Here is a 57,671-nt window from a genome sequence, read left to right as displayed (position 1 = left end):
AAGCGCGTGTGGGACGAATGCGGGCTGCCCGCGACGCTCGCACTCGTCGCCGTCGGCGGCTACGGGCGCGGCGAGCTCGCGCCCTATTCCGACGTCGACATCCTCGTGCTGCTGCCCGATGCGCACGACCCGGCGCTCGACGCGCGCATCGAGCGCTTCATCGGAATGGCGTGGGATCTCGGCCTCGAGATCGGCAGCAGCGTGCGGACGGTCGCACAGTGCATCGAGGAGGCGTCGCAGGACGTCACGGTGCAGACCTCGCTGCTGGAAGCGCGCCGCATCGTCGGCAGCACCGCGCTGTTCGAGCGCTTCACCGTGCGCTACCACGAAGCGCTCGACGCACGCGCGTTCTTCACCGCGAAGGTGCTCGAGATGCGCCAGCGCCACGCGAAGTTCCAGGACACGCCGTACAGCCTCGAACCGAACGTGAAGGAGAGCCCCGGCGGGCTGCGCGACCTGCAGACGATCCTGTGGATCGCGCGCGCGGCCGGCTTCGGCAGCAGCTGGCGCGAACTCGACACGCGCGGCCTCATCACCGATCGCGAAGCGCGCGAGCTGCGCCGCAACGAAGGCTTCCTGAAGACGCTGCGCGCGCGGCTGCACGTGATCGCCGGACGCCGTCAGGACATGCTCGTGTTCGACCTGCAGACGCAGGCCGCCGAAAGCTTCGGCTACCAGCCCACGCAGGCCAAGCGCGCGAGCGAGCAGCTGATGCGCCGCTACTACTGGGCAGCGAAAGCCGTCACGCAGCTCGCGACGATCCTGATCCAGAACATCGAGGCGCAGCTCTTCCCCGCGACGAGCGGCATCACGCGCGTGCTGTCGGCCGATCGCTTCGTCGAGAAACAGGGGATGCTCGAGATCGTCGACGACGGCGTGTTCGAACGCCATCCCGACGCGATCCTCGAAGCGTTCCTGCTGTACGAAACGACGCGCGGCGTGAAGGGCCTGTCCGCCCGCACGCTGCGCGCGCTGTACAATTCGCGCGAAATCATGAACAACGCGTGGCGCCGCGATCCGCAGAACCGCGACACGTTCATGCGGATCCTGCAGCAACCCGAAGGGATCACGCACGCGTTCCGGCTGATGAACCAGACGAGCGTGCTCGGCCGCTATCTGCTGAATTTCCGCCGCATCGTCGGGCAGATGCAGCACGACCTGTATCACGTATATACGGTCGACCAGCACATCCTGATGGTGCTGCGCAACATCCGCCGCTTCGCGGTGGCCGAGCATGCGCACGAATACCCGTTCTGCAGCCAGCTGATCGGCAACTTCGAGCGCCCGTGGGTGCTGTATGTCGCGGCGCTGTTCCACGACATCGCGAAGGGCCGCGGCGGCGATCACTCGACGCTCGGAATGGCCGACGCGCGGCGCTTCTGCCGCGAGCACGGCATCGCCGGCGACGACGCGGCGCTGATCGTGTGGCTCGTCCAGCATCACCTGACGATGAGCCAGGTCGCGCAGAAACAGGACACGAGCGACCCCGAAGTCATCAAGCGCTTCGCCGAGGTCGTCGGCAACGAACGGTATCTCACCGCGCTCTACCTGCTGACCGTCGCCGATATCCGCGGCACGAGCCCGAAGGTGTGGAACACGTGGAAGGGCAAGCTGCTCGAGGATCTCTACCGCATCACGCTCGCGGTGCTCGGCGGCGCGAACCCCGACGCGCATTCGGAGCTGAAGTCGCGGCAGGAGCAGGCGCTCGCGCTGCTGCGCCTGGAAACCGTGCCCGACGATGCGCACCGCGCGTTGTGGGATCAGCTCGACGTCGGCTTCTTCCTGCGTCACGACGCGGCCGACATCGCGTGGCAGACGCGCGTGCTGTACCGGCACGTGAACGCCGAAACCGCGATCGTCCGCGCGCGGCCGTCGCCGATCGGCGACGCGCTGCAGGTACTCGTGTACGTGAAGGACCGCCCCGACCTGTTCGCGGGCATCTGCGCGTATTTCGACCGCAACGGGCTGTCGGTGCTCGATGCGCGCGTCAGCACGACGCGGCACGGCTATGCGCTCGACAACTTCATCGTCACGCAGACCGAACGCGACGTGCGCTACCGCGACATCGCGAATCTCGTCGAACAGCAACTCGCGACGCGGCTCGCCGAAACCGCACCGCTGCCGGAGCCGTCGAAGGGCCGCCTGTCGAGGCTGTCCCGGACGTTTCCGATCACGCCGCGCGTCGACCTGCGGGCCGACGAGCGCGGTCAGTACTACATCCTGTCCGTGTCCGCCAACGACCGGCCGGGCCTTCTCTATTCGATCGCGCGCGTACTCGCCGAACATCGGATCGGCGTCCATGCGGCGCGGATCAATACGCTCGGCGAGCGCGTCGAAGACATCTTCCTGCTCGCGGGCGCCGGCCTGTCCGACAACCGCCTGCAGATCCAGCTCGAAACCGAATTGCTGCGTGCGATCGCAGTCTGAATGAATCCCCAGCGTTTATGCGCACCAAATTAACCGTCAAGAATCCGAAGCCGGCGTCGCCGACTCGCGCCCCCGTCCGCTCCGGCAGCCTCGTCGCCCGCAAGGCGGTGCGCCCCGCCGCGCCGCCCGCCGGGGACAAGCCGGCCCGCCCGAAGAAGGCGTCTTCGGCAGCCGCCGGCGACCGCCCGTTCAAGCCGCGCGGTGCCGCAGGCGCCGAGCGCCCGGGTGCGGATCGCGCACCGGCCAAGCGTGCGCCGCGTGACGGCGGTGCCGAACGCGGCCCGCGAGCCCCGTATCGCGACAACGCAGCCGGCGAAGGTGCGAAGCGCAGTTTCGGCGACCGTCGCACGTCGTCCGATCGCCCGCCGCGCCGCAGCGACGACGATACGCGTCCGCGTCGTGCGGCAGGTGGTGACGACAGCAAGCGTCCGTCCTACCGCGACAACACAGCCGGCGAAGGCGCGAAGCGCAGCTTCGGCGATCGTCGTACGCCGTCGGATCGCCCGCCACGACGCAGCGACGACGATGCGCGTCCGCGTCGTGCGGCAGGTGGTGACGACAGCAAGCGTCCGTCCTATCGTGACAAGGCAACCGGCGAAGATGCGAAGCGCAGCTTCGGCGATCGCCGCACGCCGTCGGATCGCCCGCCGCGCCGCAGCGATGACAATGCGCGTCCGCGCCGTGCGGCAGGTGGTGATGACAGCAAGCGTCCGCGCCGTGCGGCAGGTGGTGATGACAGCAAGCGTCCGCCCTATCGTGACAAGGCAGCCGGCGAAGATGCGAAGCGCACCTTCGGCGACCGTCGTACGCCGTCGGATCGCCCGCCGCGCCGCAGCGATGACGATGCGCGTCCGCGCCGTGCGGCAGGTGGTGATGACAGCAAGCGTCCGTCCTACCGCGACAAGGCAACCGGCGAAGGTGCGAAGCGCAGCTTCGGCGACCGCCGCACGCCGTCCGATCGCCCGCCGCGCCGCAGCGATGACGATGCGCGTCCGCGCCCTGCGGCAGGTGGTGACGACAGCAAGCGTCCGTCCTATCGTGACAAGACAGCCGGCGAAGGCGCGAAGCGCAGCTTCGGCGACCGCAGCACGCCGTCCGATCGCCCGCCGCGCCGCAACGACGACGATGCGCGTCCGCGCCGTGCGACAGGCGGTGACGACAGCAAGCGCCCGTCCTACCGCGACAAGGCAACCGGCGAAGGCGCGAAGCGCAGCTTCGGCGACCGCCCGGCCCAGCCCGCGCGCGACGGCGAGCGCCGTTCGTTCGGCGCGGTGAAGACCGCGCAACCCGTCAAGCGCGCGGCGGCCGACGTCGACTACGGCGACGAAACGGGCCTGATGCGCCTGTCGAAACGGATGTCCGAACTCGGCATGTGCTCGCGCCGCGAAGCCGACGAATGGATCGAAAAAGGCTGGGTGCTCGTCGACGGCGAACGCATCGACACGCTCGGCACCAAGGTGCGCGCCGACCAGAAGATCGAGATCGACGAGCGCGCGAGCGCCGCGCAGGCCGCGCAAGTGACGATCCTGCTGCACAAGCCGGTCGGTTACGTGTCGGGCCAGGCGGAAGACGGCTACGAGCCGGCGGCCGTGCTGATCACGCGCGCGAACCGCTGGAGCGGCGATCATTCGCCGGTGCGCTTCTCGCCGCAGCACCTGCATGCGCTCGCACCGGCCGGCCGTCTCGACATCGACTCCACCGGCCTGCTCGTGCTGACGCAGAACGGCGTGATCGCGAAGCAGCTGATCGGCGAGCAGTCGGACATCGACAAGGAGTACCTGGTGCGCGTGCGCTTCGGCGAACGACTGCTCGACATCGATCAGCACTTCCCGGCGGAATCGCTCGCGAAGCTGCGCCACGGCCTCGAGCTCGACGGCGTCGCGCTGAAGCCCGCGCTGGTGAGCTGGCAGAACGGCGAGCAGTTGCGGTTCGTGCTGCGCGAAGGCAAGAAGCGCCAGATCCGCCGCATGTGTGAACTGGTCGGCCTCGACGTGATCGGCCTGAAGCGTGTGCGGATGGGCCGCGTGATGCTCGGCGCGCTGCCGCAGGGCCAATGGCGCTACCTGTCCGCCGACGAGACGTTCTGACCTCGGGCACGTCACGTGCACCCGCCATGAAAAAACCCGCTTGCGCGGGTTTTTTCTTTTCCACGGGAGCGCGGCCGATCAGTCGTCGTCGGCCGGATCGAGGCCCGGGAACAACACCTCGGTGAAGCCGAAGCGCGTGAAGTCGGTAATCCGCATCGGATACAGCTTGCCGATCAGGTGATCGTATTCGTGCTGGACCACCCGCGCGTGGAACCCCTCGGCGACACGATCGATCTTCTCGCCGAACTGGTCGAAGCCGCTGTAGCGCACTTTCGCGTAGCGGCTGACGACGCCACGCATGCCCGGCACCGACAGGCAGCCTTCCCAGCCCTCTTCCATCTCCGGCGGCATGTACTCGATCTTCGGGTTGATCAGCACGGTCTCGGGCACCGGCGGCGCATCCGGGTAGCGGTTGTTGTTGCCGAAGCCGAAGATGATGATCTGCAGCCCGATGCCGATCTGCGGCGCGGCCAGCCCGGCGCCGTTCGCGTGGTGCATCGTCTCGAACATGTCCGCGACGATCTCGTGCAGCTCGGCGGTATCGAACCGCTCGACCGGTTGGGCGACTTCGAGCAGGCGCGGATCGCCCATCTTCAGGATCTCGCGAATCATGGCGTATTGCCCTCCAGGAGTTGGTGCAGACCGTCTTCGTCCAGCACGGGGATGCCGAGTTCCTCGGCCTTCGCGAGCTTGCTGCCGGCTTCGGCGCCCGCGACCACGTAATCCGTCTTCTTCGATACCGAACCCGCCACCTTGGCGCCCGCCGCTTCGAGCATCTCCTTCGCCGCATCGCGCGTGAGATTCGGCAGCGTGCCCGTCAGCACGACGGTCTTGCCCGCGAGCACACCCTGCGGCGCCTTCGGCGCGGGCGGCCCTTCCGGCCACGTGACCTTGCCCGGCGCGCGCAACTGCTCGATCACGGTCCGGTTGTGCTCCTCCGCGAAGAACTGATGGAGCGATTCGGCGACGATCGGCCCGACGTCGTTGACTTCGAGCAGTTCCTCGATCGACGCGTCCATGATCGGCGTCAGCGAGCCGAAATGCTTCGCGAGATCCTTCGCGGTCGATTCGCCGACATGACGGATGCCGAGCCCGTAGATGAAGCGCGCGAGCGTCGTATGCTTCGCCTTCTCGAGCGAATCGAGCAGATTCTGCGCGGACTTCTCGGCGAACCGGTCGAGTTCGGCCAGCGTCGCGAAGCCGAGATTGAACAGGTCGGCCGGCGTACGTACCAGTTTCAGTTCGACGAGCTGGTCGATGATCTTCTCGCCGAGGCCGTCGATGTCGAGCGCGCGGCGCTGCGCGAAATGCCACAGCGCCTGCTTGCGCTGCGCCGGGCAGAACAGCCCGCCCGTGCAGCGCGCGATCGCCTCGTCCGGCAGGCGCTCGATCTTCGAGCCGCACACCGGACATTCGGTCGGCATCACGAATTCGGCCGCATCCGCCGGGCGCCGGTCGAGCAGCGCGCCGACGACTTCCGGAATCACGTCGCCCGCGCGGCGCACGATCACGGTGTCGCCGATCCGGATGTCCTTGCGGCGCACTTCGTCCTCGTTGTGCAGCGTCGCATTGGTCACGGTCGCACCGCCGACGAACACCGGCTCGAGACGCGCGACCGGCGTGATCGCGCCGGTACGGCCGACCTGCACGTCGATCGCGACGAGCTTCGTCAGCGCTTCCTGCGCGGGAAACTTGTGCGCGAGCGCGAAGCGCGGCGCACGCGACACGAAGCCGAGCCGCTCCTGCTCGTCGCGCCGGTTGACCTTGTAGACGACGCCGTCGATGTCGTACGGCAGCGAATCGCGCTTCTCGCCGACCTTGCGGAAGAAATCGAGCAAGCCTTCGGCGCCGTGCACGACCGCGCGCTCGCGGTTCACCGGCAGGCCGAACGCCTCGTACCAGTCGAGCAGCGCGCTGTGCGTGTCGGGCATCGGCATGCCGTCGAGCACGCCGATTCCGTACGAGAAGAACGACAGCGGACGCTGCGCGGTGATCTTCGAGTCGAGCTGGCGCAGGCTGCCGGCCGCCGCGTTGCGCGGGTTCGCGAATTCGCGCTGCTCGGCCGCGCGCTGGCGCTCGTTCAGGCGTGCGAAATCGCGCTTGAACATCAGCACCTCGCCGCGCACGTCGAGCAAGGCCGGCACGTGCTTGCCCTTCAGCTTGAGCGGAATCGAGCGGATCGTGCGCACGTTCTCGGTCACGTCCTCGCCCGTCGTCCCGTCGCCGCGCGTCGATGCCTGCACGAACACGCCGTGCTCGTAGCGCAGCGAAATCGCGAGGCCGTCGAACTTCAGTTCGCACGCGTATTCGACGGGCTCCGTCACCGAGCCGGCGAGATCGGTCGTCTTGGCGAGCGCGTCGGCGACGCGCTTGTCGAACGCGACGACGTCCTCGTCGGCGAAGCCGTTGTTCAGCGACAGCATCGGCGCATCGTGGACGACTGGCGTGAAGCCGCCGGCCGCTTCGCCACCGACGCGCTGCGTCGGCGAATCGGGCGTCACGAGTTCGGGATGGTCGGTTTCGAGTTGCTGCAGCTCACGGAACAGCCGGTCGTATTCCGCGTCGGGCAGATCCGGCTGGTCGAGCACGTAATAGGCGTAGTTCGCCCGCTCGAGTTGGTCGCGCAGCCACGCGGCGCGCGCGTCGGGCTGGCTGGCTGGCGGTTCGGCTTGGGTTCGGGCCATGCTGGCGGCAGATTCGTTCTGAAAAAATCGGATGCCCGATTATCTCAGTTTGACGTCGCGGCGGGGCACGCAATGCGGGCCCGATGACATGCTGCAGCGCACACGAAACGGTGCGCGCCGCAGCGACGAACGACGGCGCCGCCGAGCGCCGTCCGCGCCGTCGCGTTACTGGCTGAAGAGACGGCGCGTGACCGGCGAACCGGCCGGGATGCCGGCTTCCTCGAGCTTCGCATACAGCTTCATCAGCTGCTGCTCGATCGCGAGCAGTGTCGACTCCGGCAGCGGCCGGCGCGAATCGTCGACGACGCGTGCGCCGATCCGCTCGGACAGCGACTTCGCGTAATCGCACATCAGCCGGAACGGCAGGATGTCCTCTTCGGCCACCGGCACGTCGAGCACCAGCGTGATCATGTTGCCGCCCTTGTACGTCAGGTCGTCGCGCAGGAAGTTCGTATCGCCGAACTGCAGCATGAACACCGGGTTCTGCTTCGCGTCGAGCTTCACGAAACGCGTGCCGTCGCGCGACAGCAGCAGCCCGTCCTGGGAAGCGACCGCCTGCACGTAGTTCGCGGACCACGGCGCGCCGTCCGACATCACGTTGATCGACAGCTGTGCGTCGCACTGCGCGGCAAACGCGTCGAGCTCGCGCGCCATCGCGACCGTTTCCATCATGTCCGGGAATTCCGGCGCGCCGTCGATCGCGTCGGCGAACTGCTGGACGCCCGTCACGAATTCGGAGAATTCGAGCTCGTTCAGCGCGCCGCCGCGGTTCGCGAGCTGCGCGGCCGCGCGCAGCTCTTCATAGCGCACGCCGTTCTGCAGCAGCTCCCACTGGCCGCCTTCCGGCTTGCCTTCGATATGCACGGGCTTGCTGCCCGCGCGGCGCAGCCGCTGCGCAAACGGCAGGATCTTGTCGCCCGGCAGCGGCCCGGTGAGGCGGATCGGCACGATGCAGTCGATGCGGCGGTCGACGATCGCGGGCGGCGTCGACGAGATCGTCGTCGCGGCCGGCATCACCGGTTCGGTCGGCTCGGCCGGTTCGGCCGCCGCTTCGCGTGCGGCGGCGGGTACGGCTTCTTCACCGGCCGCCGGTTCAGTCGATTCCGACGACGTGTCGACGCCCGTCGCCTCGGCCTGCAGGTCGGCCGGCGTATCGGCCGGTGCCGCGCCGCCGGCGCCCCCGCCGAACGTCGGCTCGACGCGCGCGGCTTCGGCCGCGGCCGTCGTCGTCGCCGCGACCGGTGCCGCGGGCTCGCGGCGCACCGGCTGACGCACCGGTTCGATGAACGGCAACTCTTCGTCGCGCTCGGGGCGGTTCATCGCCTCGGCCGCTTCCTCCGGCATCGGGCGCGGCATCCTGCGCCGCACTTTCGCGCCCTGCCATGCGTTGTAGACCACGACGCCGCCCACCACGACGGCGCCCGCGCCGATCAAACCGAGTGTCAACTCGTCCATGCACGCTCCATCAGCAATTCTTTTTCGTCGGGACCGCGAACGGGCGCCCATGCGCCGCGCGAACGCGATCCGGTTTCGTCAAACGTCAATTCTGGGCAAAACCCGCGGCGGTTTCCATGTCCACCGCAACGATCCGCGACACGCCCTGCTCCTGCATCGTCACGCCGATCAGCTGCTGCGCCATTTCCATCGCGATCTTGTTGTGCGAGATGAACAGGAACTGCGTCTTGTCGGACATCGCGCGCACGAGATTCGCGAAACGCTCGGTGTTCGCGTCGTCCAGCGGCGCGTCGACCTCGTCGAGCAGACAGAACGGCGCCGGGTTCAGCTGGAACATCGCAAACACCAGCGCGGTCGCGGTCAGCGCCTTCTCGCCGCCCGACAGCAGGTGAATCGTCGCGTTCTTCTTGCCGGGCGGCTGCGCCATCACCTGCACGCCGGCATCGAGAATCTCGTCGCCCGTCATGATCAGCTTCGCCTGGCCGCCGCCGAACAGGCGCGGGAACAGGTCGCTGAAATGACGGTTGACCTCGTCGAAGGTGCCCTGCAGCAGCGTGCGGGTTTCCTGGTCGATCTTGTGGATGGCGTCCTCGAGCGTCGTGATCGCGTCGATCAGGTCGGCCGATTGCGCGTCGAGGAACACCTTGCGCTCGCTCGCGGCCTTCAGTTCGTCGAGCGCGGCCATGTTGACCGGGCCGAGCGCATTGATCGCGTTGTTCAGGCGCGTGACTTCGCCCTGCAGGTACGACGGCTTCAGATCCGGCGTGAGCTTCTCGCTCAGCGCGGCCTCGTCGACCTCGGCCGTCGCGAGCTGCTCGGCGAACTGCTCGACGGCCAGGCGCGCGGCCTGCTCCTTCAGTTGCAGCTCGGTGATGCGGTCGCGCAGCGGCTGCAGCGAACGCTCGGCGACGAGTCGCTGCTCGTCCGACGCGCGCAGCTTCGCGGTCAGGTCGTCGAGCTCGATGCGCGCGGCCTGCAGCGCCTCTTCCTTCACCGCGCGAATCTCGAGCGCGTCCTGCAGGCCGGTGTGCGCGGTCTGCTCGTTGATCGTCTCGAGTTCGGCCCGCGCGTCTTCCAGCGACGCGGCGACGCGCTCGCTCTGCTCGTGCGCCACCTGGATCGTGCGCTTGAGTTCGTCGATCCGCGTCACCGCGTTGCGTGCGGCGAAGCGCGCGTCGTTCGCGCCGCGCTCGAGATCGCGCGCTTCCTGACGCGCCTGCGTCAGCGATTCGTCGAGCGACTCGAAGGCGAGCTGGTTGTCCTCAAAGCGCGCCTGCAGTTCCGCGAGCTCGCCGTCGAAGCGCTCGAAATTCGCTTCCGACTCGGCGCGCAGCGCACGCTGCTCTTCGATCTGCGCGCCGATTTCCTCGAGTTCCTCGCGGATCTGCGTGCTGCGCTGCGTATAGCGTTCGTGTGCCTGCGCGAGCTTCAGCACGTCCATCTGCAGCGCATGCACGCGCTGCGTCGCACGTTCGGCCTGCGCGCGCACGTCGCCGAGCGCCTGCGTGGCCTGCGTGTGCGCGGCTTCGGCACGCACGGCGGCCGTGCGCGCCTCGTCGGCGAGCAGCGCCTGCGCACGCACCTGCCGCGCGAGGTTTTCGATTTCCTGCTGGCGGGCCAGCATCCCGGCCTGCTCCGAATCGGCGGCGTACAGCTGCACGCCGACGCGCGTGACGATATGGCCGGCCTTGACGACGAACGCGCCGCCTGCCGGCAGTTGCGCGCGCGTCGCGAGCGCCTGCGCGACGTCGTCGGCGACGTAGACGTTCCCGAGCCAGTCGTTCAGCACCGCGCGGATGCCCGCGTCGTCGATGCGCACGAGCGACAGCACCGGCCGCAGCCCGGCCACCGCGGCGGGCGGCTCGCCGGCCGCGGGCGGCGCATAGAACGCGAGCTTCGCGGGCGGCGCATCGGTCGCGAATGCCTTCACCCAGTCGAGATTCGATACCTCGAGCGCGGCGAGACGCTCGCGCAGCACGGCCTCGAGCGCCGCTTCCCAGCCGGCCTCGACATGCAGCTTCTTCCACAGACGCGGCAGCGCGCCGAGCTCGTGCTTGTCGAGCCACGGCTGCACCTTGCCTTCGGTCTGCACGTTTTCCTGCAGCTGCTTCAGCGCGGCGAGGCGCGCCTCCAGCTGGTGGATCTGCGCGGCTTCGGCCTGCACGCGCTCCTGCGCGGCGCGGCGTTCGCCGTCGAGACGCGGCACCGTTTCCTGTGCGTCGGCAAGGCGCGCCTGCGCTTCCGCGAGGATCTCTTCCTGCTCGGCCAGCTGCATGCGCAACTCTTCGAGCTGCGTTTCGTCCGGCGCATCGAGCCCGCCCGCCTCGCTCTTCAGGCGCTCGTGGCGCTGCTGAAGCTGCTGGAGCTGCTGGTCGGCGTTGCGCTGGTGCGCGGCTTCGAGCTTCAGCGACTGCTCGGTCTGCGCGATCCGCGCGCGCTCGTCGTTGAGCTGCGCCTGTGCGTCGCGCCACTTCGCTTCGAGCGCCGGCAGCGCATCGTGCTTCGCGGCCGCGTTGTCCTCGGCGAGCGCGGCCTTCTCGTCGGCCATCGCGCGCGCCTCTTCGGCTTCCTCGAGCTCGTCCTGCGACTTCTCGGCCTGCGCGCGCCACTGCTCGCGCTGCGCGTTCAGCGCGGCGATCTGCGCCTGCACGCGATTGCGCGATTCGACGATGAACTTGATCTCGGCTTCGAGACGGCTCACCTCGGCGTTCGCCTCGTAGAGCGCGCCCTGCGCGCCCTGCATCGCGTCGCTGGCCGAGTAGTGCGCGACGCGCAGCGTCTCGAGCTGCGCCTCGACTTCGCGCAGCTTCGCCGTCTGCGCCTCGAGGTCGATCTGCGCCTGTTCGATCGCACGCTGCTGCTTCTGCTGCTCGCCGGCGGCCTCGTTCTTGCGCAGCAGCCACAGCAGGCGCTGCTTCTCCTCGCCGTCGGCGACGAGTTCCTTGTACTTGGTCGCGACCACGGCCTGCGACTCGAGCTTCTCGAGATTCGCGCCGAGTTCGCGCACGATGTCCTCGACGCGCGTCAGGTTCTCGCGCGTGTCGTGCAGGCGGTTCTCGGTCTCGCGGCGGCGTTCCTTGTACTTCGACACGCCGGCGGCTTCCTCGAGGAACACGCGCAGCTCTTCCGGCTTCGCCTCGATGATCCGCGCGATCATGCCCTGCCCGATGATCGCGTACGCACGCGGCCCGAGGCCCGTGCCGAGGAAGATGTCCTGGATGTCGCGGCGGCGCGCCGGCAGGTTGTTGATGTAGTAGCTCGACGTGCCGTCGCGCGTCAGCACGCGCTTGACGGCGATTTCGCCGTACTGGCCCCACTGCCCGGCCGCGCGGCCGTCGGAGTTGTCGAAGATCAGTTCGACGCTGGCCCGGCTGCCGGGCTTGCGGGCGGTCGAACCGTTGAAGATCACGTCCTGCATCGATTCGCCGCGCAACTCGGACGCGCGCGACTCGCCGAGCACCCAGCGCACGGCATCGATGATGTTGGACTTGCCGCATCCGTTCGGGCCGACCACGCCGACAAGCTGGCCCGGAACCTGGAAATGCGTGGGATCGACGAAGGATTTGAAGCCAGCGAGTTTGATCGAGCTCAGACGCACGGCGGTATCGGATGTGAAGAAGGTGTGAAACGGACGGGGCCGCACGGCGCGGGGCCGGAGAGCCCCTGCGCGCCACGCGCCCCGGAATTCAAAAACGGGGCCGCGCGCATCCAGCGTTGGGCCCCGCAAACGGCTTCCATCATACCATCGCGCGTGCGCCGTCCCGACCGTCGCCGGGTTTGTCCGGTGCCGGCGCGGCACGATGGACCCGGCTCGACAGCAGCGTCGCGAGTACGATGCACGCGCCGCCCGCCCACTCGCGCGCGCTCGGCAGCTCGTTCGCGAACACCCACGCCGACAGCGCGGTGATCACGATCTCGAACAGCATGATGATCGACGCGCGGTTCGCCGGCACGCGCGCGAGGCCGTACTGGACGAGTAGGTTGTTCGACGCCATCGTCACGCCGATCGCCGCGATGATCAGCGCGGCCACGCCCAGCTGAGGGCTCGCCGGCGCGGCCGGCAGCCCTTCGAACAGCGACGCGATCGCGCCGAACACGGCCGCGCCGCCGAACAGCGTCGCGGTGCGCATTTCGGCGCGCATGTCGGGCAGCTCGCGGCTCGCCTTGATCACCAGCACGTTGCTCATCGCGAAGCTCAGCCCGGCCGCGAGGCCCGCCCATTCGGCCGGGTTGGCCGGCAGCGGCAAGCCGAGCGTCGGCGACCACAGCATCAGCATCGCGCCGCCGATCGACAGCGCAGCGAGCCCCGCGCCGGCCCAGGTCAGCCGTTCGCGCAGCAGGAAGTGCGCGTAGATCGCGGTCCAGGCCGGCGTCAGGTAGAACAGCAGCATCACGCGCAGCACCTCGCCGTGGATCGTGCCCCATACGAACCCGAGGTTCGTCACGCCGGCCGTCACCGCGATGCCCGGCAGCACCCAGTGCCAGCGCAGCGTCGCGATCGTGCGGTGCCGCGCGACGATCACGAACAGGAACGCGACGAGGCTCGTCAGCGCGCTCGCGAGCGTGCCCGTCACGCCGAGCGACGCGAGGATCCGCAGCGGATACCAGATCAGGCCCCACACCGACGCGCCGATCAGGATGGCCAGCGTCGGCAGGCTGCCGCGTACCGCGTTGTTCATTTGGTTCGATACCCTTTATTCGACCGGCCCGGCCGCCGCTCCGGCAGGCCGTGACCGCATTCCGTCACGCTATAATCGTCCGCTGCGACCCGCGCGCCCGACGCGCCCGTTCGCAGCCGCGCGGCGCGCCCGCCGCTTCTTTCGCTCCAACCGGCCGCGATGGCCGCTTCGCCCGTGAACCCTCGACTCGACTCGCTCCAGCCCTATCCCTTCGAAAAGCTGCGCGCCCTGTTCAAGGACGTGACGCCTTCCGGCGACCTCAAACCGATCAGCTTCGGCATCGGCGAGCCCAAACATGCGACGCCGGCGCTGATCCGCGAGGCCGTGGTGGCCGCGCTCGACGGCCTCGCGTCGTACCCGGCCACGGCCGGCTCGGACGCGCTGCGCACGTCGATCGCGCACTGGATCGAGCGCCGCTACGGGCTGCCGGCGATCGATCCGGCCACCCAGGTGCTGCCGGTGTCGGGCTCGCGCGAGGCGCTGTTCTCGCTCGCGCAGACCGTGATCGATGCACGGCCGTCCGCGCAGGGCGAGAAGGCGATCGTACTCTGTCCGAATCCTTTCTATCAAATTTACGAAGGCGCGGCGCTCCTGGCCGGTGCCGAACCCTATTTCGCGAACAGCGACCCGGCGCGCAACTTCGCGTGCGACTACGCGGCCGTGCCCGATGACGTGTGGGCGCGCACGCAGCTGCTGTACGTATGCTCGCCCGGCAACCCGACGGGCGCCGTGCTGACGCTCGACGACTGGCGCGAGCTGTTCGCGCTGTCGGACCGCCACGGTTTCGTGATCGCGTCCGACGAGTGCTATTCGGAAATCTATTTCGACGAAGCGGCGCCGCCGCTCGGCGGCCTCGAGGCCGCGCATCGCCTCGGCCGCGGCTTCGAGCGGCTCGTGATGCTGTCGAGCCTGTCGAAGCGCTCGAACGTGCCGGGCATGCGCTCGGGCTTCGTCGCCGGCGACGCCGCGCTGCTGAAGAAATTCCTGCTGTACCGCACGTACCACGGCGCCGCGCTGTCGCCGGTCTGGCAGCACGCGAGCATCGCCGCGTGGAACGACGAGGCGCACGTGCGCGAGAATCGCGCGCTGTACCTCCAGAAGTTCAATACGGTCACGCCGATGCTCGCCGACGTGATCGACGTGAAGCTGCCCGACGCCGCGTTCTACCTGTGGGCCAACGTGTCGCGCACCGGCCTGTCGGACACCGAGTTCGCCCGCCGCCTGTACGCCGACTATAATGTGACGGTTCTGCCCGGCTCGTACCTCGCGCGCGATGCGCACGGCACGAACCCGGGCCGCGATTTCATCCGGATCGCGCTCGTCGCGGGCACCCCCGAATGCGTCGAGGGCGCGCAACGCATCGTCGATTTCTGCCGCTCTCTCGCGCGGTAATCGTCCATCCCGATCAATTCCATCCATCTCCTGCGAAAACGAACATGTCGCAACAACTTCAGCAAATCATCGATACCGCCTGGGAAAACCGCGCCGAGCTGTCGCCGAAGGCCGCGCCCGCCGACGTCCGCGAAGCCGTCGCTCACGCGATCGAGCAGCTCGACAAAGGCGCACTGCGCGTCGCCGAGAAAATCGACGGCAACTGGACCGTGCACCAGTGGCTGAAGAAGGCCGTGCTGCTGTCGTTCCGCCTGGAGGACAACGCGCCGATGCCGGCCGGCGGCTACTCGCAGTTCTACGACAAGGTGCCGTCGAAGTTCGCGAACTACACGGCCGAAGATTTCGCCGCGGGCGGCTTCCGCGTCGTCCCGCCGGCCATCGCGCGCCGCGGCTCGTTCATCGCGAAGAACGTCGTGCTGATGCCGTCGTACACCAACATCGGCGCGTACGTCGACGAAGGCACGATGGTCGACACGTGGGCGACGGTCGGTTCGTGCGCGCAGATCGGCAAGAACGTGCACCTGTCGGGCGGCGTCGGTATCGGCGGCGTGCTCGAGCCGCTGCAGGCGAACCCGGTCATCATCGAGGACAACTGCTTCATCGGCGCGCGCTCGGAAGTCGTCGAAGGCGTGATCGTCGAGGAGAACTCGGTGATCTCGATGGGCGTGTACCTCGGCCAGAGCACGAAGATCTACGACCGCGAGACGGGCGAAGTCAGCTACGGCCGCATCCCGGCCGGCTCGGTCGTCGTCGCCGGCAACCTGCCGTCGAAGGACGGCTCGCACAGCCTGTACTGCGCGGTGATCGTGAAGAAGGTCGACGCGAAGACGCGTGCGAAGGTCGGCCTGAACGAACTGCTGCGAGGCGACTGATGGCGAAGCCGCACACCGTGGTCGTCTACGGCATTCCGAACTGCGACACCGTGAAGAAGGCCCGTGTGTGGCTCGACGATCACGGCGTCGAATTCGAGTTCCACGATTTCAAGAAGCTCGGCGTCAGCGCGCCGCTGATCGAAGACTGGCTGAAGGACGTGTCGCTCGACGCGCTCGTGAACAAGCGCGGCACCACGTGGCGCGGCCTGGACGACGCGATGAAGGCGGCCGCCGAAACCAAGACCGGCGCGGTCGCGCTGATGATCCACAAGCCGTCGGTCATCAAGCGCCCCGTGCTCGTCGTCAACGGCCGCGTGAAATCGCTCGGCTTCGTGGCCGATCAATACGCGGCGCTGTTTGCCGCATAGAGCCGCCCCGGCGCCCGCGGGCGCCGCCCGACGCCCTGTCGCTGCCGGCCACCGTGCCGGCATTTTTTATCGAAAGTGGTCCGAACCATGTCCGCCACCCTAGCCCTTACCGAACAACTAATCGCACGCGCGTCCGTGACGCCCGACGACCAGCACTGCCAGCAGATCATGACCGAGCGCCTCGCCGCGCTCGGCTTCGAATGCGAGACCATCGCGTCGCACGGCGTGACCAACCTGTGGGCCGTCAAGCGCGGCGCCGACGGCCGCGAGGGCAAGCTGCTCGCGTTCGCGGGCCACACCGACGTCGTGCCGACCGGCCCGCTCGAACAGTGGACCTCGCCGCCGTTCATCCCCGCCCATCGCGACGGCAAGCTGTACGGCCGCGGCGCGGCCGACATGAAGACGTCGCTCGCGGCGTTCGTCGTCGCGTCCGAGGAATTCGTCGCGGCCCATCCCGGCCACCGCGGCGCGATCGCGTTCCTGATCACGAGCGACGAGGAAGGCCCGGCCACCGACGGCACCGTGAAGGTCGTCGAACTGCTGCAGGAACGCGGCGAGCGGCTCGACTACTGCATCGTCGGCGAGCCGACGTCGAGCGCCGAGCTCGGCGACGTCGTCAAGAACGGCCGCCGCGGATCGATGTCCGGCGAACTCGTCGTCAAGGGCGTGCAAGGCCACATCGCGTATCCGCACCTCGCGAAGAACCCGATCCACCTGCTCGCGCCGGCGCTCGCCGAGCTCGCGGCCGAACAGTGGGACGAAGGCAACGAATACTTCCCGCCGACCACCTGGCAGGTGTCGAACCTGCACGCCGGCACCGGCGCGACCAACGTGATCCCCGGCCACGCCGACCTGCTGTTCAACTTCCGCTTCTCGACCGCGAGCACGGTCGAAGGCCTGCAGGCCCGCGTGCACGCGATCCTCGACAAGCATGGCCTCGAATACACGCTGAAGTGGTCGGTGAGCGGCCTGCCGTTCCTCACGCCGCGCGGCGAACTGTCGGGCGCGCTGGAAAACGCGATCCGCGCCGAGACCGGCATCACGACCGAGCTGTCGACGACGGGCGGCACGTCGGACGGACGCTTCATCGCGCGCATCTGCCCGCAGGTGATCGAGTTCGGCCCGCCGAACGGCAGTATCCACAAGATCGACGAGCACATCGAGGTGCGCTTCGTCGACCCGCTGAAGAACGTGTACCGACGCGTGCTCGAACAACTGATCGCCTGACGGAGCCTCGCATGACGACACCTTTTGCCACAATCCGCGACCTGCTGCGCTATGCGGTCACGCGCTTCTCGAAAGCGAAGCTCGCGTTCGGCCACGGTTCCGACAACGCGTACGACGAAGCGGCCTACCTCGTGCTGCATACGCTCGACCTGCCGCTCGACACGCTCGAGCCGTTCCTCGACGCGCGCCTGCTGCCCGACGAAATCGCGGCCGTGCTCGCGGTGATCGAACGACGCGCGACCGATCGCGTGCCGGCCGCCTACCTCACGCATGAAGCGTGGATGCACGGCCACCGCTTCTACGTCGACGAACGCGTGATCGTGCCGCGCTCGTTCATCGGCGAACTGCTCGACGACGGGCTGCAGCCGTATGTCGCCGATCCCGAGCAGGTCGGCGCGGTGCTCGAACTGTGCACCGGCTCCGGCTGCCTCGCGATCCTCGCGGCGAGCGCGTTCCCGAACGCCGAGATCGACGCGGTCGACCTGTCGGACAAGGCGCTAGAAGTCGCGGAAATCAACGTGCGCGACTACGGCCTCGAAGACCGCATCGGGCTGCACCGCGGCGACCTCTACGCGCCGCTGCCCGCGTTCCGCACCGATCCCGACTCGCGCTACGACGTGATCCTGACGAATCCGCCGTACGTGAACGCCGCGTCGATGGCCGCGCTGCCGCCCGAATACCGGCACGAGCCGGAAATGGCGCTCGCCGGCGGCGACGACGGGATGGACATCGTGCGACGCATCGTCGCCGACGCGCACCGCTGGCTGCATGACGACGGCGTGCTCGTCGTCGAGATCGGCAACGAGCGCGAGCACGTCGAAGCGGCGTTCGGCGGCCTCGAACTCACGTGGCTGCCCACCAGCGCGGGCGACGACGCCGTGTTCCTGATCCAGGCGTCGGACCTGCCGCGCAAGGCCTGAGCGTTTCCGTCTCGCCCGCCGTGCGGCGCACCGTTGCGCCGCACGGTTGGGTAAGATGCGCGTAGGCGGCCGCCCGGCTGCACGACCTCGGGAGTCCCTTCGGGAGTCCTTTACGCGCCCATGACCCTCGACTGGCTACATCTCGGCACCCTGATCCTGACCGTCCACGTGCTCGGAATCGTCGCGGCGTGCCACGCAATCATGAACACGCGCACGTCGCAAGGCGCGATCGCGTGGGCCGTCTCGCTCACGGCCATGCCGTACCTGACGCTCGTTCCGTACCTGTTCCTCGGCCGCAGCAAATTCTCCGGCTACGTCGACGCCCGCCGCCACGAGCTGGAAATGTTGCGCACGCACACACCGCGCTCGCCGTGGCGCACCACCGACGCGACCGACGGGCCGGCCGCCGACGCGCTGGGCCAGGCCGCCGTGCTCGCGCTCACGCGGCTCGGCGGCATGCCGTTCCTCGGCGGCAATTCGGTGCGCACGCTCGTGAACGGCGACGCGACGTTCTCGGCCATCCTGTCGGCGATCGACGCCGCGCGCGACTACGTACTCGTCCAGTTCTTCATCGTGCGCGACGATGCGCTCGGCCGGATGCTGCGCGACGCGCTGCTCGCGCGCGCGGCCGCCGGCGTACGCTGCTGCCTGCTGTATGACAGCATCGGCAGCTTCGACCTGCCGCACGGCTACGTCGACGCATTGCGCCGGGGCGGCGTCGAGGTCCATCCGTTCGCGACCAACCGGAAATTCGTCAACCGCTTCCAGCTGAACTTCCGCAACCATCGCAAGATCGTCGTCGTCGACGGCAATCGCGCGTTCGTCGGCGGCCACAACGTCGGCGTCGAATATCTCGGCGCGAACCCGCGCCTGTCGCCATGGCGCGATACCCACATCGAGATACGCGGCCCCGTGGTGGCGAGCATCCAGTACGTGTTCGCCGAAGACTGGCATTGGGCGACGCAGAAGCTGCCGCCCATCGCGCTGCCGCCGCCCGCGCAACCCGGCGACGGCATGCATTGCCTCGCGGTGCCGATGGGGCCGGCCGACAAGCAGGAAACCGGCTCGCTGTTCTTCGTCGAATCGATCAATGCGGCCCGCGAGCGGGTCTGGATCACCACGCCGTACCTCGTTCCCGACGAAGCCGTGCTCTGCGCGCTGAAGCTCGCCGTGATGCGCGGCGTCGACGTACGCATCCTGATCCCGAGCCGGCGCGACCACTACGTCGTGTTCGAGGCGTCCAAGCTTTACGCGCGCGACCTCATCGATGCGGGCGTGAAGGTGTTCCGCTACCGGCCCGGCTTCCTGCACCAGAAGGTCGTGCTGATCGACCGCGTCGCGGCGGCGATCGGCAGCGCGAATCTCGACAACCGCTCGTTCCGCCTCAATTTCGAGGTGATGGTGCTGACCGTCGACCCGGCGTTCGCCGACGAAGTCGAGACGATGCTCGATGCCGACTTCGCGCAGGCGTACGAGGTCGATGCGGACGAATACCGGCAGTCGCCCGCGTGGCGGCGCATCGCGATGCACGTCGCGCGGCTGTTCGCGCCGATCCTGTAACGGCCCTGACGACCGCCGCGCCCGCGCGATCCGCACCGGCGCGACACACGCCGCGCGGCGCCGTCACAGCAGCTTGTCGATGTCCGCGGCGATTTCCTCAGGCTTGGTGGACGGCGCGTAGCGCTTGACGATGCACCCTTCGCGGTCGATCAGGAATTTCGTGAAATTCCACTTGATCGCCTTGAGGCCGAGAATGCCGGGCGCCTCGTCGGTCAGGTAGCGATACAGCGGATGCGCATGGTCGCCCTTCACGTCGATCTTCGCGAACATCGGGAAGGTGACGCCGTAGTTGCGCTCGCAGAACGCGCCGATCTGCGCGGCGTCGCCCGGCTCCTGCTTGCCGAACTGGTTGCACGGGAAGCCGAGCACGAAGAAGCCGCGCGCCGAGTACTGGTCGTACAGCTTCTGCAGACCCGCGTACTGCGGCGTGAAACCGCACTCGCTCGCGGTATTGACGATCAGCAGCACCTTGCCGCGATACGCATCGAGCGATACCGGCGCACCGGCGAGCGTCTCTGCGCTGAATGAATACAGGGTGGACATCGGGCACTCCTTTACGAAACCGGATCGACGTGGAGTCTAGGCGAAATTGCGCCGTTGCGGCATCCGCCGAACGGCCGATGCCCGGCGCGACCGGCGCGCGGTCTAGAATAGCGGTTTTGGCCAGTCATTTCCGCCGTGATCCGTTTCAATCAGTTCAGCCTTGCGCGCGGCACCAAGCCGCTGTTCGAGTCGACCTCGTTCGTGCTCAATCCCGGCGAGAAAGCCGGCCTGATCGGCGCGAACGGCGCCGGCAAGTCGACGCTGTTTTCCGTCCTGCGCGGCGAGCTGCATTCCGACGGAGGCGATTTCTCGATGCCGCCGTCGTGGCGGATCGCCCACGTGTCGCAGGAAACGCCCGCGGTCGACCGCTCGGCGCTCGACTACACGCTCGACGGCGATGCCGCGCTGCGCGAGATCGAGGCCCGCATCGCCGCCGCGTCGGCCGCGCATGACGGCGCCGCCGAAGCCGACGCGCACGCGGCGTTCGCCGATGCCGACGGCTACACCGCGCCGGCCCGCGCCGAAGCGCTGCTGCTCGGCCTCGGCTTCACGCTCGCGCAAACGCGCGAATCCGTCGCGAGCTTCTCCGGCGGCTGGCGCATGCGGCTGAACCTCGCGCAGGCGCTGATGTGCCGCTCCGACCTGCTGCTGCTCGACGAGCCGACGAACCACCTCGACCTCGATGCGATCGTGTGGCTCGAGGATTGGCTGCACCGCTACCCCGGCACGCTCGTCGTGATCTCGCACGACCGCGAATTCCTCGATTCGATCTGCAACGTCACGCTGCATCTGGAAAACCGCCAGGTGAAGCGCTACGGCGGCAACTACTCGCAGTTCGAAGTGCTGCGCGCGCAGCAACTGGCGCTGCAGCAAAACGCATACGAAAAGCAGCAGAAGACGATCGAGCACCTGCAGAGCTTCGTCGACCGCTTCAAGGCCAAGGCGACCAAGGCCAAGCAGGCGCAAAGCCGGATGAAGGCGCTGGAGAAGATGGAGTTGATCGCGCCCGCGCACATCGCGTCGCCGTTCACGTTCGAATTCCGCACGCCCGATGCCGCACCGAACCCGATGATGGTGATGGAAGACGTCCGTTGCGGCTACCACACCGATGACGGAGCGGACATCCCGATCGTCGAGCGCGTCGCGCTGTCGATCCAGAACGGCCAGCGCATCGGCCTGTTGGGCGCGAACGGCCAGGGCAAGTCGACGCTGATCAAGACGCTGGCCGGCACGCTCGCGCCGCTGTCCGGGCACGTCCGCGACGGCAAGGGCCTGACGATCGGCTATTTCGCGCAGCACCAGCTCGAAACGCTGCGCGAAGACGATTCGCCGCTCGCGCACCTGGCGCGGCTCGCGCCCGATACGCGCGAGCAGGAGTTGCGCGACTTCCTCGGCGGCTTCAATTTCTCGGGCGACATGGCGACCAGTCCGGTCGGGCCGTTCTCGGGCGGCGAAAAAGCGCGCCTCGCACTGGCACTGATCATCTGGCAGAAGCCGAACCTGCTGCTGCTCGACGAACCGACGAACCACCTCGATCTCGAAACGCGCCACGCGCTGACGATGGCGCTCGCGCAGTTCGAGGGCACGCTGATCCTCGTGTCGCACGATCGTCACCTGCTGCGCGCGACGACCGACCAGTTCATGCTGGTCGCGAAGCACCGGCTGCAGCCGTTCGACGGCGATCTCGACGACTACCGCGACTGGCTGCTGCAGCATGCGGCCGAGCAGCGCGCGGCCGCGAAGGCCGACAGCGCGGCAGCCGCGGGCGCCGATGCGGGCGTCAACCGCAAGGATCAGAAACGCCAGGCGGCCGAGGAACGCCAGCGGCTGTCGCAGTTGAAGAAGCCGCTGCAGAACCGCATCACGAAGCTCGAAAGGGAAATGGAAACGCTGCACGCGGAGAAGGCGCGCCTCGACGCGTTCGTCGCCGATCCGGCGAGCTACGAGGCCGCGCGCAAGACGGAACTGACCGACGCGATCCGCAAGCTCGGCGAGGTCAATACCCGGCTCGAGACGGTCGAGGCGGACTGGCTTGCCGTGCAGGAAGAACTCGAGCAGATCGGCTGACCGCGGCCGCCGGGGCCGTCAGCCGATGATCGCGTCAACGGCATCATCGGCGGCGTGTCACGTCGGGGCGTCAACGCCCCACGAACCCGCCCGGCCGCGGAAACGACGAGGCCGAGCACCCAGGCCCGGCCTCATCGTCATTGTTGCGTTCGACAGGGCTGCGTCGGCCCGCCGCGCCATCCGCTCAGCGGCGCGGCAGCGTGTCGCGCGGCATCTGCTCGTCGTCGCCCATCAGGTATCGGCGCCCTTTGGTCGGCCGGCGGATCGCCGCGGCGACTTCCGCTTCCGTCACATCCTCGGACACGACCTTGCGCGCGAGGCGCCCTTCTTCGTCGATCCATTCGACGATCCGGCATCCGCCGCCCCACGGCTGGCGAATCGGCTCCGACACGCGGCAGCCGCGCAAGTTGTAAAGGCGTCCGCCAGGCGCTTCCCCGTACGATTTCAACATAGGTTCCCTTCGCATTACGCGGTTCGACGATCCGGAAAAGGATAGGGAAAAGCGATGTCCGGCGGGTTACAGTCGCCTACATATTCTTTACAGCGAATTACGCGACAGATCGTCCGTCGACGCCCGGCCCGAGCGCGGGCCGGGCCGCTCATTCAAGATCGCGCACGCGGTCGATCGCCTGCTCGAGCCGCTCGACGGCCATCACGTTCAGCCCTTCGATCGGCTGTTTCGGCGCATTCGCCTTCGGAATCAGCGCGGACGTGAAGCCGAGCTTCGCCGCTTCGCGCAGCCGCTCCTGCCCGCGCGGGGACGGCCGGATCTCGCCCGCCAATCCCACCTCGCCGAATACGATGAGCCCTTTCGGCAGCGCCTTGTTGCGCATCGACGAGTGAATCGCGAGCAGCACCGCGAGGTCGGCGGCCGGTTCGGTGATCTTCACGCCGCCCACCGCATTCAGGAACACGTCCTGGTCGAAGCACGCGATGCCCGCGTGCCGGTGCAGCACCGCGAGCAGCATCGCGAGCCGGTTTTGCTCGAGGCCGACCGCGAGCCGGCGCGGGTTCGGCACGTGCGCCGTATCGACGAGCGCCTGGATTTCGACGAGCAGCGGGCGCGTGCCTTCCTGCGTGACGAGCACGCACGAACCGGGCACGACCTGCTCGTGCTGCGACAGGAACAGCGCGGACGGGTTGGCTACGCCGCGCAGCCCGCGCTCGGTCATCGCGAACACGCCGAGTTCGTTGACCGCGCCGAAGCGGTTCTTGAACGCACGCACGAGCCGGAACGACGAATGCGTGTCGCCCTCGAAATACAGCACCGTGTCGACGATGTGCTCGAGCACGCGCGGGCCGGCCAGGTTGCCTTCTTTCGTCACGTGCCCGACCATGATGATCGCGGTGCCCGACTGTTTTGCGATGCGCGTGAGCTGCGCCGCGCATTCGCGCACCTGCGCGACCGAGCCGGGCGCCGACGTGAGCGCGTCCGAGTAGACAGTCTGAATCGAGTCGATGACGGCCACGTCCGGCCGCTCCGCGTCGATCGCGGCCTGGATCTTCTCGAGCTGAATCTCGGCGAGCAGCTTCAGTTCGGCCGCCGGCGCGCCGCCGTCGAGCAGCGCGAGCCGTTGCGCGCGCAACGCGATCTGCGCGGCCGATTCCTCGCCGCTGATATATAGAGCGCGCCGCTCGTTCGCGATATCCGCGAGCGACTGCAGCAGCAACGTCGACTTGCCGATGCCCGGATCGCCGCCGATCAGCACGACGCCGCCGGGAACCAGCCCGCCGCCCAGCACGCGGTCGAATTCGCCGATGCCGGTCGAGAAGCGCGGCACGTCGGCGGCCTCGATGTCGGCGAGACGCTGCACCGGCGCCCGCTTCGCGAGCGACTGGAAACGATGGGCCGCCGGCGACTCGGCGACCGATTCGACGAGGGTGTTCCATGCCTGGCACGACGGGCACTGGCCCTGCCACTTGGGGGTCTGTCCGCCGCACTCGCTGCAGACGTAAATCGTTTTCTGTTTGGCCACGCGCGACGCCCTTATTCCGCTCGCACCGGCACGCGCGCGGCGACCGCGCACATCAGCTCGTAGCCGATCGTGCCGCAATGACGCGCGACGTCGTCGATCGGCAGCGCATTGCCCCACAGCTCGACACGAGCGCCGACGCCGGCCTGCGGACACGGCGTCAGATCGACGGTGATCATGTCCATCGACACGCGACCGACGATCCGCGTGCGGATGCCGTCGACGATCACGGGCGTGCCTTCCGGCGCGACGCGCGGATAGCCGTCCGCGTAGCCGCACGCGACGACGCCGATCCGCATCTGCGCCTGCGCGGAGAACGTCGAGCCATAGCCGATCGCCTGGCCCTTCGCGATCGTCTGCACCGCGATCAGCTCGGACGCGAGCGTCATCGCGGGCTTCAGCCCCGTGTCGGCGATATCGGACGACAGCCCGGACGGCGACGCCCCATACAGCACGATCCCCGGCCGCACCCAGTCGAAGTGCGTGTCCGGATGCCACAGCACGGCCGCCGAATTCGCGAGACTGCGCGCGCCGGCGATGTTTTCCGCGCCACGCTCGAAGGTCGCGAGCTGCTCGGCGACGCCGCGCTCGTTGTCCGCGTCCGAAAAATGGGTCATCAACGTGATCTGACCGATGCCGGGGCACGCGCGGGCGCGCTCCCACGCGGCACGGTACTTCTCCGGCGCGTAACCGAGCCGGTTCATCCCGCTGTTCATCTTGAGCTGCACGTTGACGGGCTTCGACAGCCGCGCCGTTTCCAGCATCCGCATCTGCTCGTCGTTGTGGACGGTCGTCGTCAGGCTGTAGCGGTCGATCACGTCGATGTCGGTCGAGCGGAAGAAGCCTTCGAGCAGCAGGATCGGGCCGGCCCAGCCGAGCTCGCGCAGCTTCACGGCCTCGTCGAGGTCGAGCAGGCCGAAGCCGTCGGTGCCGCGCAGGCCCGGAAACGCGCGGGCGAGACCGTGGCCGTACGCGTTGGCCTTGACGACCGTCCAGACCTTGGACGGGCCGGCAAAGCGGCGGACGACGGAGAGATTGTTCGCGAGAGCGGCGGTATGGATGGTGGCGGAGATCGGGCGCGGCATGGGAAATTTACGTAAAGACGCTTGCGAATCATCAGCTTACCGCGCCTTTTGAGCACCGAAGCCGACAATTTGCGGAACGATCGGGGAATCTTGCTAGTCCGAATTCGCGTATTTTCATGTTATAAAGCCGTGCGCACAACCCATTTCGAACGGAATAAGCCGATCGCATATCAGGCGGCCTACGCGGCCCTGCCGCAGCGACGAAAGCATCGCATCAGATGAAAAAAGGTTTTTACACCATCATGGCCGCGCAGTTTTTCTCGTCGTTGGCCGACAATGCGCTCCTCATCGCCGCCATCGCCCTGCTGAAAGACCTCCACGCCCCCAACTGGATGACACCGCTGCTGAAGCTGTTCTTCGTGTTGTCGTATGTGGTGTTGGCGGCGTATGTCGGTGCCTTCGCGGATTCGCGCCCGAAGGGCCGCGTGATGTTCATCACCAACTCGATCAAGGTGGTCGGCTGCATGGTCATGCTATTCGGCGCCCACCCGCTGATCGCGTACGGGATCGTCGGCTTCGGCGCGGCGGCCTACTCGCCCGCCAAGTACGGGATTCTCACCGAGCTGCTGCCGGCCGACCGGCTGGTCGCCGCGAACGGCTGGATCGAAGGCACGACCGTCAGCTCGATCATCCTCGGCACCGTGCTCGGCGGCGCGCTGATCAGCCCGCACATCGCAGCGCACGTGATCGCGCACACGCCCGCCTGGATCGGCACGCCCGCCGAAGCCGCGATGGCGATCATCATGGCGATCTACGTGGTCGCCGCGCTGTTCAACCTGCGCATTCCCGACACGGGCGCCCGCTATCCGAAGCAGGAACGCGGCCCGGTCAAGCTGCTCACCGATTTCGCCGACTGCTTCATGGTGCTCTGGCGCGACAAGCTCGGCCAGATCTCGCTCGCGGTCACCACGTTGTTCTGGGGGGCGGGCGCGACGCTGCAGTTCATCGTGCTGAAATGGGCCGAGGTGTCGCTCAACATGTCGCTGTCCGAAGGCGCGATCCTGCAGGCCGTGGTCGCGGTCGGCGTCGCGGGCGGCGCGATCGCCGCCGCCGCCCGGATTCCGCTGAAGAAGTCGCTGTCCGTGCTGCCCGTCGGCATCATCATGGGCATCGCGGTGATGCTGATGGCGTTCTACACGCGCGACCTGTTCCCGTCGCACTGGGCCTTGCACTTCGGCCATCTGCGCCTGCCGTTCTACCTGATCGTCGCCTACATCTTCCTGATCGGCGTCGGCGCGCTGTCCGGCTACTTCGTCGTACCGATGAATGCGCTGCTGCAGCATCGCGGCCACGTGCTGCTGTCGGCCGGCCATTCGATCGCGGTGCAGAACTTCAACGAGAACCTGTCGGTGCTTGTGATGCTGTGCCTGTATGCGGTGCTCGTGTGGCTCGACGTGCCGGTCGGCGTCGTGATCGTGCTGTTCGGCACGTTCGTCTGCCTGACGATGTGGCTCGTGATGCGCCGCCACCAGGCGAACCAGCGTCAGTTCGACTCGGTCGCGCTGATCGGCGAATCGCGGCACTGACGCTACACTTTCCGTTTCCGTCCGCCGACGCCGGTCCTCGCACCGGCGCGTTGCCCTCATGACGCACCCGATACCCAACATCCTGACGATCGCCGGCTCCGATTCGGGCGGCGGCGCAGGCATCCAGGCCGACCTGAAGACGTTTTCCGCGCTCGGCGCGTATGGCGCGAGCGTGATCACCGCGCTGACCGCGCAGAACACGCGCGGCGTGACGGGCGTGCATGCGCCGGACGCCGCCTTCGTGACCGCGCAGCTCGACGCGGTGTTCGACGACATCCGCATCGATGCGGTCAAGATCGGGATGCTCGCCAACGCGGCGATCGTGCACGCGGTAGCCGACGCGCTGCGCCGTTACGTGCCGCGCTTCGTCGTGCTCGACACGGTGATGATCTCGAAGAGCGCCCACGCGCTGCTCGCGCCCGATGCCGTCGACGCGTTGCGCGACACGCTGCTGCCGCTCGCGACCGTCGTCACGCCGAACCTGCCCGAAGCGGCCGCACTGCTGAACGATGCGCCCGCCACCACCGAAGACGACATGGTCCGGCAAGGCCAGGCCTTGCTGCGAACGGGCGCGCGCGCCGTGTTGATGAAGGGCGGCCACCTGCCCGACGCGTCCGCGAGCCCGGACTGGCTCGTCGAAGCGACACGCACCGTGCGGCTCGACGGCGCGCGCGTGCCGGTCAGCAATACGCATGGCACCGGCTGCACGCTGTCGTCGGCGATCGCGGCACTGCTGCCGCAGCAACCCGACCTGGAAAGCGCGGTACGCGAGGCAAAGACCTACCTGACCGGCGCGATCGCCGCGAGCGGCCACCTCGACGTCGGCCACGGCGTCGGCCCGGTCCATCACTTTCATCGCTGGTGGTGAACGCCGGCTGACGCGGCGTCAGCGATCCTGCGCCGCAAACGCCTGCGCGCGCGCCGGCCAGTCGTCGGGCACGACGAAACCGCGCGCCGTCTCGCGCCACGTGCCGTCGCCGCCCTGTTCATGGATGCCGATCAGGTCGGGCGTCTGGCGCGTCGCGAGCACGGGCGGCAGTTCCGGTGCGCTCGCCAGCGGCTCGGGCTCGAAACCTGCGCCCCCGGCGGCACGCCGCGGCGCCAGCCATGCCAGCCTCGGCAACACGCTCCATGCCGCGCCGTCGCGCTGCGCGGCCGCCCACGCCGGCCACTGCGCGTGCGTCAGCCAGAAACCGCGCGGGTGATCCGGCGCGATTTCGGCGGACACCGGCGATACCGGCACGCCGTGCGGATGGAACAGCCAACCCTTGATGAACATCTGCGCGTCGGACGGTGCGCCGTAGCCGAGCCGGGCAAAGCCGTCGTGTTCGCCGAGCCGCAACTGGTGGTCGAGCAGCCGGCTGCGCTTGAGGTCGAACCGGTCGACGAGATTGGGGCCGACGAAGTCGGCGAGCGACGCGCCGTCGCGGATCGGCGCACACAGATAGCACTTCACCGCGAGTTCCCAGTGCAGGCGCCGGCCGTCCGGCGCATCGACGAGAAAGTCGACTTCGCCGAGCGTGCGGCCGTTGCTGCGCAGCGGCAGATTGGCCGCGACGAGCCGCAGCGACGGCCCGTGCGTCAGAAAGTACTCGAGCAGGCATTCGGCGTAGCGGCCGAGCCGGGTGGGACGAAACCCGGCGAGCGCGCGATGCAGCGGCCCGGGCTGCGCATCGAGCGCGGCGAGCCACGCTTCGACGGCCGCTTGCCCGGCCGCATCCGGCCAAGGGCACGCGAGCGGCGCGCCCGGCACCGCGGTGAGCAGGCTCGGACTGGCCAGCAGCCAGCCCAGGTCTCGCACCGCGACGTCATGCAGCGTATCGACGAATGCGCACGCCGCGCCGGCCGTCATTGCCCGGCCGAACCGTGCGCGTCGGCGCCTTCCGCACGCTTGAACGTGTCGCGCGCGAGGCACAGATCGGCCCACGCCTTCGACTTGTCCTGCAGGCTGCGCAACAGGTAGGCCGGGTGGTAGGTGACGATCACCGGCACGCCCTCGTACGCATGCACGCGGCCGCGCAGCGATGCGATGCTCGCGTCCGTCTTCAGCAGCGTCTGCGCGGCAAAACGGCCGAGCGCGACGATCAGCTTCGGCTTCACGAGCGCGACCTGGCGCTGCAGATAAGGCTCGCAGCTCGCGACCTCGTCCGGCTCCGGGTTGCGGTTGCCGGGTGGGCGGCACTTGATCACGTTCGCGATGTACACGTTGTCGCCGCGCTTGAGCGACAGCGACTGCAACATGTTGTCGAGCAGCTTGCCGGCCTGGCCGACGAACGGCTCACCCTGCTTGTCCTCGTTCTCGCCCGGCGCTTCGCCGATCAGCATCCAGTCCGCTTCGCGGTCGCCAACCCCGAACACGGTGTTGGTCCGCTTCTCGCACAGACGGCACAGCGTGCAGTCCGCCACGCGCGCGGCCAGTGCCTCCCAGTCGAGCGCGGCGACCGGTGTGCCGGCGGGACGCGATTCGGCGGCCGGCACGAAATCGCCCTGCGGCGCCGCGTCGAACCAGGCGAAATCGTCGTCCCCGGCAGGCGGCGCATCATCCTTCGACGGCATCGTATCGGACGATGCGGGCGATGCGGCCGACTCGGCCGATGCCGCCTGCGCGGGCGGCCGATCGCCATCGACGACATCGTGCGCCGGCGCCCGCGACTCGCGAGCCGGCAAGCCGCCGGCAGCGCCGCGCGCGACGCCCGCTGGCGCAGCGTCCTGCACCGGTGCACGCGCTGCGCGCACCGGCCGATCGGCCGCGACGACGGAACCGTCGTCGGCCGCCGCGGTTTGCGCGACGGCTGCCGCGTCGTCGTCCGCGCGCTGCCCACGCCGCACCCAGATCTGCGCGAGGCCCAGTTCCTCGAGCGCCGCTTCAGCCCATGCCATGCGCATCCCCCTCGTCCTTGTTCAGCGTCAGACGCATCACGATCGCGTCCTCCCGGCTGCGATGCTTCGCCGGATAGTAGTTCTTGCGCCGGCCGATCGTCACGAAGCCGAAGCGCTCGTACAGATGGATCGCGCGCGGATTGGACGGCCGCACTTCGAGCAGCATGCCGTCGAGCCGCTCCGCGCGCGAAATGCGCACCGCCTCGCGCAGCAGCGCGAGGCCCGCGCCCGCATGCTGCGCGGCCGGCGCGACGCACAGGTTCAGCAGATGCATCTCGTCGACCACGGGCATCAGCACGCAATAGCCGATGAGCGACCCGGTCACGTGCCGCAGGCATACGCCCAGATAGCCGTTGCGCAACGAATCCTCGAAGTTGCCGCGGCTCCACGGAAATTCGTACGCGACGTGTTCGATCGCGACGACCTCGTCGAGATCGGCGTCCGTCATCGGCGCCAGATAGCGGTCGCTCAGCAGCACACCCGTCATCCCTTCGCTCCGCCCGTCTGCGCGGCCCGTGCCGCGATGCGCTCGGCCGTGGTCTGCGCGACCTTGTCGCGCACGTATTCGGGCGCGGCCTGGTCGGCCGGTACCGCACGCCCCGCGCGGAATGCGCGCAGCGCGGCATGCGCGACCGCCAGCGCATGCGGCAGCGCGTCGCCGTCGATCGCGGCGGCCCGCGCGGCGGCCGGCAATTGCGCGCCGAACGCCGCGGCCGCATTGCCGGCGAGCGTGAACGGCGCGTCGGGTACGCCGACGGCACCCGGTGCATCGAGCGACGCCGGATGCACCACGCGCCAGTCGCCGGCGCCGTCGTCCCACGCGAAATCCGCCCAGTAGGCTTCGTCCATCCGCGCGTCGAGCGCGGCGAGCACGCGGGCCGTGTCGGGCGCGCGCAGTCGCGCGTGCTCGGCGCACGCGAGCAGCGTGCCGATCGGCACGACCGGCAGCCCGCCCCCGAACGCGAGGCCCTGGGTAATGCCCGTCGCGGTACGCAGGCCCGTGAACGAGCCGGGGCCCGCGCCGAACGCGATCGCGTCGCAGTCGGCGAGCGTCAGCCCGGATTCGGCGAAGAGCTCCTGGATCGCCGGCAGCACGCGCGTGCTCGACACGGCGCCCGTCAGCTCGTGACGGATCCAGGTTTGCGGGGTGGAAACGGCGTCATCGGCGTGGGCCGAGCGCAGCAGCGCGACCGAGCAGTATTCGGTCGACGTATCGATGGCGAGGAGCACTGTTTGCGTCATGGCCGACATTGTAATGCGCCGCCCCGCTCCCACGGGCGATCGGGCCCGATCTGTGCACGCGAGCGGCGCCGGCCGCGGTTTGGAAGGATCGCTCGACCCCGCGCGGCGGCCCGCTTGTTAAGATCGGCCGATCTGAAACCCTTACGGAGACACCCGATGAGCGAACTCACCGCCCAATTCGACCAGGCCCAGATCGACGTCAAGCAACTGACGGAACGGCCGGGCAACCTGACCCTGCTGCGCCTGTACGCGCTCTTCAAGCAGGCGACCGACGGCGATGCGCACGGCGACAAGCCCGGCTTCACCGATATCGTCGGCAAATACAAGTACGATGCGTGGGACGCCCTGAAGGGCACGTCGCAGGATGCGGCGAAGCAGCAGTACATCGAACTCGTCGAGTCGCTGAAAAACGGCACGGCGTCCTGACCGGATCGTCCCCGCCGCAATCGGCAATCAAATCAGTGGCGCAGCGCAGCAAATTTCTTTATAATGCGGCCTGCGTCACCTCCCGCGCTCGGCTCGCAAGCCGTTCCGGCCCGACGCCTCGTAGCGTTAAGCTCCAATCCGGTTTAGAACCTGTCCCCTCCTGCTTCGACCTTCGCGGTCGTCAACTAGGCTGGCGGTCCCGCTCCTGAAGCGCGCCGCACCCAAAACAGCTTCTAATGCCTCATCCGCCGACGGTTCGGCGGATTGCTCCCGTTTCCCGATTTGCTCGATGAATCCGACGACTTGGGTATGCGCGATTGGCGCCGACGTTTCACCCACTGTGTTTCAAGGATTGTTATGACTTCGAGCATCAACTCCAGCCCGCTCAACGTGATCGCCGACCAGGCGCTCGGTCTCGACGCCGCCGCCGCACCGGCCGTGGTCGAACCGGCGTCGGACGAGCCGAGCTTCGCGTCGCTCGGGTTGTCGCCGGAGATCGTCTCCGCGCTGGAGGCTGCCGGCTATGTGAAGCCGACGCCGGTCCAGCAGCGCGCGATCCCGGCCGGCATCGCCGGCCGTGACCTGCTGGTGTCGAGCCCGACCGGTTCGGGCAAGACGGCCGCATTCATGCTGCCCGCGATCGAGCGTTTCGCGCAGCTCCAGAAGACGCAGGCGCAGCAGCCCCGCGCCCCGCGTGAACCGAACACCGGCGACCGCCGCGTCCGCCGCCCGCAGCCGGTATCGCGCCCGAGCCTGCTCGTGCTGACGCCGACCCGCGAACTCGCGATGCAGGTCACGACGGCCGCATCGACCTACGGCAAGCACCTGAAGCGCCTGCGCACGGTCAGCATCCTCGGCGGCGTCGCCTACGGCCAGCAGCTGATGCTGCTCGCGAAGAACCCGGAAATCCTGGTTGCCACGCCGGGCCGCCTGCTCGATCACCTCGAGCGCGGCCGCATCGACCTGTCGGAACTGAAGATGCTCGTGCTCGACGAAGCCGACCGCATGCTCGACATGGGCTTCATCGACGACATCGAAACCATCGTCGCGGCCACGCCCGCGTCGCGCCAGACGATGCTGTTCTCGGCCACGCTCGACGGCAAGATCGGTTCGCTGACGGGCCGCCTGCTGAAGGATCCGGAACGCATCGAGATCCAGCAGCGCCTCGAGTCGCGCACGAACATCGCGCAGACCGTGCACTACGTCGACGATCGCGACCACAAGGATCGCCTGCTCGATCACCTGCTGCGCGACGACGCGCTCGACCAGGCGATCATCTTCACGGCGACCAAGATCGACGCCGACCAGCTCGCCGGCCGTCTCGCCGACGCAGGCTTCGAATCGGCCGCGCTGCACGGCGATCTCCCGCAGGGCGCGCGTAACCGCACGATCCGTGCGCTGCGCGAGCGCCGCGTGCGCGTGCTGGTTGCCACCGACGTCGCGGCACGCGGCATCGACATCCCGGGCATCACGCACGTGTTCAACTACGATCTGCCGAAGTTCGCGGAAGACTACGTGCACCGTATCGGCCGTACCGGTCGCGCGGGCCGCTCGGGTATCGCGGTGAGCCTCGTGCATCATGCCGAGCAAGGCGCGCTCAAGCGTATCGAGCGCTTCGTGCGCTCGCCGCTGCCGGTCAACGTGGTCGAAGGTTTCGAACCGCGCAAGTCGCCCCCGCGTAACGGCGGCACCGGCGGCCGCGGCCGTCCGGGCGGCAGCACCGGCGGTCGTCGTTTCGGCGGCAAGCCGGGCGGCGGTTATGCGGGCAACGGCAACGGTGCCGGCCGCAGCCACGGCGGCGGCAATGGCGGCGGCTGGAGCGGCAAGCCGGGCGGCAGCCGTGACGGCGGCCCGCGTCGCGACGGTCAGCGCAGCGGCGCCCCGCGCCGCAGCAATTCGGCATCGTAAGCACACACGGGCGGCCCTCGGCCGCCCGGCGGATCGGGTACCGCCCAATCCAGCCAAACCGGCGCATCCGCGCCGGTTTTTTTTCGCCCGCCGCTCATTTCACGATGCGGAAAATTTTTTTGCGTCGTAAAAAATCATGCTGCAGGGCACAACCTCCGCGATTGCGGGATAGGAAAACGCGTTTCTTATCTCGAAATTTAGACGGCAAGCCGTTGATTCCCAACAACTAAAAAAATCCTCACTTCCCGATGCAGCCCCTGTTTCGGTGCCGCCAATTTGCCTAGACTCTTATACAAGACTTCGCGAAACGGAATGCACCGCTTCCCCGCTTCGCGAACGGCATCACCACGGTCAGATTCGGCCCGTCACGCATACACCGCCTCAAGGAGCTCATCATGTCGCGTCAGCAACAGGCACAGGAACTGCAGCAGCAATGGGAAACCGATCCGCGCTGGAAGGGCATCAAGCGCAGCTACTTGGCCGAGGACGTGGTCCGCCTGCGCGGCTCGATCCCGATCGAGCACACGCTGGCCAAGCGCGGCGCGGAAAAACTGTGGCGCCTCATCAACGACGAGCCGTTCGTCAACGCACTCGGCGCGCTGACCGGCAACCAGGCGATGCAGCAGGTGAAGGCCGGCCTGAAGGCCATCTACCTGTCCGGCTGGCAAGTGGCCGGCGACGCGAACGTCGCGGGCGAAATGTACCCGGACCAGTCGCTGTACCCGGCAAACTCGGTGCCGCTCGTCGTGAAGCGCATCAACAATACGCTGACGCGCGCCGACCAGATCCAGTGGTCGGAAGGCAAGAACCCCGGCGACGAAGGCTACGTCGATTTCTTCGCCCCGATCGTCGCCGATGCGGAAGCCGGTTTCGGCGGCGTGCTCAATGCGTTCGAACTGATGAAGGCGATGATCGAGGCCGGCGCATCGGGCGTCCACTTCGAAGACCAGCTCGCGTCGGTGAAGAAGTGCGGCCACATGGGCGGCAAGGTGCTCGTGCCGACGCGCGAAGCGGTCGCGAAGCTGTCGGCCGCGCGTCTCGCGGCTGACGTGATGGGCACGCCGACCGTGCTGGTTGCGCGCACCGACGCGGAAGCGGCCGACCTGATCACATCCGACGTCGACGACAACGACAAGCCGTTCCTGACGGGCGAGCGTACGGTGGAAGGCTTCTTCCGCACGAAGCCGGGCCTCGAACAGGCCATCTCGCGCGGCCTCGCGTACGCGCCGTACGCGGACCTGATCTGGTGCGAAACCGGCAAGCCCGATCTCGAGTACGCGAAGAAGTTCGCGGAAGCAATCCACAAGCAGTTCCCGGGCAAGCTGCTGTCGTACAACTGCTCGCCGTCGTTCAACTGGAAGAAGAACCTCGACGACGCGACGATCGCGAAGTTTCAGAAGGAGCTCGGCGCGATGGGCTACAAGTTCCAGTTCATCACGCTGGCCGGCTTCCATGCGCTGAACTACTCGATGTTCAATCTCGCGCACGGCTATGCCCGCACGCAGATGAGCGCATTCGTCGAACTGCAGCAGGCGGAGTTCGCGGCAGCCGACAAGGGCTTCACGGCCGTCAAGCACCAGCGCGAGGTCGGCACGGGCTACTTCGACGCGGTGACGCAGACGGTCGAGCGCGAAGCGTCGACGACCGCGCTGCATGGCTCGACCGAGGACGAACAGTTCTTCGACGGCAAGAAGGTCGCGTAACACGCAGTGGCGTGACGCCGATGCCGCCGCGTCTCTTGACGCCGCGGCATCGGCCACCGGACAACAATCAGGGAGGAGACGGCAGGCGCGCGAGTCTCATTGCGCGACCGGCCGCGCGGCCTGCGGGCCGCCAGCAACGATGCGCGCCGGCTTCGTCCGGCGCGCCCTTTTTCCGCGGCGCAGCCCGCCCGGCCACGGCCGGCGCTGCCCTACCGATAGACGATCACCGGAATTTTCGTATGGGTCAGCACGCGCTGCGTCTCGCTGCCGATCAGCAGGCTGCCGAGCCCGCGGCGTCCGTGGGACGCCATGAAGATCACGTCGCACCCGCCGCGCTCGGCCGCCTCGATGATGCCGAGATACGGCGACGGATGCACGCTCGTCCACGTGTCGCACGCGACGCCGGCCGCCTTCGCGGCCGCTTCCACCTCGTCGAGATGCGCACGCGCCTCGCGCTCGCTGCGCGCGCGAAAATCGGCGGGCGGCTCGATGATCACTTCGGAAAACGGCGAGTACGGGTATTGCGGCAGGCACGCGTAGGCCGTCACGCGCGCGCCGACCGCACGAGCCAGGTCGATCGCGCCGTCGATCGCCTTTTGCGACAGTTCGGAACCGTCGGTTGGAACGAGGATGTGCCGGAACATCGCGCCCTCCTTCGTCAATCGCGCGCCGCGCGCCGCGGCTCCAGCGGAGCCGGCCGCGACACGGCGCGCATGCCTCTTACGATTGTAGTGTGCGAAACCGCGCTCACCGCGTCGCCAGCGGGTTCGCCCTCATATCGGAAACGCGCGGGCGCGCGTCGCCTACTCGCCCCAATAGCCGGGTCGCTCGTACGTGTGCTTCAGGTAATCGAGAAACAGGCGCACCCGCAGCGGCAGATGCCGGCGCTGCGGAAACACCGCATGGATGCCGATCGGCGGCGCGGCGAACGCGTCGAGCACGCTGACGAGCCGGCCGGCCGCGATGTCCTCGCCGACTTCCCACCACGAACGCCACGCGAGCCCGTAGCCTTCGAGGCACCACTCGTGCAGCACCGCGCCGTCCGAGCATTCCATCGTGCCGTTCACGCGGATCGACACGACCTTGTCGCCGTCCTGGAACGCCCACCCGCGCTGCTGGTTCGCGTTCGCCGCGAGTGCGAGGCAGTTGTGGCGAGCGAGTTCCGCGAGCGTGGCGGGCGTGCCGCGCCGCGCGAGATACGCGGGGGACGCGACGCACACGCGGCGGTTTTCGCCGAGTTTCAGCGACACCAGCGACGAATCGGGCAGCTCGCCGAGCCGCACCGCGCAATCGAACCCCTCGTTGACGAGGTCGACCATCCGGTCGGACAGGTCGAGCGTGACCGACACGTCGGGGTGCCCGACGCTGAATTCGGGCACGAGCGGCGCGACGTGCCGCCGGCCGAAGCCGGCCGGCGCGGAAATCCGCAGATGGCCGCTCGCCTTGACGCCGCCGGCGGACACGCTTGCCTCCGCGTTCTGCATGTCGTTGATGATGCGCTGGCAATCCTCGAGGAACGCCGAACCCTCGAACGTCAGCGTGAGCTTGCGCGTCGTGCGCACGAGGAGCTTCACGCCGAGCCGCTCCTCGAGCGCGTCGAGGCGGCGGCCGATGATCGCCGGCGCGACGCCTTCCGCGTGCGCAGCCGCCGACAGGCTGCCTTTCGCCGCGACCGCGGCGAATGTTTCGATCTGTTTGAACCGGTCCATGACTCCCGAAAGGACGGCCTCGCCGCCCTTCAAATAGCTTGAGCCGCTCAAGATTAGGTATATGAAAGTAAAAGATCAAGTGATGATTAGCGTCTTTTTTAGCACCTTCGATCACGAATAGAATCGACCCGACCTCTGAAACTGGAGCGCAAGGCTATGTCGGCCACAACGACACTCTCCTCTCCCGACGCTATCCTCTTCGACGCATTCGGCACGTTGTTCGACGTGCGCGCCGTGCTGGCCGCGGCGGAGCAGATGTTTCCCGGTCACGGGGAACGGCTGTCGCAGCTGTGGCGACGCAAGCAGATCGAATACTCGCAGTTGCGCACGCTCGCCGATCCGGCCGGCGCCCGCTATCGCCCGTTCCGGGACATCACGCTCGATGCGCTGCGGTTCGCCGCGCGCCGGCTCGGGCTCGCGCTGAACAGCGCGGCCGAGAAGCGGCTGATGGACGAATACGCGTGCCTGTCCACCTATCCCGATACGGTGCCCGCGCTGCGCAAGCTGCGCGCGCTCGACCCGCGCCCGCCGCTCGCGATCCTGTCGAACGGCACCCCGCAGATGCTCGACATCGCGATCAAGAGCGCCGGCATGTCCGGGCTGTTCGATCGCGTGCTGTCGGCCGACACCGTGCGCGCGTACAAGCCGAGCCCGGCCGCTTACGCACTCGGCACCGCCGCGTTCGGGGCGAATCCGCGCGACATCGTGTTCGTGTCGTCGAACGCGTGGGACGTCGCCGGCGCCACCTGGTTCGGCTACACGACGTTCTGGCTCAACCGCACGGGTGCGCCCGCCGAGGAACTCGGCGCGCCGCCCCACGGCACGGGCACCGGCATGGCCGACCTGCTCGCCTTTCTCGCCACCCCGGCTCCGTCCGGCAGACCCGCGAACCGCACGCGCCCCGGCCCGGGTGCATGACGCTCGCGGCGCTGCCGCCTTCCCCCTTCACCGAAACCGCAACTGACCGACCAAGGAGATGAGACTCATGAGCACCCCGATCACGCTGCCGCAAGGCATGACGATCACCGGCGAAATCAAGCCGGGTTACGAAGCCATCCTGACGCCCGACGCGCTGGCACTCGTCGCGGCGCTGCACCGCACGTTCGAATCGCGCCGCCAAGCGCTGCTGCAGGCGCGCGTCGAGCGCACGAAACGCCTCGACGCGGGCGAGCGCCCCGACTTCCTGGCCGAGACGAAAGCGATTCGCGAAGGCGACTGGAAGGTCGCGCCGCTGCCGGCCGACCTGCAATGCCGGCGGGTCGAGATCACGGGCCCCGTCGAGCGCAAGATGATCATCAACGCGCTGAACTCGGGCGCCGATTCATACATGACGGACTTCGAGGATTCGAACGCACCGAGCTGGACGAACCAGATCGACGGCCAGATCAACCTGAAGGACGCGATCCGCCGCACGATCTCGCTCGAGCAGAACGGCAAGTCGTACAAGCTGAACGACAAGGTCGCGACGCTAATCGTGCGCCCGCGCGGCTGGCACCTCGACGAGAAGCACGTGACGGTCGACGGCCAGCGCGTGTCCGGCGGCATCTTCGATTTCGCGCTGTTCCTGTTCCACAACGCGAAGGAACTGATCGCGCGCGGTTCCGGCCCGTACTTCTACCTGCCGAAGATGGAAAGCCATCTCGAGGCGCGCCTGTGGAACGACATCTTCGTCGCCGCGCAGGAAGCGGTCGGCGTGCCGCGCGGCACGATCCGCGCGACGGTGCTGATCGAGACGATCCTCGCCGCGTTCGAGATGGACGAGATCCTGTACGAACTGCGCGAACACAGCTCGGGCCTGAACGCCGGCCGCTGGGACTACATCTTCTCGGCGATCAAGAAGTTCAAGAACGACCGCGACTTCTGCCTGGCCGACCGTTCGAAGATCACGATGACGGTGCCGTTCATGCGCGCGTACGCGCTGCTGCTGCTGAAGACCTGCCACAAGCGCAACGCGCCGGCGATCGGCGGGATGGCCGCGCTGATCCCGATCAAGAACGATCCGGAGGCGAACGAGAAGGCAATGGGCGGCGTGCGTTCGGACAAGGCCCGCGACGCGACCGACGGCTACGACGGCGGCTGGGTCGCGCACCCGGGCCTCGTGCCGATCGCGATGGAAGAATTCGTCAAGGTGCTCGGCGACAAGCCGAACCAGATCGCGAAGCAGCGCGACGACGTCCAGGTCGAAGGCAGGAACCTGCTCGACTTCCAGCCGGAAGCGCCGATCACCGAAGCCGGCCTGCGCAACAACATCAACGTCGGGATCCACTACCTCGGCGCGTGGCTCGACGGCAACGGCTGCGTGCCGATCCACAACCTGATGGAAGATGCGGCCACGGCCGAGATTTCCCGCTCGCAGGTATGGCAGTGGATCCGCTCGCCGAAGGGCGTGCTCGACGACGGCCGCAAGGTCACGGCCGAACTCGTGCGCGAATTCGCGAAAATCGAGCTCGACAACGTGAAGCGCTCGGTCGGCGGCAACACGCAGCCGTACGAACGCGCCGCGGCGATCTTCGAGCGGATGTCGACGTCGGAAGGCTTCACCGAATTCCTGACGCTGCCGCTGTACGAGGAAATCTGACGACGCCGTCTGCTGCGATCGCCGGCTGGCCACGCCGTGCCGGCGATCGCATGCGATGGCGGCATGAAAAAAGCGCCCCGCGGGGCGCTTTCTCTTTTGCGGCGAATCCGGCCGCCGCCCGCGGGCACGCTCAGGCGGCTTCCTGCTCGCGCCGGTGCTGAACCCAGTCGCCGGACGCGATGCGCGGGCGCCCGGCCGCCGCATGCGCGGCAACCGGATAATACAGGCAGGCGTACTGTCGGCCGCCGAGCTCGACGGTCACCTCTTCCGGCTTGAACAGCGAGTCGACGCCCGGATAGACGCGCTCGATCTCGTCGAGCACCGGGACGAGCTGCTCGTCGACCTCGTAGACGTCGCCCCAGACCAGCGACTTGCCGGCCGGCCCGGCGATCATGCCCGGATACGTGCCGAAATCGTACAGTTCGCCCGGCAGCGCGGCGGCGCCCAGCAGCGTCGGCGCGGCGATTCCGTGGCGAGCGGCCGCATGGCCGATGTCGTTGGCCTGTCCGGCTCTCAAGGTGCCATAGACGAATACGTGGCGCATCGTGGTTCTCCTCTTCGATTCGTGTGTTGCCGTGTTCGCGTGCGATCGGTGCGCGATTGGCATGCAATTGCGCACGCATCGATAGACCGCGATACCGGCCCGATGGTTCGAACCGTCGGCGCGCGCGGCCGCACGCAGCCGCACGCAGCCGCCCCGGATTTGCCGGTGCCCACACAAAGTTCATTTGAACCCGGCATGATGGCCCGAAAAACCGCCGCATGCGCAAGCGCTGCGCCTTCTAAAATAACGGCATCGCCGCCGCGCCGCCCGAACCGTTCATGAATCCGCCCGCCCAAGCCGACGTATCGAACCCGTACGACGTCATCGACATTCCGCCGGAATTCGCGCCGACCGCCGTCCATCCGATGCGCGTGCGCGCGCGGCAGGTCGATGCCGGCCGCCGCATTCCGCTGCACACACATGCGTGGGCGCAACTCGCGTACGCGTCGCGCGGCGTGCTGCGCGTCGCGACGACCGGCACGACCTGGATGGTGCCGCCGTCCCGTGCGATCTGGGTGCCGCCGCACGTCACGCACGAAGTCATGATCGTCGAAGAGGCCTATTTGCGCACGCTGTATATCGACGAGTCGATCGTGCCGGACGGGCTCGATGCCTGCCGCGTCGTCGAGGTGACGGGGCTGCTGCGCGAACTGATCGTCGCACTCGACGCGCGCGACCTGAGCGCCGCGCGCGAGCGCCTGCTGTACGGGCTCGTGCTCGACGAGCTGAGCCATGCCGAACCGTTGCCGCTCGCGGTGCCGATGCCCGACGAGAAACGGCTGCGCCTGCTGTGCGAATCGGTACTCGCGCACCCCGCGCATGCGGAGTCGCTCGAGCACTGGGCAAGCGAGGTCGGCGCGAGCACGCGCACGATATCGCGACTATTCAAGCAGGAACTCGGGGTGAGCTTTTCGCAGTGGCGCCAGCAGGCGCTGCTCGCGCGGGCAATCCCCCTGCTGAACCAGGGGCGCCCGCTGTCGCATATCGCGCGTGAGCTCGGCTACCAGAGCCAGAGCGCGTTCTCGGCCATGTTCCGCCGTGCGTTCGGCGAAAGCCCGCGCGCGTTCATGCTCCGCGGCTACGAGCATCGAGGCCCGGACGGCGGCGTCGCGGACGACGAAACGCCAAACGACGACGGCGCGATCGGCACGGCCCGCTGATCGCTCGCTCCGGCGCGCCGGACCGTCAGACCGGCCGCACCATGTGGCGGATCGAGCCCAGTTGCGCGAGCCGCGGCCCGGTGACCCGGTAGCCCATGCGCAGGTACAGATGCGCGGCAGGATTGTCGACGAACACGCGCAACTGCAGTTCGTGCAGCCCGCGCGCACGCGCCCAGCGATGCGCCATCTCGAGCATATAGGTGCCGGCGCCCTGCCCGCGATGGCCGGCCGCGATCTGCACGTCGCGGATATGCAGCGAATCGCCCTCCTCGGTCACGCGCAGCACGCCGATGCGCTCGCCGTCGGCCTCGAGGATGAAGTTCTCGGATTCGCGCCAGCTCGCATAGAACAGGTCGCTGCGCCACACGAGCCCATGGCGCTTGTAGTAGCCGCCCATGTTGCCGTGCGTCAACGCTTCGGCATACGGAAAATCGCCGGGCTCCGCTGGCCGGAGCTGATACAGGAGTCGCAGGTCGGTCGGATCGAGCATCGCGCAGGAGTCGGAAACGCATCCCGCCACGATAGCGCAGTCGCGTGCGGATGCAATCGCGAATTTCTCGTAGGGGGTGCGGCGTCTGATGCAGCACCCGGCCCGGGTGGCAAGCGCAGCCCTTCGAGTCCCGCCGGAAGCCGCGCAGTCACGTGCCCGCAAGCGGGCGCAACGAGCGACACCAATGAAAAAGCCCGCACAAGGCGGGCTTTTTCATTTTCTGGCGGAGCGGACGGGACTCGAACCCGCGACCCCCGGCGTGACAGGCCGGTATTCTAACCGACTGAACTACCGCTCCAGTCTTGCTGCTTGCCTGGCAGGCGTCGGTTACTTCCTGCCGGCGCGTCGTTTGTTCGAACGACGCCGAAATCTGGCGTCCCCTAGGGGATTCGAACCCCTGTACTCACCGTGAAAGGGTGATGTCCTAGGCCTCTAGACGAAGGGGACAACGTACTGCTTACATCCTTAACGAGAAAGCCCGTTCAAAAACGCTTTTGAACGGGCTTCGTTCTGGCGGAGCGGACGGGGCTCGAACCCGCGACCCCCGGCGTGACAGGCCGGTATTCTAACCAACTGAACTACCGCTCCAGCTTTTCTGCACCACCGCCCGCAGGATCTCGTCACGTTCCTGCATGCGTTGCGACACTTCTACGAAACGCCGCTGAATCTGGCGTCCCCTAGGGGATTCGAACCCCTGTACTCACCGTGAAAGGGTGATGTCCTAGGCCTCTAGACGAAGGGGACAACGTACTGCTTACATCTTTAATACAAAAGCCCGCTCAAAAACGTCTTGAACGGGCTTCGTTCTGGCGGAGCGGACGGGACTCGAACCCGCGACCCCCGGCGTGACAGGCCGGTATTCTAACCGACTGAACTACCGCTCCAGCTTTCTTACCCAACCCGCAGGACGTCGGTTACGTTCCTGCAAGCCTTGCGACACTTCTACGAAACGCCGCTGAATTTGGCGTCCCCTAGGGGATTCGAACCCCTGTACTCACCGTGAAAGGGTGATGTCCTAGGCCTCTAGACGAAGGGGACAAAATCTTTTCAGATTCGTCTGACTTTCGCTATTTACTTCTACTCAACAGCGAAGGCCGGAATTCTAACTGCTTTGAATCATTTTGTGAAGCATTTATTACTACCGCTGCTTCGCAAATCAATCCAGTTTGTTCTGTTGGTGGAGGTAAGCGGGATCGAACCGCTGACCTCTTGCATGCCATGCAAGCGCTCTCCCAGCTGAGCTATACCCCCTTGCAGAACAGAAATGAGATTATATGGACCGATTCTGAACTTGTAAATACCCTTTTTACGATCCGCATGAAATTTTTTGCGAAGCAGCCCGCTCACTCCTGTGCGGACCGCTTCGCACGCGCGCGAACGTCAAGCCAGCGCGGCCTCGATGCGCGACACCACGACGTCGCGACCGAACAGCACGAGCACCGCGTCGATCGACGGCGTGTGCGTCGTGCCCGCCACCAGCAGACGCACCGGCATCGCGAGCTGCGGCATCTTCAGCTTGTGCGTGGCGAGCGTCGCCTTCAACGCGGCGGACACCGCTTCCTTCGTCCAGTCGGCCGCCTTCAGCGCAGCGACGAGATCGGCCAGCGCCGGCCGCACCGCATCGGTCACGTGCTGCGCGAGCGCATCGGCCTCGGGCGCCGGCACGCGGTAGAACATCGTCGCGCCTTCCGCGATCTCCTTGACCGTCGTCGCACGATCCTTCATCAGGCCGACCACCGCGTCGAGCGCGGGGCCCGTCGCGATCGCCGCGTCGTCGATGCCGAGCGCGTCGAGGAACGGCTTCGCGAGTTCGGCGAGGCGCGCGTTGTCGGCTTCCTTGATGTAATGCGCGTTCAGCCAGCTCAGCTTGCTGTGGTCGTACTGCGCGGGCGACTTGCCGAGATGCTCGAGATCGAACCATTCGACGAACTGCTCGCGCGAGAAGATCTCGGCGTCGCCGTGCGACCAGCCGAGCCGCGCGAGATAGTTGACGACGGCCTCCGGCAGGAAGCCCGCGTCGCGGTACGCCATCACGCTCATCGCGCCGTGCCGCTTGCTCATCTTCTCGCCCTGCTCGTTCAGCACGGTCGGCAAGTGTGCGTAGACGGGCGGCTCGCCGCCGAGCGCATTCAGGATGTTGATCTGGCGCGGCGTGTTGTTCACGTGGTCGTCGCCACGGATCACGTGCGTGATGCCCATGTCCATGTCGTCCACCACCACGCAGAAGTTGTAGATCGGCGTGCCGTCCGGGCGCGCGATCACGAGGTCGTCGAGTTCCTCGTTCGAGATCTCGACACGCCCCTTCACCGCGTCGTCCCACACGACCGTGCCCGTCAGCGGATTGCGAAAGCGCAGCACCGGCTTCACGCCGGCCGGCGGCTCCGGCAGCACCTTGCCGGGCTCCGGACGCCACGTGCCGTCGTAGCGCGGCTTCAGGCCGGCTTCGCGCTGGCGTTCGCGCAGCGCGTCGAGTTCCTCGGCCGACATGTAGCACGGGTACGCGAGGCCCTTCTCGAGCATCTGCGCGAGCACTTCGCGATAGCGGTCCATCCGCTGCATCTGGTAGATCGGACCTTCGTCGAAATCCAGCCCGAGCCATTGCATCCCTTCGAGGATCGCATCGACCGCTTCCTGCGACGAGCGCTCGACGTCGGTATCCTCGATGCGCAGCACGAACGTGCCTTTCATCTTGCGGGCGAACGCCCACGGATAGAGTGCGGAGCGGATGTTGCCGAGGTGGATGAAGCCGGTGGGACTCGGCGCGAAGCGGGTACGGACAGGACGGGTCATAAACGGTAACTCGAACGCCTGGGGCGCATGAATGATTCGACGCGGGACGACGACGGCAGCCCCGACAGCAACGGAGCCGGCGACGCCCGGAACGGGAAAGAAGCCGGAATTATACTCGCGCCGGACATCGCGCCAAGCGCACCGCTTGCTTTATGATGTGCGCGCCGCGGCCGCCAGCCGGCGCGGCGCCGGCCGCACGGAACCCGCCGCGCGGCCGCTCGGAACCTATCGCCGCCGCGGGCCGTGTAACCCGCCGCCAAGCCGCCGGAGAACCATTCGATGTCGTCCCCTCGCCTGTCGCGCCGCCACTTCACGATTGCGTGCGCGTCCGCCAGCCTCGCCGCCTGCACCTCCTTCGGCGACAAGTCCCGTCCCGGCACGGCCCTGCCGCAGGAGAAGCCCGTCAAGATCGGCATCGCACTCGGCGGCGGCGCCGCGCGCGGGTTCTCGCACATCGGCGTGCTGAAGGCGCTCGAGGCGCGCGGCATTCCGATCGAAATCGTCGCCGGGACGAGCGCGGGCTCGGTGGTCGGCGCGCTCTACGCGTCCGGCATGAACGGGCTGCAGATCAACAAGATCGCGCTCGACATGGACCAGGCGTCGATCAGCGACTGGGCGCTGCCGTTTCGCTCGCGCGGCCTGCTGCAAGGCGTCGCGCTGCAGAACTTCCTGAACAAGACGCTCAACAACCGGCCGATCGAGAAGATGGCGAAGCCGCTCGGCATCGTCGCGACGGACCTGCAAAGCGGCCAGCCGATCCTGTTCCAGCAAGGCAATACCGGGCTGGCGGTACGCGCATCGTGCAGCGTGCCATCGGTGTTCGAGCCGGTGAAGATCGGCAATCGCGAATATGTGGACGGCGGCCTGGTGAGCCCGGTGCCGGCATCGTTCGCGCGCAAGATGGGAGCGAGCTTCGTGATCGCGGTCGACATCTCGGCGCGGCCGGACGGCGCGGCGACCAACAACCCGATCGAGATGCTGCTGCAGACCTTCACGATCATGGGCCAGACGATCAAGACCTACGAACTCGACAAGTATGCGGACGTCGTGATTCGCCCGAACCTCGCGGCGATGGGCGGCAGCGACTTCAACCAGCGCAACGCGGCGATCCTCGCGGGCGAGGAAGCGGTCGCTCGCATCATGCCGGAACTGCAGCGCAAGCTCGCGGCGGCACGCGGCGTGGCTACCGCCGCGTAAGCCGCGACGGGCGGCTGCGGCACACGGCGCCTCCCGGTGGCCGGCGCAACGCCTTCCGCCTCGTCGTCCGCGCCAGTCCAAAAACAAAAAACCCTGCCGCCTTTCGGTGACAGGGTTTTTTATCGTCCGGCCCGACCGACCGGCAAACGTCAATTGTTGCCGTTCACCGAATCGTCGCCGATCGTCGCACGCACGCGCTGACGCAGGTCTTCTGCCTTCATCGGGAATTCCGATTCGATCCGGCGCGCGCCCGTGAAACGCTTTTCCCAGTAGCCGCTGTCGAGATCGTCGACGCGCACGGTGCTGCCCGTCGACGGCGAATGCACGAACTTGTTGTCGCCGATGTAGATGCCGACGTGCGAGAACGTGCGGCGCATCGTGTTGAAGAACACGAGATCGCCCGGCTTCAGGTTGCTCATGCTCACCTTCTCGCCGACGCGGCTCATTTCTTCCGCGCGACGCGGCAGCGACATGCCGAGCGTGTCCTGGAACACGTAGCGCACGAAGCCGCTGCAGTCGAGGCCCGAATCCGGCGAGTTGCCGCCCCAGCGATACCGCACGCCGATCATGTTCAGCGCGCCGACCACCACGTCGCCTGCCTTGCCCGCCATGCCGGCAAGGAACGACTTCGCGCCGCCGCTCGACGGCTGCGCGCTGGTCTGCTGGAGGGAGGCACCCGACCCGATCTGAGTCGAATTGGTGACATTCTGGTTAAAACTGCTGACTTCGTCGGCGAACGCGCCGGGAGCTGCTGCGAACAGGGCGCCGATGAATAGCCCGGCGATGGTGCGCGCGCATGCCTGGGTCAGGGATCGATGCTGCATTGGTCGATGGAATTTGCTTAAAAATCAGCTGATTGGCGGAAAATTTCGGTCGATACTAGCCAGCGCGTAATCGTTTGTCAAAACAAATTAATAAATACAATCGAGATGGTCCGACCATTGGACGTCTATCACGCTTTCCAGACCGCTTTCAACAGCTTTTGTGTGTAAGGATGTGACGGTCTGGTGAACACGTCGGACACCTCCCCCGACTCCACGACGGCGCCGTCCTGCATCACCGCGATGCGGTGCGCCATCGCACCGATCACCTCCAGGTCGTGGCTGATGAAGACGTAGCCGAGGTTGTATTTCTGTTGCAAATTCGCGAGCAGCTTCAGCACCTGCTGCTGGATCGACACGTCGAGCGCGGAAGTCGGCTCGTCGAGGATCAGGATGCGCGGCTCCAGCACCAGCGCGCGCGCGATCGCGATCCGCTGGCGCTGGCCGCCCGAGAATTCGTGCGGATACCGGTGCAGCACCGTGCGGTCGAGGCCGACTTCGCGCAGCACCGCGAGCGACTTCGCGCGGCGCGCGTCGGGCGTCATGTCGGGGCGATGCAGCTCGAGCCCCTCGCCGACGATCCGCTCGATCGTGTGACGCGGCGAAAGCGAACTGAACGGATCCTGAAAGACCACCTGCATGTTCGAGCGCAGCGCGGTCTGTTCGCGGCCGCGATAGGTCGACAGCGCGCGCCCCTGGAATTCGATCTCGCCGCCGACCGTCTTCTGCAGCCCGAGCAGCGCCATCGCGAGCGTCGACTTCCCCGATCCCGACTCGCCGACGATGCCGAGCGTTTCGCCCTGCCGCACCGACACCGATACGTCCGCGACGGCCGTCACCGGCACCGTGCCGAACCAGCCCGCGAAGCCCGGCCGCTTGCGCGCGAACTGCACGCTCACGTGGCGCGCGTCGAGCACGACGGGCGCGATCGGCATCACCGGCGTGACCGCGCGTTGCGGCCGGCTGTTCAGCAGCCGCTGCGTATACGGATGCTCGGGCGCCGCGAAGATCCGCTCGACGGGCCCGCTCTCGACGAGCCGGCCGTGCTCCATCACCGCGACGCGCTGCGCGAAGTGCCGCACGAGATTCAAATCGTGCGTGATCAGCAGGATCGACATCCCGCGTTTTTCCGCTTCGTCGCGCTGCAACTCCAGCAGCAGGTCGACGATCTGCGCGCGGATCGTCACGTCGAGCGCGGTGGTCGGCTCGTCGGCCAGCAGCAGGCGCGGCCGGCACGCGAGCGCCATCGCGATCATCGCGCGCTGCCGCTGACCGCCCGACAACTGGTGCGGGTAGCTGTCGACGCGCTTCTCGGGCTCCGCGATGCCGGTGCGCGCGAGCAACGCGATCGTGCGCTTGCGCGCCTCCACGGCCGATACGCCGTCGTGCAGCACGATCGTCTCGCCGATCTGCACGCCGATCGTATACAGCGGGTTGAGCGCCGTCATCGGCTCCTGGAAGATCATCGCGATGTCCGAGCCGCGCAGCCCGCGCATCTCGCGCTCGCTCTTGCTTGCCAGATCCTGCCCCGCGAAGCGGATCGCGCCGCCGACTTCGGCGTCGCGCAGCAACCGCAGGATCGACAACGCGGTCACGCTCTTGCCGGACCCCGACTCGCCGACGAGCGCGACCCGCTCGCCGCGCCCGATCGCGAGCGTCACGTCGTCGACGGCCACCGTGTCGCCGAAGCGCACATGCAGATGCTCGAGCGACAGCAGCGGTTCGTCCGCCTTCGATACGACCGCGTCGCTCATCGCTGGCCTCCCGCGGCGCGCACCGAATCGGCGATGCGCGTGTCGAGCGCGTTGCGCAGCGCATCGCCCATGAAGGTCAGCAGCAGCAGCGTCGCGACCAGCACGCCGAACGTCGACAGCGAGATCCACCATGCGTCGAGGTTGCCCTTGCCCTGCGCGAGCAGTTCGCCGAGGCTCGGCGTCGGCGGCGGCACGCCGAGCCCGAGGAAGTCGAGGCTCGTCAGCGCGAGGATCGAGCCGCTCATCCGGAACGGCAGGAACGTGATCACCGGCGTGAGACTGTTCGGCAGCACGTGGCGCCAGATGATCTGCCCGTTCGTGAGCCCCATCGCACGGGCCGCGCGCACGTAGTCCTGCGTGCGGTTGCGCAGGAATTCCGCGCGCACGTAGTCGGCGAGGCCGATCCAGCCGAACAGCGACAGCAGCACGATCAGCAGCAGGAAGCTCGGCTCGAAGATCGACGCGAAGATGATCAGCAGGTACAGCTCGGGCAGCGAGCTCCAGATCTCGATCAGCCGCTGCCCGACGATGTCGATACGCCCGCCGAAGAAGCCTTGCACGGCGCCCGCGGCGATCCCGAGCAGCGTGCCGATCACGGTCAGGATCAGCCCGAATTCGACCGACACGCGGAACCCGTACACGAGCCGCGCGAGCAGGTCGCGGCCCTGCGCGTCGGTGCCGAGCCAGTTCTCGCGCGACGGCGGCGCCGGGTTCGGCACGTTCGAGAAGTAGTTCAGCGTGTCGTAGTAATAGCGGTTCGGCGGATAGACGACGAAGTTGCCGGGCGCCTCGAGCCGCTTGCGCACATACGGATCGAGATAGTCGGCCGGCGTCGGGAAATCGCCGCCGAAGGTCGTCTCCGGGTACGCCTGGAACATCGGGAAATAGGTCTGGCCGTCGTAGCGCACGACGAGCGGCTTGTCGTTCGACCACAGCGGCGCCGCGAGGCTCGCGGCAAAGGCCACGACGAAGATCACGAAGCTCCAGTAGCCGAGGCGCTGCTGCCTGAAGCGCTGCCACACGCGGCGGGCGGGCGACGGCGACACGCGCGCCCGTGCGGCGTCGATGCGGGAAGAGACGACGGCCCGGTTCATCGCGCGCCTCGCCCGCTGGCGCCGGGCATGCGAATGGCTCGTTTCATGTCAGCGCTCCAGGTTGTCGAATTGAATGCGCGGATCGACCCACACATAGCAAAGATCGGAGATCAGCTTGGTCGCGAGCCCGATCAGCGTGAACAGGTACAGCGTGCCGAGCACGACCGGGTAGTCGCGCCGCACGACCGATTCGTACGACAGCAGCCCGAGGCCGTCGAGCGAAAACAGCGTCTCGATCAGCAGGCTGCCCGTGAAGAACGCGCCGATGAACGCGGCGGGGAAGCCGACGATCAGCGGCAGCATCGCATTGCGGAACACGTGCTTCCACAGCACGCTGCGCTCGGAGAGCCCCTTCGCGCGCGCGGTCAGCACGTATTGCCGGCGGATCTGGTCGAGGAACGCGTTCTTCGTGAGCATCGTGACGACCGCGAAGCTGCCGACGACCGACGCGGTGATCGGCAGCGCGATGTGCCACAGGTAGTCGAGCACCTTGCCGACGAGCGATAGTTGCGCGAAGTTGTCCGACGTGAGGCCGCGCAGCGGAAAGAGCTGCCAGAACGAGCCGCCGCCGAACAGCACGAGCAGCAGCACGCCGAGCACGAAGCCCGGAATCGCATAGCCGACGAGCACGACGAGGCTCGTCGCGACGTCGAACGGCGAACCGTTGCGCACCGCCTTCGCGATGCCGAGCGGCACCGAGATCAGATACGTGAGGAAGAACGTCCACAGCCCGATGCTGATCGACACGGGCAGCTTCTGCACGACCAGCGACCACACGCTCTGGTGGCGAAAATAGCTGTCGCCGAGATCGAAGCGCGCGAAGCGTTTCAGCATCAGCCAGTAGCGTTCGAGCGGCGGCTTGTCGAAACCGTACAGCGCCTTGAGCTGCGCGAGCTGCTGCGCGTCGACGCCGGTGTGCGCGCGCATCCCGAACGGCGTCGCGCCCTGCTCCGTCGCGCCCTTGCGCAATTCCTGCACGGCCTGCTCGACCGGGCCGCCCGGCACGAACTGGATCACCGCGAACGTGAGCGTCAGCACGCCGACGAGCGTCGGGATCATCAGCAGCAGGCGTTTGAGGATGTAGCTCCACATAGGGCGTCGACTCGTGATCGGGTGGCTGGGTTGGACGAAGGGCCGGCGCGGGTCAGTGATCGGGCTGCGCCCACCAGGTCGACACGACCCAGCCCTCGGCCGAATAGTACAGCGGCAGCGTCTGCGGATAGGCCAGCGTGCGCTTGTACGCGATGCGGTGCGTCGTGCTGTACCACTGCGGGACCGCGTAGTAGCCGTGCATCAGCACACGGTCGAGCGCGTGCGTCGCGTCGAGCAATTCCTCGCGCGTCTGCGCGGTGCCGAGCGCATGCAGCAACGCGTCGACGGCCGGCGATTTCAGCCCGATGAAGTTGTCGGAGCCCGGCTCGTCGGCGAACTTGCTCGCGTAACGCGAGTATTGCTCGGTGCCCGGCACCTGCACGCCCGGCAGGCGGATCGTCGTCATGTCGTAGTCGAACGCATCGAGGCGCTTTTGCAGCAGCGCGTAATCCGCCGTGCGAAAGCGCACGTCGATGCCGAGCTTCGCGAGGTTGCGCCGGTAGGCGGTCACGACGCCTTCCATCGCGCCGCCCGCATCGTCGAGGATCTCGAACGCGAACGGCTCGCCCTTCGCATTGCGCAGCGCGCCGTCGCGATAGGTCCAGCCGGCCTGCTCGAGCAGCGCGCGCGCCTTCAGCAGGTTCGCGCGCAGCGAGCCTGGCGGATTCGTGTCCGGCTGCGTGACCATCGGGCCGAACACGGCCGGATCGAGCTGCGCGCGCAGCGGCTCCAGCAGCTTCAGCTCGCCCTCGCCCGGCGTACCGGTCGCCTGCAGGTCGGTGTCGGCGAAATAACTATCGAGGCGCGTGTATGCGCTGTAGAACAGCTGGCGGTTCAGCCATTCGAAGTCGAACGCGAGATCGAGCGCCTGGCGCACGCGCACGTCGCGGAACAGCGGCCGGCGCAGGTTCATGAAGAAGCCCTGCATGCCGGCGCCGTTATGTTGGCGGAATTCGCGCTTGACGAGCTCGCCGCTGTCGAAGCGCTTGCCGACGTCGCGCCGCGTCCAGTTGCGCGCGATGTACTCGACGAGCACGTCATATTCGCCGGCCTTGAACGCCTCGAGCCGCGCGACGCCGTCGCCGTACAGCTTGTAGACGATCCGCTCGAAGTTGTTGGTGCCGATCCGTACCGGCAGATCGGCGCCCCAGTACGCGGGATTGTGCCGGTAGGTGATCGTGCGGCCGTTGTCGTAGCGCTCGATCAGGTACGGGCCGCTGCCGATCGGCTGCTCGAACGCGAGCTGGTCGAACGGGATGCGCGAGCCGTCCGCGCGCACTCCCCACTTGCGCGAGAACACGGGCACGCCGCCGGCGATCAGCGGCAACTCGCGATTCGCGCTGCGGAACTCGAACCGCACGGTGGCCGGATCGACGACCACGGCCTTCGCGATCTCCGCGAAATACGCGCCGAACTGCGGTGCGGCCTGCTTGCTCTTCAGCGTGTCGAACGAAAACTTGACGTCGTCGGCCGTGACGCGATCGCCGTTCGAGAAGCGTGCGCGCGGATTCAGGTGGAACGTGACCGAGCGGCGGTCCGGTGCGACGTCGATGTCGTCGGCCAGCAGCCCGTAGGCGGACGCCGGTTCGTCGGAGCTGCCGGTCGCGAGGCTCTCGAACAGCATGTCGATGCCGGGTGCGGAGTTGCCGCGCAATGTGAACGGATTGAATTTGTCGAACGACGTCATCCGGTTCGGGTTCGCGAGCACGAGCGTGCCGCCCTTCGGCGCGTCGGGGTTCACGTAGTCGAAATGCTTGAAGCCCGGCGGATACTTCGGCTCGCCGTACTGCGCAATGGCGTAGGCCGCGTGCGCGCACGGCGCGGCCAGCGCCGCGTGCAGCATCAGCACCGCGGCCACACGGCCGGCGGCCCGCAGCGCGCCGAGGCAGGCGCGCGCGGCGGCGGCCCGGGGCGAACCCTTCGTCATAGAGGCTCTTCGGTCGAATGAGGGGAGTAACGTGGGCGATTCTACCCATTCAACGTGTCGAGCCAAAAGAAAACCGCCACGCGGGCGGTTTCCTCACGAGCAGCTGTCGCGCACGCGGCACGCATGCGCGACCGGTCGATCAGCGCCAGCCGTTGTGGCGGCCGTGATCCCAGTGGCCGCGATCGTCGCCCCAGCCGCGCCCATGGCGGCGATACCATTCGTCGCGGCCCCAGTAGCGGCGGCCGTCCCAGTAGCGGTCGCCGTGCCAGCCGATCACGATTGCCGGCGCCGGCGCGTACACGGGCGCCGGTGCATAGACAGGCGCCGGCTGATAGACGACCGGCGGAGGCGGCGGCGCATACACGGGCGCGGGCGCGACGTAGACCGGTGCCGGCACGCCGACGTTGATCCCGACATTGACTCCCGCCATTGCTGCGCCCGACACGAGCAAGGCTGTCATACCGGTCAGGAGCGAGGCAACACGCAAAGTCTTCATGGATTCCTCTTCTGGTTGTGTCATGTGTGATTCGACTATAGCGGCAAGCGCCGTCTCCGCATATTTCAAGTTTGTAAGAACTGATGCGCGGCATCGCAACGGGAAGCCCGCGCTAACGTCTTGTAACAATCGGCGACCCGACGGCGGCGCCCGAGACCCTTTGCGCCCTTCCCGGGTTTGCACTCGATTCGGCGATGCGCGCCACGCGCCGAATCATACTGCCTTCGCCTGCGGGCAGGCGCCGCCGGCACCGACGCAAACCCTCCCCCGACGGACGAAAAAAAAGCGGCACTCGCGTGCCGCTTTCCCGGGTGGCGCATCGCGCCACGCTGCCGCTCAACGCGACATCATGTTCATGCTGACGTTGTGCATCACCCACAGCGTGCCGACGATCAGGATCGCCGCGGTCAACACCGTATAGCTGAACGCCATCACGTTCCAGCGCTGGCCCGACGAGCCGTTCATGTGCAGGAAGTACACGAGGTGCACGATGATCTGCACGAACGCGAGCACGGCCAGCCCGATCAGCGACGCATGCGGCGACAGCACGCCGCCCATCACGAGGCCGAACGACGCGGCCGTGAGCAGCACCGACAGGATGAAACCGGCGACGTAGCCGCCGACACTGCCGTGCCCTTCTTCGAGTTGAGACGAATGCGAATGGGCCATTTAGATCACGCTCGCGAGATAGACAAAGGAAAACACGCAGATCCACACGATGTCGAGGAAGTGCCAGAACAGGCTCAGGCACGTCAGGCGTCGCAGGTCGCGATCGGTGAGATCGCCGCCGCGCAACACGATCTGCGCGGCCAGCACGATCATCCACAAGAGGCCGGCCGTCACGTGCAGCCCGTGCGTGCCGACCAGCGTGAAGAACGCCGACAGGAACGCGCTGCGCTGCGGGCCGGCGCCTTCCGCGATCAGGTGCGAGAACTCGCGCAGCTCCATCGCGAGAAACGCCGCGCCGAGCACGAACGTCACCGCGAGCCACGCGAGCAGCGCACCGCGCCGCTGCTTGTACGCCGCAAGCATCGCGAAACCGTACGTGATGCTCGACAGCAGCAGCGCGGCGGTTTCGACCGCGACGCCAGGAATGTCGAACAGCTCTTTCGCGGTCTGCCCGCCCGCGTACTGGTGGCCGAGCACCGCGAACGTCGCGAACAGCGCCGCGAAGATCACGCAGTCGGTCATCAGGTACAGCCAGAAACCGAACACCGAATGCGACGGCGGATGGTCGTCGTGCTCGAGCAGGGTTGCGCTCAAGGTTTTCTGCAACATCAGTTGGCCTCCAGTTCCACGTCGTCGACGCGCGCGGCCGTGCGCTTCGTCGGCTGCTTGTCTTCGGTCTTGCGCACCGTCGACGCAGGGATGTAATAGCCGTCGTTATCGCGCGAGCTGTAGATCACGAGCGTCGCGATGATTCCGACGAGCCCGCCGATCGCCATCCACCAGATGTGCCATACCAGCGCGAAGCCGAGCACCAGGCTGAAGATCGCGATCACGAGGCCCGCACAGGTATTCGATGGCATGTGGATGTCGCGAATCGCCGCCGGGTTCGGCCGGCCCTCGCCGCGCCCCTTCATGTCCGCATACGCGTCCAGCGTGCGCACCTTCGGGATCACCGCGAAGTTGTAGTCGGCCGGCGGCGACGAGGTCGCCCACTCCAGCGTACGGCCGCCCCACGGGTCGCCCGTCGTGTCGCGGTACTCGGGCAGATGGCGGTTGCGGATGCTGACCACCAGTTGCAGCAGCTGGCACGCGATGCCGATCGCGATCAGCACGGCGCCGAACGCGGCGACCAGCAGCCACGGATGCCACGCCGGGTTGTCGTAGTGGTTCAGGCGGCGCGTCATGCCCATGAAGCCGAGCACGTAGAGCGGCACGAACGCGACGTAGAAGCCGACCTGCCAGAACCAGAACGCGGCCTTGCCGAGCTTCTCGTTCAACTTGAAGCCGAACGCCTTCGGGAACCAGTAGTTGAAGCCCGCGAGATAGCCGAACAGCACGCCGCCGATGATCACGTTGTGGAAGTGCGCGATCAGGAACAGGCTGTTGTGCAGCACGAAGTCCGCGCCGGGAATCGCCATCATCACGCCGGTCATGCCGCCGAGCGTGAACGTGACCATGAAGCCGATCGTCCACAGCACGGGCGTCGTGAATTCGATCCGGCCGCGGTACATCGTGAACAGCCAGTTGAACACCTTCACGCCGGTCGGAATCGCGATGATCATCGTCATGATCCCGAAGAACGCATTCACGTTCGCACCCGAGCCCATCGTGAAGAAGTGATGCAGCCACACGAGGAACGACAGCACCATGATCGCGCACGTCGCGTACACCATCGTCTTGTAGCCGAACAGCGGCTTCTTCGCGAACGTCGCGATGACTTCCGAGAAGATCCCGAACGCCGGCAGGATCAGGATGTACACCTCCGGATGGCCCCACGCCCAGATCAGGTTCAGATACAGCATCGCGTTGCCGCCGGCGTCGTTCGTGAAGAAGTGCATGCCGAGGTAACGATCGAGGCCGAGCAGCGCGAGCGTCGCGGTCAGGATCGGGAACGACGCCATGATCAGCACGTTCGTGCAGAGGGCCGTCCACGTGAACACCGGCATCTTCATCAGCGTCATGCCGGGCGCGCGCATCTTGATGATCGTCACGAAGAAGTTCACGCCGGTCAGCAGCGTGCCGACGCCGGAAATCTGCAGCGCCCACAGGTAGTAGTCGACCCCTACCCCCGGACTGAACTGCAGCTCCGACAGCGGCGGATACGCGAGCCAGCCCGTCTGCGCGAATTCGCCGATCACGAGCGACAGGTTGATCAGGATCGCGCTGACCGCCGTCATCCAGAACGACAGCGAGTTGATGAACGGGAACGCGACGTCGCGCGCACCGATCTGCAGCGGCACGACCAGGTTCATCAGGCCGACCATGAACACCATCGCCATGAAGAAGATCATGATCACGCCGTGTGCCGTGAAGATCTGGTCATAGTGGTGCGGCGGCAGGTAGCCGGGCGCGTTGTACGCGAGCGCGAGCTGCATGCGCATCATGATCGCGTCGGCGAAGCCGCGCAGCAGCATGATCAGCGCGACGATGATGTACATCACGCCGAGTCTCTTGTGGTCGACCGTGGTCAGCCATTCCGTCCACAGCCATTTCCAGCGGCCGGTGATCGTCAGCGCGGCGAGAATGCCCAGCACGACCAGCCCCATGAAGGCGCCGGCCCCCATGATGATGGGCTGATCGAACGGGATCGCCGAAAGTGTGAGTTTGCCGAACATGCGTTACCCCTTCGTGCCGCAGGCGGCGTCCTTCAGGTCGAGGACGTGGCCATCGTTGTATTTCGCGATGATGTTGTGGAAGAGCCGCGGATCGACCGACGAGAAGTAGCGCACCGGCGCCTTCTCGCTCGGCTGCGCCACGCCGCCGTACATGGTCGCGTCGAGTCGGTCCGGGGACGCCTTCACCTTCTGCACCCAGGCATCGAACTGCTCGCGCGGCTCGGCGAGCGTGCGGAACTTCATGTCGGAGAAACCGCGGCCGCTGAAGTTGGCGGACGTGCCCGCGTAGTTGCCGGGCTCGTCGGCGATCAGATGCAGGCGCGTCTGCATGCCGGCCATCGCGTAGACCTGGCCGCCGAGCTGCGGGATGAAGAACGAATTCATCACCGAATCCGACGTGATGCGGAAGTTCACCGGCGTACCGACCGGAATCGCGAGCTGGTTCACCGACGCGATGCCGAGTTCCGGATAGATGAACAGCCACTTCCAGTCGAGCGCGACCACCTCGACGTCGATCGGCTTCACCGCCGATTCGAGCGGCTTGTACGGATCGAGCTCGTGCGTGGTCTTCCACGTGAGCACGCCGAGGAACAGGATGATCAGCGTCGGCACCGTCCAGATCACGACCTCGATCGCGGTCGAGTGCGACCAGTTCGGCGCGTAGGTGGCGTTGCGATTGGACGCGCGATAACGCCACGCGAACCACAGCGTGAGCAGGATCACCGGCACGACGACGATCAGCATCGCCCACGTCGAGGTTGCGATCAGCGCCTTTTCGGCGGCGCCGACGCTTCCTTTCGGATTTAGTACATCTAAATTACATCCTGACAGGCTTAAAGCCGCGCCGATTGACATCAGCGCCGCCCAGCCTCTTGAAGCTCTTCTTTTCATCACACCGCCCGAGGGTCATTGAATCCGTTTGCGTATGCCCGATGCGCATTCGATTCACGAAATTGGCCGAATCATACGTCGCGCGAGTGCGATGAAAAACCTGTGCATGCGGCAAATCATCATTGCAAAATCTGCCGTGAGTCACATTGTCGCGGGGCAATTTCACGCAGCCGGAAGCGCGCCCGACACTCCCCGTGCCGGACCTCGATCGATGCGTGCGCAACGATGCTTGCCGCGCGATGCGGCCCGCTCGAGCGGTGCGGCTCGGTGCGCCGCGATCAGTCGTGCGTCGATGCCATGTACGACGGCTGGGCCTGCGCGGGGCCGTCCCCTGCCGGCACTTTCGAACGGCTCGCCTCCTGGATCAGCTTGCCGACGGTCGGATCGATCGCATCGGTGAACGGCTTCGGATCGATGCCGACCGCCAGCACGATCAGCGCGAGCGACGCGAACATCACGATCTCGCGACGATTCAGGTCGGCGAGCTTCGCGACCCGCTGGCTCGAGACCTTGCCGAACACCACGCGCTTGAGCATCCATAGCGTGTACGACGCGCTGAGGATCAGCGTGAGCGCCGCGATCGCGCCGATCCAGAAGTTGAAGCGGATCGCGCCCATGATCACCATGAACTCGCCGACGAACCCCGACGTGCCCGGCAGGCCGACGTTGGCCATCGCGAACAGCAGCGTGAAGGTCGCGAAACGCGGCATCACGCCCGCCACGCCGCCGTACGCGGCGATCTCGCGCTGCCGGGTGCGATCGACGAGCACGTTCACGCACAACAGCATCGCGCCCGCCACGAAGCCGTACGACACGAGCT

The 57,671-nt window shown here is 67.3% G+C and carries 47 protein-coding genes and 7 tRNA genes (2 of these 54 running past the window's edge); 18 read left to right on the top strand and 36 right to left on the bottom strand.

From position 1 onward, the window contains the following. A protein-coding gene (locus tag C4B30_RS11240; RefSeq protein ID WP_027784773.1) for a [protein-PII] uridylyltransferase crosses the window boundary here: on the top strand, positions 1–2,427 show its 3' portion. The gene continues 150 nt to the left of window position 1, outside the view; 2,427 of the gene's 2,577 nt are visible here — the last part of the coding sequence; the start codon falls outside the window, past its left edge; its stop codon occupies positions 2,425–2,427. Between the two features lie 17 nt (positions 2,428–2,444). After that, positions 2,445–4,514, top strand: a complete 2,070-nt coding sequence (locus C4B30_RS11235; RefSeq protein ID WP_080681346.1) for a pseudouridine synthase — start codon at positions 2,445–2,447, stop codon at positions 4,512–4,514. 78 nt (positions 4,515–4,592) lie between these two features. Here the strand turns inward: C4B30_RS11235 and def are convergent, their stop codons facing one another. The 5 genes from def to C4B30_RS11210 all read right to left on the bottom strand — a co-directional run bounded on the left by def (position 4,593) and on the right by C4B30_RS11210 (position 13,332). Continuing rightward, entirely contained in the window at positions 4,593–5,126 is a 534-nt protein-coding gene (def, locus tag C4B30_RS11230; RefSeq protein WP_027784775.1) for a peptide deformylase, read from the bottom strand. After that, positions 5,123–7,198, bottom strand: coding sequence for an NAD-dependent DNA ligase LigA (gene ligA, locus C4B30_RS11225; protein WP_027784776.1), 2,076 nt, complete (start codon positions 7,196–7,198; stop codon positions 5,123–5,125). Before ligA ends, def begins: the two co-directional genes overlap by 4 nt. A 165-nt stretch (positions 7,199–7,363) precedes the next feature. Further along, complete coding sequence (locus C4B30_RS11220) at positions 7,364–8,653, bottom strand: cell division protein ZipA C-terminal FtsZ-binding domain-containing protein (RefSeq protein ID WP_027784777.1); 1,290 nt, start codon at positions 8,651–8,653, stop codon at positions 7,364–7,366. Between the two features lie 85 nt (positions 8,654–8,738). Next, positions 8,739–12,251 carry a chromosome segregation protein SMC gene (gene smc / locus C4B30_RS11215; RefSeq protein WP_027784778.1) on the bottom strand — a complete coding sequence of 1,171 codons (3,513 nt, stop codon included), beginning with the start codon at positions 12,249–12,251 and terminating at the stop codon, positions 8,739–8,741. Between the two features lie 139 nt (positions 12,252–12,390). Further along, positions 12,391–13,332, bottom strand: a complete 942-nt coding sequence (locus tag C4B30_RS11210) for a DMT family transporter (protein WP_027784779.1) — start codon at positions 13,330–13,332, stop codon at positions 12,391–12,393. A gap of 159 nt (positions 13,333–13,491) precedes the next feature. Here C4B30_RS11210 and dapC point away from each other — a divergent pair, with 159 nt between their 5' ends. From dapC to cls, 6 genes are all read left to right on the top strand, one after another. Continuing rightward, on the top strand, positions 13,492–14,724 hold the full coding sequence (gene dapC / locus C4B30_RS11205) for a succinyldiaminopimelate transaminase (RefSeq protein ID WP_027784780.1): 1,233 nt from the start codon (positions 13,492–13,494) through the stop codon (positions 14,722–14,724). 44 nt (positions 14,725–14,768) lie between these two features. After that, the gene (gene dapD / locus C4B30_RS11200) at positions 14,769–15,596 is read left to right on the top strand and encodes a 2,3,4,5-tetrahydropyridine-2,6-dicarboxylate N-succinyltransferase (protein WP_006478479.1); all 828 of its coding nucleotides are present in this window, start codon (positions 14,769–14,771) and stop codon (positions 15,594–15,596) included. After that, a complete protein-coding gene (locus tag C4B30_RS11195; RefSeq protein ID WP_006478478.1) occupies positions 15,596–15,964 on the top strand; it encodes an ArsC family reductase in 369 nt (122 codons plus the stop codon). The genes dapD and C4B30_RS11195 overlap by 1 nt, the downstream gene beginning before the upstream one ends. A gap of 87 nt (positions 15,965–16,051) precedes the next feature. Beyond that, complete coding sequence (gene dapE, locus C4B30_RS11190) at positions 16,052–17,191, top strand: succinyl-diaminopimelate desuccinylase (RefSeq protein WP_027784781.1); 1,140 nt, start codon at positions 16,052–16,054, stop codon at positions 17,189–17,191. 11 nt (positions 17,192–17,202) lie between these two features. Next, the gene (prmB, locus tag C4B30_RS11185; RefSeq protein ID WP_027784782.1) at positions 17,203–18,111 is read left to right on the top strand and encodes a 50S ribosomal protein L3 N(5)-glutamine methyltransferase; all 909 of its coding nucleotides are present in this window, start codon (positions 17,203–17,205) and stop codon (positions 18,109–18,111) included. 120 nt (positions 18,112–18,231) lie between these two features. Then, the gene (gene cls, locus C4B30_RS11180; protein WP_027784783.1) at positions 18,232–19,671 is read left to right on the top strand and encodes a cardiolipin synthase; all 1,440 of its coding nucleotides are present in this window, start codon (positions 18,232–18,234) and stop codon (positions 19,669–19,671) included. A 63-nt stretch (positions 19,672–19,734) separates the two neighbouring features. On the opposite strand, the gene C4B30_RS11175 is transcribed toward cls, so the two are convergent. Beyond that, positions 19,735–20,214 carry a glutathione peroxidase gene (locus C4B30_RS11175; RefSeq protein WP_027784784.1) on the bottom strand — a complete coding sequence of 160 codons (480 nt, stop codon included), beginning with the start codon at positions 20,212–20,214 and terminating at the stop codon, positions 19,735–19,737. 135 nt (positions 20,215–20,349) lie between these two features. On the opposite strand from C4B30_RS11175, the gene C4B30_RS11170 reads away from it, so the two are divergent. After that, positions 20,350–22,281, top strand: coding sequence for an ATP-binding cassette domain-containing protein (locus C4B30_RS11170; RefSeq protein WP_027784785.1), 1,932 nt, complete (start codon positions 20,350–20,352; stop codon positions 22,279–22,281). 184 nt (positions 22,282–22,465) lie between these two features. On the opposite strand, the gene C4B30_RS11165 is transcribed toward C4B30_RS11170, so the two are convergent. The 3 genes from C4B30_RS11165 to alr all read right to left on the bottom strand — a co-directional run bounded on the left by C4B30_RS11165 (position 22,466) and on the right by alr (position 25,339). After that, positions 22,466–22,732: a DUF2866 domain-containing protein gene (locus C4B30_RS11165; RefSeq protein ID WP_027784786.1), complete on the bottom strand. Its 267-nt coding sequence runs from the start codon at positions 22,730–22,732 to the stop codon at positions 22,466–22,468. Positions 22,733–22,880: 148 nt separating this feature from the next. Then, positions 22,881–24,257 (bottom strand): DNA repair protein RadA, encoded by a 1,377-nt coding sequence (gene radA, locus C4B30_RS11160; RefSeq protein ID WP_027784787.1) that lies wholly within the window; start codon positions 24,255–24,257, stop codon positions 22,881–22,883. A gap of 11 nt (positions 24,258–24,268) precedes the next feature. Continuing rightward, complete coding sequence (gene alr / locus C4B30_RS11155) at positions 24,269–25,339, bottom strand: alanine racemase (protein WP_027784788.1); 1,071 nt, start codon at positions 25,337–25,339, stop codon at positions 24,269–24,271. Positions 25,340–25,557: 218 nt separating this feature from the next. On the opposite strand from alr, the gene lplT reads away from it, so the two are divergent. Both lplT and thiD read left to right on the top strand, forming a co-directional pair. After that, positions 25,558–26,865, top strand: a complete 1,308-nt coding sequence (lplT, locus tag C4B30_RS11150) for a lysophospholipid transporter LplT (protein ID WP_089500311.1) — start codon at positions 25,558–25,560, stop codon at positions 26,863–26,865. Positions 26,866–26,923: 58 nt separating this feature from the next. Next, positions 26,924–27,733 carry a bifunctional hydroxymethylpyrimidine kinase/phosphomethylpyrimidine kinase gene (thiD, locus tag C4B30_RS11145; protein ID WP_027784790.1) on the top strand — a complete coding sequence of 270 codons (810 nt, stop codon included), beginning with the start codon at positions 26,924–26,926 and terminating at the stop codon, positions 27,731–27,733. A gap of 18 nt (positions 27,734–27,751) precedes the next feature. On the opposite strand, the gene C4B30_RS11140 is transcribed toward thiD, so the two are convergent. The 4 genes from C4B30_RS11140 to tsaB are packed head-to-tail and all read right to left on the bottom strand — an operon-like array spanning position 27,752 to position 30,996. Then, positions 27,752–28,717 (bottom strand): DUF1853 family protein, encoded by a 966-nt coding sequence (locus tag C4B30_RS11140; protein WP_027784791.1) that lies wholly within the window; start codon positions 28,715–28,717, stop codon positions 27,752–27,754. Continuing rightward, positions 28,714–29,745 (bottom strand): uracil-DNA glycosylase, encoded by a 1,032-nt coding sequence (locus C4B30_RS11135; RefSeq protein WP_027784792.1) that lies wholly within the window; start codon positions 29,743–29,745, stop codon positions 28,714–28,716. Before C4B30_RS11135 ends, C4B30_RS11140 begins: the two co-directional genes overlap by 4 nt. Further along, positions 29,732–30,232: a ribosomal protein S18-alanine N-acetyltransferase gene (rimI, locus tag C4B30_RS11130; RefSeq protein WP_027784793.1), complete on the bottom strand. Its 501-nt coding sequence runs from the start codon at positions 30,230–30,232 to the stop codon at positions 29,732–29,734. The genes C4B30_RS11135 and rimI overlap by 14 nt, the downstream gene beginning before the upstream one ends. Next, positions 30,229–30,996, bottom strand: a complete 768-nt coding sequence (tsaB, locus tag C4B30_RS11125; RefSeq protein WP_027784794.1) for a tRNA (adenosine(37)-N6)-threonylcarbamoyltransferase complex dimerization subunit type 1 TsaB — start codon at positions 30,994–30,996, stop codon at positions 30,229–30,231. Before tsaB ends, rimI begins: the two co-directional genes overlap by 4 nt. A gap of 147 nt (positions 30,997–31,143) precedes the next feature. Between tsaB and C4B30_RS11120 the strand changes: the two genes are divergently transcribed. From C4B30_RS11120 to aceA, 3 genes are all read left to right on the top strand, one after another. Next, on the top strand, positions 31,144–31,413 hold the full coding sequence (locus tag C4B30_RS11120; protein ID WP_011352486.1) for an acyl-CoA-binding protein: 270 nt from the start codon (positions 31,144–31,146) through the stop codon (positions 31,411–31,413). Between the two features lie 357 nt (positions 31,414–31,770). Continuing rightward, the gene (locus C4B30_RS11115) at positions 31,771–33,321 is read left to right on the top strand and encodes a DEAD/DEAH box helicase (RefSeq protein WP_027784795.1); all 1,551 of its coding nucleotides are present in this window, start codon (positions 31,771–31,773) and stop codon (positions 33,319–33,321) included. Between the two features lie 395 nt (positions 33,322–33,716). Further along, complete coding sequence (aceA, locus tag C4B30_RS11110; RefSeq protein ID WP_027784796.1) at positions 33,717–35,024, top strand: isocitrate lyase; 1,308 nt, start codon at positions 33,717–33,719, stop codon at positions 35,022–35,024. A 209-nt stretch (positions 35,025–35,233) separates the two neighbouring features. Here aceA and C4B30_RS11105 read toward each other — a convergent pair whose 3' ends face one another. Both C4B30_RS11105 and C4B30_RS11100 read right to left on the bottom strand, forming a co-directional pair. Further along, positions 35,234–35,668: a universal stress protein gene (locus C4B30_RS11105; protein ID WP_011549516.1), complete on the bottom strand. Its 435-nt coding sequence runs from the start codon at positions 35,666–35,668 to the stop codon at positions 35,234–35,236. 159 nt (positions 35,669–35,827) lie between these two features. Next, a complete protein-coding gene (locus C4B30_RS11100) occupies positions 35,828–36,733 on the bottom strand; it encodes a LysR family transcriptional regulator (protein WP_027784797.1) in 906 nt (301 codons plus the stop codon). Between the two features lie 156 nt (positions 36,734–36,889). Between C4B30_RS11100 and C4B30_RS11095 the strand changes: the two genes are divergently transcribed. Beyond that, positions 36,890–37,651, top strand: a complete 762-nt coding sequence (locus tag C4B30_RS11095; RefSeq protein WP_027784798.1) for a haloacid dehalogenase type II — start codon at positions 36,890–36,892, stop codon at positions 37,649–37,651. A 67-nt stretch (positions 37,652–37,718) separates the two neighbouring features. Next, the gene (gene aceB, locus C4B30_RS11090; protein ID WP_027784799.1) at positions 37,719–39,311 is read left to right on the top strand and encodes a malate synthase A; all 1,593 of its coding nucleotides are present in this window, start codon (positions 37,719–37,721) and stop codon (positions 39,309–39,311) included. A gap of 130 nt (positions 39,312–39,441) precedes the next feature. Here aceB and C4B30_RS11085 read toward each other — a convergent pair whose 3' ends face one another. Beyond that, a complete protein-coding gene (locus C4B30_RS11085) occupies positions 39,442–39,855 on the bottom strand; it encodes a gamma-glutamylcyclotransferase family protein (RefSeq protein WP_027784800.1) in 414 nt (137 codons plus the stop codon). Positions 39,856–40,133: 278 nt separating this feature from the next. Here C4B30_RS11085 and C4B30_RS11080 point away from each other — a divergent pair, with 278 nt between their 5' ends. Further along, positions 40,134–41,015 (top strand): AraC family transcriptional regulator, encoded by an 882-nt coding sequence (locus tag C4B30_RS11080; protein ID WP_027784801.1) that lies wholly within the window; start codon positions 40,134–40,136, stop codon positions 41,013–41,015. A gap of 25 nt (positions 41,016–41,040) precedes the next feature. Here C4B30_RS11080 and C4B30_RS11075 read toward each other — a convergent pair whose 3' ends face one another. From C4B30_RS11075 to gltX, 9 genes are all read right to left on the bottom strand, one after another. Further along, positions 41,041–41,505 carry a GNAT family N-acetyltransferase gene (locus C4B30_RS11075; RefSeq protein WP_027784802.1) on the bottom strand — a complete coding sequence of 155 codons (465 nt, stop codon included), beginning with the start codon at positions 41,503–41,505 and terminating at the stop codon, positions 41,041–41,043. A 221-nt stretch (positions 41,506–41,726) separates the two neighbouring features. Next, positions 41,727–41,803, bottom strand: a tRNA-Asp gene (locus tag C4B30_RS11070). A 73-nt stretch (positions 41,804–41,876) separates the two neighbouring features. Then, positions 41,877–41,952: transfer RNA gene (locus C4B30_RS11065), tRNA-Glu, on the bottom strand. Between the two features lie 64 nt (positions 41,953–42,016). Beyond that, a tRNA-Asp gene (locus C4B30_RS11060) sits at positions 42,017–42,093 on the bottom strand. Positions 42,094–42,173: 80 nt separating this feature from the next. After that, positions 42,174–42,249 (bottom strand) — tRNA-Glu (locus C4B30_RS11055). 63 nt (positions 42,250–42,312) lie between these two features. Next, positions 42,313–42,389, bottom strand: a tRNA-Asp gene (locus C4B30_RS11050). A 78-nt stretch (positions 42,390–42,467) separates the two neighbouring features. Continuing rightward, positions 42,468–42,543, bottom strand: a tRNA-Glu gene (locus C4B30_RS11045). Positions 42,544–42,680: 137 nt separating this feature from the next. Beyond that, a tRNA-Ala gene (locus tag C4B30_RS11040) sits at positions 42,681–42,756 on the bottom strand. A gap of 129 nt (positions 42,757–42,885) precedes the next feature. Further along, positions 42,886–44,295, bottom strand: a complete 1,410-nt coding sequence (gltX, locus tag C4B30_RS11035; RefSeq protein WP_027784803.1) for a glutamate--tRNA ligase — start codon at positions 44,293–44,295, stop codon at positions 42,886–42,888. A gap of 279 nt (positions 44,296–44,574) precedes the next feature. Between gltX and C4B30_RS11030 the strand changes: the two genes are divergently transcribed. Further along, positions 44,575–45,492 carry a patatin-like phospholipase family protein gene (locus C4B30_RS11030; protein ID WP_027784804.1) on the top strand — a complete coding sequence of 306 codons (918 nt, stop codon included), beginning with the start codon at positions 44,575–44,577 and terminating at the stop codon, positions 45,490–45,492. Positions 45,493–45,641: 149 nt separating this feature from the next. Here the strand turns inward: C4B30_RS11030 and C4B30_RS11025 are convergent, their stop codons facing one another. The 11 genes from C4B30_RS11025 to C4B30_RS10975 form a co-directional block, all read right to left on the bottom strand. After that, positions 45,642–46,316, bottom strand: coding sequence for a C40 family peptidase (locus tag C4B30_RS11025; protein ID WP_027784805.1), 675 nt, complete (start codon positions 46,314–46,316; stop codon positions 45,642–45,644). A 128-nt stretch (positions 46,317–46,444) separates the two neighbouring features. Beyond that, complete coding sequence (locus tag C4B30_RS11020) at positions 46,445–48,067, bottom strand: ABC transporter ATP-binding protein (protein WP_027784806.1); 1,623 nt, start codon at positions 48,065–48,067, stop codon at positions 46,445–46,447. Continuing rightward, entirely contained in the window at positions 48,064–49,161 is a 1,098-nt protein-coding gene (locus C4B30_RS11015) for an ABC transporter permease (protein WP_027784807.1), read from the bottom strand. Before C4B30_RS11015 ends, C4B30_RS11020 begins: the two co-directional genes overlap by 4 nt. 48 nt (positions 49,162–49,209) lie before the next feature. Further along, entirely contained in the window at positions 49,210–50,253 is a 1,044-nt protein-coding gene (locus C4B30_RS11010) for a microcin C ABC transporter permease YejB (RefSeq protein ID WP_006481944.1), read from the bottom strand. A 52-nt stretch (positions 50,254–50,305) separates the two neighbouring features. Further along, a complete protein-coding gene (locus C4B30_RS11005) occupies positions 50,306–52,180 on the bottom strand; it encodes an extracellular solute-binding protein (RefSeq protein ID WP_027784808.1) in 1,875 nt (624 codons plus the stop codon). A gap of 139 nt (positions 52,181–52,319) precedes the next feature. Continuing rightward, the gene (locus C4B30_RS11000; protein ID WP_027784809.1) at positions 52,320–52,676 is read right to left on the bottom strand and encodes a hypothetical protein; all 357 of its coding nucleotides are present in this window, start codon (positions 52,674–52,676) and stop codon (positions 52,320–52,322) included. A gap of 336 nt (positions 52,677–53,012) precedes the next feature. Continuing rightward, positions 53,013–53,345 (bottom strand): cytochrome o ubiquinol oxidase subunit IV, encoded by a 333-nt coding sequence (cyoD, locus tag C4B30_RS10995; protein WP_027784810.1) that lies wholly within the window; start codon positions 53,343–53,345, stop codon positions 53,013–53,015. Further along, entirely contained in the window at positions 53,346–53,954 is a 609-nt protein-coding gene (gene cyoC, locus C4B30_RS10990) for a cytochrome o ubiquinol oxidase subunit III (RefSeq protein WP_027784811.1), read from the bottom strand. It lies immediately after the preceding gene. Next, positions 53,954–55,960 carry a cytochrome o ubiquinol oxidase subunit I gene (gene cyoB, locus C4B30_RS10985; RefSeq protein WP_027784812.1) on the bottom strand — a complete coding sequence of 669 codons (2,007 nt, stop codon included), beginning with the start codon at positions 55,958–55,960 and terminating at the stop codon, positions 53,954–53,956. The genes cyoC and cyoB overlap by 1 nt, the downstream gene beginning before the upstream one ends. A gap of 3 nt (positions 55,961–55,963) precedes the next feature. Next, the gene (cyoA, locus tag C4B30_RS10980; protein ID WP_027784813.1) at positions 55,964–56,851 is read right to left on the bottom strand and encodes a ubiquinol oxidase subunit II; all 888 of its coding nucleotides are present in this window, start codon (positions 56,849–56,851) and stop codon (positions 55,964–55,966) included. A 278-nt stretch (positions 56,852–57,129) separates the two neighbouring features. Next, positions 57,130–57,671, bottom strand: the final stretch of a protein-coding gene (locus C4B30_RS10975; RefSeq protein ID WP_027784814.1) for a complex I subunit 4 family protein. The gene runs 988 nt beyond the window's last position; only the last 542 of its 1,530 coding nucleotides appear in the window; its start codon lies off the right edge, out of view; it ends in the stop codon at positions 57,130–57,132.

Origin of the sequence: Burkholderia sp. BE12, assembly GCF_002959955.1 — a bacterium.
In the GTDB taxonomy this organism is placed as follows: Bacteria; Pseudomonadota; Gammaproteobacteria; order Burkholderiales; family Burkholderiaceae; genus Burkholderia.
Note: the sequence above shows the minus strand (reverse complement) of the source record. Positions and strands in the feature narration are given on the sequence as shown.

Coding starts and splice junctions, on each gene's coding strand:
- C4B30_RS11235 (WP_080681346.1), top strand. CDS start 2,445: ATGCGCACCAAATTAACCGTCAAGAATCCGAAGCCGGCGTCGCCGACT.
- def (WP_027784775.1), bottom strand. CDS start 5,126: ATGATTCGCGAGATCCTGAAGATGGGCGATCCGCGCCTGCTCGAAGTC.
- ligA (WP_027784776.1), bottom strand. CDS start 7,198: ATGGCCCGAACCCAAGCCGAACCGCCAGCCAGCCAGCCCGACGCGCGC.
- C4B30_RS11220 (WP_027784777.1), bottom strand. CDS start 8,653: ATGGACGAGTTGACACTCGGTTTGATCGGCGCGGGCGCCGTCGTGGTG.
- C4B30_RS11210 (WP_027784779.1), bottom strand. CDS start 13,332: ATGAACAACGCGGTACGCGGCAGCCTGCCGACGCTGGCCATCCTGATC.
- dapC (WP_027784780.1), top strand. CDS start 13,492: ATGGCCGCTTCGCCCGTGAACCCTCGACTCGACTCGCTCCAGCCCTAT.
- dapD (WP_006478479.1), top strand. CDS start 14,769: ATGTCGCAACAACTTCAGCAAATCATCGATACCGCCTGGGAAAACCGC.
- C4B30_RS11195 (WP_006478478.1), top strand. CDS start 15,596: ATGGCGAAGCCGCACACCGTGGTCGTCTACGGCATTCCGAACTGCGAC.
- dapE (WP_027784781.1), top strand. CDS start 16,052: ATGTCCGCCACCCTAGCCCTTACCGAACAACTAATCGCACGCGCGTCC.
- prmB (WP_027784782.1), top strand. CDS start 17,203: ATGACGACACCTTTTGCCACAATCCGCGACCTGCTGCGCTATGCGGTC.
- cls (WP_027784783.1), top strand. CDS start 18,232: ATGACCCTCGACTGGCTACATCTCGGCACCCTGATCCTGACCGTCCAC.
- C4B30_RS11175 (WP_027784784.1), bottom strand. CDS start 20,214: ATGTCCACCCTGTATTCATTCAGCGCAGAGACGCTCGCCGGTGCGCCG.
- C4B30_RS11165 (WP_027784786.1), bottom strand. CDS start 22,732: ATGTTGAAATCGTACGGGGAAGCGCCTGGCGGACGCCTTTACAACTTG.
- alr (WP_027784788.1), bottom strand. CDS start 25,339: ATGCCGCGCCCGATCTCCGCCACCATCCATACCGCCGCTCTCGCGAAC.
- lplT (WP_089500311.1), top strand. CDS start 25,558: ATGAAAAAAGGTTTTTACACCATCATGGCCGCGCAGTTTTTCTCGTCG.
- thiD (WP_027784790.1), top strand. CDS start 26,924: ATGACGCACCCGATACCCAACATCCTGACGATCGCCGGCTCCGATTCG.
- C4B30_RS11140 (WP_027784791.1), bottom strand. CDS start 28,717: ATGACGGCCGGCGCGGCGTGCGCATTCGTCGATACGCTGCATGACGTC.
- C4B30_RS11135 (WP_027784792.1), bottom strand. CDS start 29,745: ATGGCATGGGCTGAAGCGGCGCTCGAGGAACTGGGCCTCGCGCAGATC.
- rimI (WP_027784793.1), bottom strand. CDS start 30,232: ATGACGGGTGTGCTGCTGAGCGACCGCTATCTGGCGCCGATGACGGAC.
- tsaB (WP_027784794.1), bottom strand. CDS start 30,996: ATGTCGGCCATGACGCAAACAGTGCTCCTCGCCATCGATACGTCGACC.
- C4B30_RS11120 (WP_011352486.1), top strand. CDS start 31,144: ATGAGCGAACTCACCGCCCAATTCGACCAGGCCCAGATCGACGTCAAG.
- C4B30_RS11115 (WP_027784795.1), top strand. CDS start 31,771: ATGACTTCGAGCATCAACTCCAGCCCGCTCAACGTGATCGCCGACCAG.
- aceA (WP_027784796.1), top strand. CDS start 33,717: ATGTCGCGTCAGCAACAGGCACAGGAACTGCAGCAGCAATGGGAAACC.
- C4B30_RS11105 (WP_011549516.1), bottom strand. CDS start 35,668: ATGTTCCGGCACATCCTCGTTCCAACCGACGGTTCCGAACTGTCGCAA.
- C4B30_RS11100 (WP_027784797.1), bottom strand. CDS start 36,733: ATGGACCGGTTCAAACAGATCGAAACATTCGCCGCGGTCGCGGCGAAA.
- C4B30_RS11095 (WP_027784798.1), top strand. CDS start 36,890: ATGTCGGCCACAACGACACTCTCCTCTCCCGACGCTATCCTCTTCGAC.
- aceB (WP_027784799.1), top strand. CDS start 37,719: ATGAGCACCCCGATCACGCTGCCGCAAGGCATGACGATCACCGGCGAA.
- C4B30_RS11085 (WP_027784800.1), bottom strand. CDS start 39,855: ATGCGCCACGTATTCGTCTATGGCACCTTGAGAGCCGGACAGGCCAAC.
- C4B30_RS11080 (WP_027784801.1), top strand. CDS start 40,134: ATGAATCCGCCCGCCCAAGCCGACGTATCGAACCCGTACGACGTCATC.
- C4B30_RS11075 (WP_027784802.1), bottom strand. CDS start 41,505: ATGCTCGATCCGACCGACCTGCGACTCCTGTATCAGCTCCGGCCAGCG.
- gltX (WP_027784803.1), bottom strand. CDS start 44,295: ATGACCCGTCCTGTCCGTACCCGCTTCGCGCCGAGTCCCACCGGCTTC.
- C4B30_RS11030 (WP_027784804.1), top strand. CDS start 44,575: ATGTCGTCCCCTCGCCTGTCGCGCCGCCACTTCACGATTGCGTGCGCG.
- C4B30_RS11025 (WP_027784805.1), bottom strand. CDS start 46,316: ATGCAGCATCGATCCCTGACCCAGGCATGCGCGCGCACCATCGCCGGG.
- C4B30_RS11020 (WP_027784806.1), bottom strand. CDS start 48,067: ATGAGCGACGCGGTCGTATCGAAGGCGGACGAACCGCTGCTGTCGCTC.
- C4B30_RS11015 (WP_027784807.1), bottom strand. CDS start 49,161: ATGAACCGGGCCGTCGTCTCTTCCCGCATCGACGCCGCACGGGCGCGC.
- C4B30_RS11010 (WP_006481944.1), bottom strand. CDS start 50,253: ATGTGGAGCTACATCCTCAAACGCCTGCTGCTGATGATCCCGACGCTC.
- C4B30_RS11005 (WP_027784808.1), bottom strand. CDS start 52,180: ATGACGAAGGGTTCGCCCCGGGCCGCCGCCGCGCGCGCCTGCCTCGGC.
- C4B30_RS11000 (WP_027784809.1), bottom strand. CDS start 52,676: ATGAAGACTTTGCGTGTTGCCTCGCTCCTGACCGGTATGACAGCCTTG.
- cyoD (WP_027784810.1), bottom strand. CDS start 53,345: ATGGCCCATTCGCATTCGTCTCAACTCGAAGAAGGGCACGGCAGTGTC.
- cyoC (WP_027784811.1), bottom strand. CDS start 53,954: ATGTTGCAGAAAACCTTGAGCGCAACCCTGCTCGAGCACGACGACCAT.
- cyoB (WP_027784812.1), bottom strand. CDS start 55,960: ATGTTCGGCAAACTCACACTTTCGGCGATCCCGTTCGATCAGCCCATC.
- cyoA (WP_027784813.1), bottom strand. CDS start 56,851: ATGAAAAGAAGAGCTTCAAGAGGCTGGGCGGCGCTGATGTCAATCGGC.